Raw genomic sequence first — 57,671 nt, forward strand, 5'->3', positions numbered from 1 at the left:
TCGGCTTCGATCTTCGCACCCGGACCGCCCTGGTCTGCGGATTCCTGGCGCTCGTCATCGCTGCGTCGATCCTGCTCCGGGGTCATGTCCGGAAGGTGCACCTCTTCTTCGCGGCGTTCGCGGCGGACATCGGGCTCTGGTACCTCGCCCAGTTCTTCTTCGGGTTCTTCCAGGCCTCCATCTGGGAGCGGTTCACCGGCCTGCTCGCGGTGCTGCTGCCGCAGTTCGCGCTTCATCTGTTCGACGCGATGATCCCCCACGAGGGCAACCGGCCGTCGCGCCTGCTCCGGGTGGCGCACGTGCTCGCGATCCCGCTCTCGGTGCTGGTGTTGATCCGCTGGGAGGCGGGCTCCTGGCCCGACTGGATCGCGCGCATCGGCGTGTTCCTGTACGTCTTCACCCTGCTCACGTGCGGGCTGTACACGCTGGGGCAACGGGGCAAGCGGAGTCCCTCGCGGGCGACACAGCGCAGGGTGAGATTCCTGGTGGTCATCGGCGCGCTCGCCGGGCTCGCCAGCGTGGCGGATTTCGCCTGGTTCTTGCGCGCGCAGCTGCCACCCGTGGGCGCGGCGCTCTCCATCGTCTTCCTCTTCGTGCTGGCGCAGGCGCTCCGCCACGATCGGTTGCTCGACGTCTACGAGATGCTGGCGCGTCTGCTCATCGCCACGGCCGTGGCGTTCCTGATCGCGCTGATCTTCTACATCGTGCTCACGTTCCTCGGTGGCTACAACACGATGTACCTGAACGCCGTACTCGCGGCGATCGTGATCCTGGTCCTCTCCGATCCGCTGCAAGCGCGTGTGGAAGAGCAGATCCAGCGTCTGTTCTTCCGTGAGCGTGTCGACCTCGAGCGGAGCTTGGCGGAGGCGAAGAAGCGGCTGGTCCACACGCTCGAGGTCGACGAGATGGGCGCGATCGTCATGTCGGCGCTGGAGCAGTCGCGGCGGGTCACCGCGGCGGCGCTGTACCTGCACGATCAAGACGGCACCGGCTTCAACAGCCTGGCGTCCCTCGGGCCTCGCTCACCGGACAGGATCGAGGTGGCCACGGCGCGAGCGCTGCTGGAGCGGTTGGACCGAGGATCGGTCGTGCTGGAGACGCTGGAGCGGGAGGCGCGCGAGGCCCGGGAGCGCGGGAACGTCAACGGGGCCGATCAGGCGGTGCTCGCGGCCGCGGACGTGCTCGGGAGCCTGCGATCCGCGGTCGTGCTCTCGGTGCGGGACGAGGAGGGTGAGCTCATCGGTCTGCTCGTCGTCGCCGACACGCGCGTGCGTGACGCCTTCTCACCCGAGGAGATCTCCCTGCTGGAGACGATCGCCGCACAGATCGGGGTCGTGATCGAGAACAGCCGGCTCTACGATCAGATGAAGGAGCGTGACAGGCTCGCGCTGCTCGGGCAGATGGCCGCCGGGATCGCTCACGAGATCCGGAACCCCCTGGGCGCGATCAAGGGGGCGGCGCAGCTGCTCGCCGATCCGGTGACCGAGGCACACCCCGATCCCTCGTCGCGCGAGTTTCTGGGGATCATCCTCGAGGAGGTGGATCGTCTCGATCGGGTGGTGCGCTCGGTGCTCGACCTGGCGCGTCCTGCGCAGGACACGGTCGGCCCGACGGACGTCAACGCGGTGGTGCGTCGAACGCTGCAGGTGCTCTCGACGGAGCGGCAGAGCGACGATCTGGTCATCGATGCGGTGCTCGATCCTGCGCTGCCGCGGGTGGTGATCGATCCGGAGCAGCTGCGGCAGGTGCTGATGAACCTCTTCCGCAACGCGATCCAGGCGATGAAGGGGCGCGGCAAGGTGGTGGTGAGCTCGCGGGTGCGCTTCGGGCGAGGGACGCGCTCGGGCTCGGGCTCGGCGGACGAGCCGTTCGTGGAGCTGACCGTGGCCGACAACGGGCCCGGGATCTCGCAGAAGGTGCTGGAGAACATCTTCCTGCCGTTCTTCACCACGAAGGAGAAGGGGACGGGCCTGGGGCTGGCCATCAGCCAGCGCATCGTCCAGGGGGCGGGTGGGCGCATCGAGGTCCGCTCTTACGAGGGGAAAGGGAGCACGTTCGCGGTGATCTTCCCGGCGGTGACCGACGCACTGGGGACGCCGTCGCCTGGCCCCACGGCGAGCGCTGCGTCCGACGCGACGAGCACGCCACGGGTGCTTCCACCGCCGGAGTCGTCGGCGTCGGGGATCTCGGTTTGACGTGCAGTGAGGAGGGCAGGGCGACCGGGATCAGCGTCCCGGTGCCCTGGTGGTGGGGAGAGGGCTCAGTCGTCGTTCTGCATCAAGCCGCGGATCCGGCCATCCGGGAGGAGCTTCACCCGTAGCGCGGCCGGCTCCTTGGGGAGGCCGGGCATGGTCATCATGTCGCCGGTCAGCGCGACGACGAAGCCTGCGCCAGCGCTGAGCCTCAGCTCGCGCACGTTGACGTGGAAGCCGCGGGGGCGTCCGTGGACGTGGGGGTCGTCGGTGAGGGAGAGCTGCGTCTTCGCCATGCACACCGGCAGCTTCTCGCCCCCGAGCGCTTCGATCCGCGCTCTGTCCTTCTCCGCGCCGTGGCTCAGCGTGATGTCGTCGGCGCCGTACACCACGCGAGCGATCTTCCGGATCTTCTCGTCGAGCGGATCGCTGAGTTCGTAGGCGAAGCGTGGGTTGGGAGGGGCCTTGTCGGTGGCTTCGGCCGCCTCGGCGACGGCGGCCGCGAGATCCAGAGCCCCCTCGCCGCCGCGCGCGAACCCCTCGCAGCGGGACATGCGTACGTTGCGCTGCTGGAGGGCGCTCTCCACGGCCGTGAGTTCCTCGGCAGTGTCGTTGGGGAAGACGTTGATCGCCACCACGACGGGGAGGCCGAAGAAGGTGGCCGTCTCCAGGTGCTTCGTGAGGTGATCGATGCCTCGCGCGAGCGCCTGAGCGTCTGGCTCTCCAGCGCGCTTCACGGGCGCGCCGCCGTGCATCTTCAAGGCCCGAAGGGTCGCCACCAGCACCAGCACGCGCGGCCAGATGCCAGCGGCGCGGCACTTGATGTCGAGGAACTTCTCGCCGCCGAGGTCGAAGCCGAAGCCGCCTTCGGTCACCACGATGTCGGAGTGCCGCGCGCCCAGGCGGGTCGCGAGGAGGGAGCTACACCCGTGCGCGATGTTCGCGAAGGGACCGGCGTGGACGAGGGCGGGCCCTCCCTCGGCGGTCTGGACCAGGTTCGGCTTGAGGGCGTCACGCAGCAGCGCAGTCATCGCCGCGGAGGCGCCCACATCGGCGGCCGTGACGGGAGCGCCGCCGAGGGAGGTGCCGACGACGATGCGGCCGAGCCGCTCCTCCAGATCGGCATAGCCCGACGCGAGGGCCACGATGGCCATCACCTCGCTCGCCGCGGTGATGTCGAACCGGTCTTGCCGGGGGACACCGTCGGTCTTGTGGCCCAGGCCCAGGACCACGTGGCGCAGTGCGCGGTCGTTCATGTCGAGGGCGCGTCCCCAGGTGATCCGGCGCGGATCGAGGGGGCCCTTGTCACCGCAGGGCACGCCGAAATGACAGGCGTTGTCCGCCATCGCGGAGAGGAGATTGTGCGCTGCGGTGATGGCGTGCAGGTCGCCGGTGAAGTGCAAGTTGATGTCGTCGGCGGGGACCAGCGTGGCGCGTCCGCCGCCCGTACCGCCTCCTTTGACGCCGAACACGGGGCCGAGCGAGGGTTCGCGTAGACAGAGCGCGACGCGCTTGCCGAGGCGGCGCAAGCCCATCGCCAGGCCGACCGAGGTGGTCGTCTTGCCTTCGCCCGCCGGGGTCGGGTTGATCGCGGACACGAGCACGACGCGGCCTGCGCCATCCTGGGGATGAGCGAGGGCTGCGAGATCGATCTTGGCCTTTCCGCGGCCGTACACCTCGACGTATTCCTCGGGGATGCCCAGCTCGCTGGCGACATCCTGGATGCGCTGAGGGGAGAACAAGCGGGTGCTGGTCGACATGCTTCCTCCTTGGTGTTGCGTTCTCTCGGGGGTCTTCGGATCAGCCATACCGTGCAGCGAGCAGCTCGCGCAGGGCGGGTAGGCCGCGGACGAGGTCGAGGGTGTGGTCGGCGTGGCCATGGGCGTAGCCGTTGCCGATGAAGAGGTCCACGTCCCTGCCGATGCCTTCTGCGCCCAGCGCGGTGGCGGTGAAGCTGGTGCTCATGGCGAAGTAGTAGACCTTGCCGCGGTCGCGTGTGCCGACGATCGCGGACAGCTCGACGCCGCCGACATTGACGCAGGACAGCGTGAGATCGGCGCCGGCGCCTCCGGTGAGGGGGAGGATGGCGTCTCGCACGGCGAGCGGATCGCGGGCGTCGACGACCGCCACCGCATCACAGATGCCGAGGGCACGCAGGTCGTCGGCGAAGGCTGCCGAGGACTCGAGCCCGATGACCCGCCCCTCGGGGCCTACCCGCCGTCGGGCTTCGGCCGCGCAGAGCAGGCCGGATTTGCCGCCCGCGCCGAGCACGGCGACGGCATCGCCGGGGCCCGCGAGGCGGGCCACCTGGGGGGCCGCGCCGGCCACGTCGAGGAGGGCGAGGGCGAGGCGCTCCGGCATGTCGGATGGCATCCGTGCGAGGGGCGCCGACAGGAAAAGGATGGCGGTGCCCTCCACGTCGACCTGTGCCGAGGCGGCACGAACGGCCTTGATGCGCTTCAGCGCGAGGGGCGTCAGGGAGAGGGAGGCCAGGGTGGCGATCCGATCGCCCACGGAGAAGCCGCGGCTTCGCGCCAGCGCACCGACGCTCCGGATGGTGCCGAGCAGCATGCCGCCGGAGCCGGTCACGGGGTTGTGCTGCTTCCCGCGCCTCGAGACGGTCTCCTGGATGAGGCGAACCACCCCGTCCAGGTCCCCACCGGAGGCCTCCTCCATCTGACGGAAGCTGGCCGCGTCGATGTTGAGGGTCTCCACATCGACGACGATCTCGGTGGAGAACTCGCGGTCGATGTCGGCGTCCAGCCGTTCGGCAGGCTGGGGCATGGCGCCGGGGGGGCTGAGCACGCGGTGGGTGCCCAGCGGATCGCCGGCCTGCGGGGTCGAGCCAGGGGGAGGGGAGGTTTGCTCGTGGTTCACGTCGGCCCGATTAGCACGAGCCCGGGTCGGCACGGGCCCAGGTCGGCAACGGCGCTGGCGGGCACACGCTCCAGCGGACACGAGCCAGGTCCGAGGGAGAGGACCCGTGCGAGAGCGAAGACGCGGCGTGCGTGGGGAGGGGAGATGAGGTGACAGGCGTGGCGGTGGTGGAGGTGGAGGCGTAGAGGGGCGATGAATGGGAAGGAGAGATGGTGGGAGCGTTTCTAGGGGCTTTCCCGATAGCGTCCGCGGTCAACCTGGGCTCTCCGGCGAGGCTTCCGAGAGACGAGGTGCCTCCGGGTCCGGGAAGGGGTCGTGTGGAGACCGCTGTAGAAGGCTCTAATTGACGTAAATGACGGCATCCTGCCGACGAGCGCTTGACCTTCTTCGCCACGCGAAACTAGACTCTCAGCCTTGCTGGCGTTCGCGTAGCGCGACGAAGCTCCTCGCTCTCTCCGATGGACAATCAAGCTCCCAAGGTGTCGCCGCGCAACCTCGCGCTGCGTTTCATCTCGGGGAAGTATCAAGGCGGCGAGTTTCCCCTGGCGGAGAATCAAGAGATCTTCGTCGGGCGGTCGAGCGACCTCGATATGGTCCTCGTCGAAGACATGGTGTCGCGTCGCCATGCTCGAATCGCTTGTTCAGGTGATCAGATCCACATCGAGGATCTGGGCTCCACGAACGGCACCTTCGTCAATGGCGAAAAGATCAAGAAGACGGCCCTGAAGGAGGGCGACCGGGTGCTCATCGGTACGAGCATCCTGAAGGTCGTCTCCGTGGATCCGTCGGCTCCCGCCCCTCGGCGTCGCCTGGACGAGCCGTCCATGCGCACCGGCCAGACGAAGACGATGTCGGGGTCGATCGACGAGATCCCCCTGCCCGACTTGCTTCAGCTCTTCGGCACCTCGAAGAAGAGCGGCGTCCTCGTGATTCGTTCCGAGGAAGACGTCGGCAAGATCTACCTCCGCAAGGGGATCGTCACGTACGCGACGATCAACGATCTGGCCGAGATGCCGCCGATGAAGAGCATGTACCGCGTCCTTACCTGGACCGGTGGCACGTTCGATCTCGAGCCCGCCGAGGAGCGGGTGATCACCGGCGAGATCAGCGCGACGGTGCAAGAGCTGCTGATGGATGGGCTCCGGCAGATCGACGAGCTCAACAACATCCGTCATCAGCTCCCGGATCTCACGGCACAGCTCACGGTGCCGCATCCGTTGAAGCCGCAGCTGCGTGACCTGACGCCGACCGATCTGGATGTCTTCCAGATCGCCTACAACCATCGCTTGATGGCGACGGTGCTCAACAAGAGCCCGGCGACAGACCTGGAGACCGCTCAGTCCGTGCTGAAGCTGATCCAGGGCGGCTATCTCCGCGCCGAGTAGGCGCGTTCAGCCCCCATCACTGACCTCGAGGAACGAGGTTGCGTCGACGCAGCCTCGTGCTGCTGTTCCTGCACGACGGCGGGGGGGCCCGCGTGAAGGTGCAGACGTAGGCCGAGTGGTCATCTCGCTCCGCGAGTGCGCGGAAGCGAAGGCGTGACGCGAGCGCCGACGACGCTCCCCGGATGCGCACAGCGGTGGAGCCGCTGAAGTGAGATTCGAGCGGCCATGACGCTCGCCGCGGGCGCATGGGGGTGGCGCCGCCGATTCAAAGGAGCGCGTCGGGCCTCGTGTCGCCCGAGGGTGAAAGCGCCGCGAGGGGGAGGCTCGCCCGGCGTCTCAGGCGCGGGGACCGGCGAAAGCGTGTCTCGGGGAGACGACAAAAAGCGAACGGCCACGGAGGCGGGAGCCACCGTGGCCGCTCAGCCGATCGGTTAGATCAGGTCAGTTCCTGCAGGACGGCAGGTCGTAGATGCCCCTCACGTCGTCGTCCACGCACAGGTTGTAGGCGCTGATCGCCTGGCGCATGAACTCCACCGTCGACACGTAGCGATCGAGGATCGTGCACGCACGGTTCGACTCGCAGGTGCAGCTCTCGTACGCGGCCTCTGCCGGGAGGTTGTTGGTGACGGGCTCGCAGCCCGGCCGGCTCGTGGAGATGATGCCGCTCTCCGGGTCCACGTAGCGGACCGAGGGATCGTGCTTCACCAGCGGCTTGCCGTTGGCGATCACCGGCTTGTACCAGACGGTGCCGTTCTGGTGGTTCACCGTCGTCACGACGTACGCTTGCGCGAGCAGGCTGTTGGCGTACTCGAGGATGCGGGCCGAGATGCCCTTCTGCACGGTCTTGCCGAAGATCTGCTCGGTGCCGAGCGTCTTCGCCAGGTAGACGCGGCCGTGGGGATCGTGGAACTCGATCCGGTTCTCCCAGGCGGGGTCCTGCGTGGTCTGGCGCTCCCAGATCATCATCTGGTTGAGCCAGTTCCGCTTCTCGTTCTCGGGCAGGTACTGCAGGGTCATCGCGATCAGGAACTTGTGCTGTTCCCACCCGACCTGGGGGTCGAGGATCGCGGTGTTCGCAGGGGCCTGCGGGTTGAACGGATCGCTCGACGGGTGCCCGTAGGAGCTGCAGATCGTGGTGCCTTCGCCAGGGAAGCACGCCTCGGGGCCGTTCTTGGCCCACCAGGTGGTCCAGCCGATACCCATCGCGGGGAAGCCCTGGTTGTCGACCAGCGGGTTGCCGCTCGCGTCGGCAGCGACGCGGACACCCTTGATCTCGTCGTCGAGCGTCAGGTTGTTCGCGAGCCAGCGACGGTAGCCCTCGGGGAAGAGGTCGGCGAGCGACACGGCGCGGTAGCGCGCGTCGAGGTAGTCGGAGCGCGAGGCGCTGATGAAGTTGTCGACCGACTCGGTCATCAGCATCGGCGCCCAGACCTTGTCGTAGTACGCGCCGGCGTTGATCGTGTACTCGGAGTCGTACTCACCGTACTTGTCGGCGAGGCCGTTCTCGAGCGGCTTGCCGCCGTAGGACACGTTCCCGTAGTAGCCCGTTGCGCCGTTGGGAACGTTGACCGTCCGGCCTCCGAGCGGCGGGGTGCCGTAGCTGTCCTGCTCCGAGCGGAAGACGGATTCGTACGTCGGCTTGAAGTGCATGCCCGGCTCCGGGCGCGCGACCGTGCGGGTGAAGTGATCGAACGCCAGGCCGGAGGCCAGGATGTTCTCGCGGTACTGCGCCGACGCGATGTAGGGCCACAGGCCGGTGAAGTCGTACGAGTTCTCCAGCGCGAAGTCCTTGTAGATGTTGTACAGCAGGCCGAGACCCTTCGCGCCGTCACGCATCTTCGCGTTGTAGCGATCGAGGGTGCGGTTCGAGGAGGTGCGCACGCTGAACGACTGCCGGCCGCGCCGGTAGTTGTCGAAGATGTGCCCGACTTCCTGCTGGGTGATGAAGAAGCTGAACAGCTCGTAGGCGTCCGCGCCGTTGTCGTGCCGGTACACGGACAGGTTGCCGAGGTCGGCCCAGCGATCCGTCGCGAAGCCGTAGGGCACGCGCAGGCGGTTCGTGGTGTCGACCGAGGGGCCACCGCGGTAGAAGTTGCCGTACTCGCTCGGGACGGGCATGCGGAGCGACTTGTAGGGCACGTAGTCGACCCGCTGCTGCCTGCAGCGGCTGTACGTCCCGTTGACCTTGACGATGTGGCCGTCGATGACGGGGTGCCACAGGCCGTCCTTCTCCTCGTTCCACGTGGCCGGCTTGAAGGCCTGCACCGCCGCGTCGTCACCGGACCAGTAGCCCGAGCCATCCGGGCCGCAGTCGAGGACCGCGTACTGGTTCTGGATCTGCGAGTAGTGGATCGGCTCGTCGTTGATCTCGGGGGAGAGACCGACGATCCCGCCGAAGTTGTCCATCTTCCAGCGCAGGAGGCTCCGACCGCGGGGTCGGTTCGAGTTGAAGTTCCCGTCCTCGAACACGGCCACGGCGTCGCCGTAGAACATGCGCGCGGCCGCGAAGTCGTACGCGCCGAGGCCGAGCAGGTCCTGCGAGCTCTCGCCGGCGTAGTCCATCGTGGACGAGTTCATGAACATCCACAGCATGTTGTCGGTCTCTTCGGCCGTCATCGGGTCGAAGTACCGGGGACCGATGCAGGACGAGCCGTCCGCCACGAGATCGGTGCACTCGTTCTTGACGGTGCCGTTCTTGGTGCGGAGCTGCCAGTACTGCGGCCGGTAGTTGAAGGCGTCCGACGAGCTCACGAAGTTGTGGCGCTCACCGATGGAGTGCCCCATCTCGTGCGCGATGACGGCGAAGTGAGCGCGCTGCGCGAGGTAGCGCTGCATCTTCGCGGCCCGCGCGTACTGCGTGGTCTTGTCGTCGTCCTTGTTGAATGCGCCGAACTTCGCCTCGAGCGCGTCAGCGAGGCCGACCATCGAGATGGGCGCCTCGGCCATGTCCGAGCCCATGGCGCAGGAACCACGCTCGGCGAGCGCCAGCTCCTTCATGTGCCTGATCTGGCGCATCGCGCTCGGGTTCAGACCACGCAGCGGCGACGCGGCCTCCAGCATGCCGTCGGTGGAGGGGAGCCCGTCGACCCCAGCGTACTGCTGCATCGCCGTCGTCATGAGCTGGGCCTCGAACTGCGTGCCCCGCGCGTTCTGACGGCGCATGTTGTAGATCGGCTGAGAGACGCTCGCTGCCTTGGCGTCGGCCGACACCGCGCGCAGCTCCGTCTTCATCTCGTGGATCTTCTGCATCAGGCCCGCGTCGGGCAGCGTGGTCGGGATCGCCCCGCTCGCCTTGGTCAGCGACTCGAGCTGGTTGTCCAGGGTCGCACGGTTGACGTGCTGGAACCCGCCACCTCGGGCCGCCTCGCTGGCAGCCGCCCAGTCCCTGACGTACGTGCCCTCGGTGACCTCATCGGTGCTCAGCTCGCCCTTGATGTAGCGGAGCTGATCGATGACGCCCTGGCTCCAGAGGTCGTTGATGTGCGTCCAGACGTTGATGGAGGCGCTGATCTTCTCGCCGGTCAGCGGATCCTCGGAGTCGGTGTAGATACCCCACGCCGACGGCGTCTGCGGGTCGTTGATGTTGTTCACCGTGTGGTAGCGCAGGTCGCCCATGCGGACCGACTTCGCGCCTTTGCAGACCTGCTGGATGAACTTGTCACCGTTGCGGGTCGCCTTGAAGCAGTCCGCCGCCGAGATGTCCGCGGGCAGGCGCTCCGAGCGAGCGCCGCACGCCTCGGGGTCGTCGTGCTGGACGGGGCTGTGGCAGAGCACGAGCATCTCGGTCTGCTTCGCCACTGCGATGACGGCCGGATCGTAGTTCCGCTCCTGACCGATGCGGTCGGCCAGCGCGTTGCAATCCTGGCCATCGTACGCCTTGCCGGCGCGGCAAGCGTCGACCTCGCGCGTGAGCGCGACGGCGTCGGAGTTGTCGTCCTGCTGGCCGTGCCACACCGGGAACTTCCCGGCGCAGTTTTCGCCGCCCGTGCGTGAGCACTCGGCGTACTTCGCGACCTGGACTGCGGAGCGCAGCGCAACGTCCCACTCGTGCGTCGCCCACTCCGTCCCGTCGTAGTACTCCGGGTTCGAGCCCTGGGTGACGTACCAGACCTGCGGGACCTCTTTGCGGGCCTGGTAGGGGAGGGTGCACTTCTGGCTGAACTGGTCGCAACGCGAGCCACCGAGTTTCGTCGCTTCCAGGACGGCCTCGCACTCGTCGGCCGTCCCGTTGCCATCGGTGTCACGGTTCGGGTCGGCGCCGACCGGCGTCGTCTCGGGCGTGTAGCACTCGACCGCACCGGTCATGGCGGCGGGGTTCTTGTAGAAGTGGCTGCGCTCCCAGATGTTGTAGAGCGTGGCGAAGCGGTGCCACTTGTCGTCGCTCATCCCGTAGTTGCGCGAGTACCCGTACCGCTCCTTCATGAACGGCCCGTACGCCTGGAACATGTAGCCGTCCCAGTCCTTCGGCTCGTAGTCCCGGTTCTCGACGCGGCGGAACGAGTGCCGGATGGTCAGCTCCACCGGATTGCAGCTCGCGGAGGGCGCGCTGCCACCCAGGAAGTCGTTGTCCAGGTAGCACGCGGGGAACTTGCTGATGCCCCAGCCGAAGCTCGACAGATCGATCAGCTGCGGCTTGGCGAACGCCTTCGTCGTGATGTCGAAGTAGCCGCTCGTCGCGTCGAAGTGAGGCGCGTCCTCGTCGTTCGGGTCGTTGACGTAGTAGGCGAGCGGCTCGTACTCGACGCCGCCATAGAGCCCAATGAGGCTCAACGTGTCGAAGTCGTACGAGCCCGTGTTGAGGTTCTGCGAGAAGTCGACGCGCATGTACTCGCGCTGGTTCCAGGCGCGATCGATCGTGTTCTCCACGACGATGTTCATCTCTTCGCCCGTGGTCGGGTTGTAGTCCCGCCGGATGTCGAAGTGCGACAGGATGCGGAAGGCCACGGCGATGACGCCCTCCTTCGCCTTGCCGCCCACGCCCTTGCCGTCGCTGTCCTCGATGCGCTCGTAGGCGATGCGGCCGAGGAGCACGTCCTCGGTGATCTGCCACTTGATGCGGGTCAGCTCCGCCTGCGCGTACGACGCGGAGAAGAGGCCGTCCTGCGAGGCGCCGTAGCCGACGTCGACCACCATCGCCCGCGAATAGAACTCCGGGTCGTCATCCGGGCTCTGCAGGTCGGCGCCGACGAAGAACGACTTTGCCAGCGCGTTGGGCTGCACCCTGTTGATAGGGTCGCGCTGTTCGGCGCACCCCACGTTGCTCCCGGCCGCAAGGCCGAGGGCTCCGCAGAGGAGCGCCCGTGTCCACATCCATCTCATCGAGGTTCCTCCTTCACGGCCGACCCATGGGTCCAACCACGAAAAGCCTTCGGCGCCCGCTGGGCGCCCAGATTCCAGAGCCGAAGCAACACTGATGCCACCTTCTAACCCGATGAATTTACTCGGGTTGTCTGTCAAGAAATGGTGATGACGAGGGCAAGCCGTTAGCTCTTTGACCCCCTCTGTTAACGATCGCCCACCGCGCGACCTCCGTGCGGCAGGTCATGAAGACAGACGGCGGCAGCGCCGTGGATCGGGCGATCCGCGGCCAGGAGCACCTGGTTCGCTGACGCAGACGAGCTGCTCGCCCTGGGGGGCGAGGCGGCTCCGGGGGGGGCGACACACAAGGTAGAGAGAAGGGGTCAGGTCCAAGAACGCGGCGGAAGCCCTGCAGCGGCCGTCGGGGAATCCCGGCGACCGGCCATCAGGTCCTCGCTGTACGTAACACATGGACTTACCTGAGGGAACGGTTGCTCGGAAGGAATCCGGCTCAAAAGTGCCTTCTTCTCCGGGTTTTCCTCGTCCCGTGAGGGAAGTGCTACCGTCCTCGCATCATGCGCCTCTTTGGTCCTGATCCCTCGCTCGGACAGCGCACGCCGGCTCCCGCTGGATCCACGCGGCTCGGGACGGCTGGACGCATCGTCGCTGGCGCGGCCACGCTGGCCTTCGCGGTGGTCGCACCGCTCGCGGGCTGCCGCGGCGGCGACATGTGCTTTCTCAAGGTCTGCGTCGGCAAGAATTGCCGGTGCTCGCTCTCGTCTTGTGGCGAGGGGGCGGGTTTCGACATCCAGCAGAACCGCTGCCGCTGTCTCAAGGGCCACATTCCCGTGGCAGGACAGTGCCTCACCAAGCCCGACGCGGACGCCTACTGCGGTCTGGGGCGGCACTGGGAGGACAGCGGTTGTGCGCAGGACACCTGCCGACCGGGCGACGAGATCGACCAGCGAACCGGGCTCTGCGTGCCGCGCGAGCAGGTGAACCAGGTCGCGAGCGGGATGGGCGTCTCGGTCGGCCAGGGCGAAGTGCTCGGCTGCCCTGAGGGGACTCGCCTCATCGTCGATGGGCCGACCGCCGCCTGCGTCCCCCTCTCGCAGACGTGTGCGCCGGACGAGACCTGGACGGGCCAGGCGTGCGCCAAGTCGGTGCGCTGTGCCACCGGGTCGATCTGGGATCCGCAGCGAGGGCAGTGCGTTCAATACGCGCAGGGATCGAGCTCGGACGAGCTGCTCATCGACGTCGCGAGCTGGGTCACGGCGAGTTACGGCCCAGCGGGGGGAACAGGGACGGCGTCTTTCTGCAGCGGCTTCGCCAACAAGCCGCTGAGCTTCGGCATCCTGGAAGGATCGACGGCGGTCGTGCGGGTCGCGATCACGCTCGCGTTCCCGGACCGCGAGATCGCCAAGGGGGTCAGCCAGACGGTGTCGGTCTTCGACGCGAGCGGCAACCCCGTGCCGGCCAAGGGGGCCGCGGACGTGGACGCCGCGGCGCGTCAGATCGCGACGCCACTGATCCTCGGCGGTGGTCGGGCCAGTGCGCAGTCGGCGACGACCACCGTGAAGTGCCCCGTCACCCACGCCGCCAAGCCGCGCCCGGTGCCCGCCGTGGGCGGGATCTAGCGGGTCAGCACGCTGAGGACGCGGGTCGCCGCGAGCGCGCCCAGGCCGCGGCAGCTCACGACCTTGCCCCCCTCGACGATGAAGTTCACGCCCGGCTTGTCATGGGCCGGCTCGATCCGCGCGAACTCGACGCTCAGCCGCGCGCCGTCGTACCGGGCGCGCAGCGGGCGGCCCTCGGCGCTGCTGCGCACGTCCTGGCACGTCCCGCGGGCGCGCTTCGGATCGAACTTCAGCCCCGTCGGTGGGTAGAACCGGATGTGATCCTCGACGGCGAACACGTCTGGCTCGTCGGGGAGGGCGCGCAGCAAGAAGCGCACCTCGCCAGTCTCGTAGTCCTGCGGGGCGAACTGCTCGGGATCACGCACACGGAACTCGAGCGCGTCGCCCGCCTGCACCGCGTCGAAGTCTCGCCCATTGCTGGTCCAGCGACCGCTGAGCGTCGCCAGCGTCGGGGGACTCGCGACCGCGCCTGCCTCCTGGCCGGCGTCCACGTGCGTCGCCACCTCCGGGGGGACGGCTGCTGGGTCCGGTACCGGCTTCGCGGTGTCACCCGAACGCCGCTTCCCAGGTAGCAGCTCTCCCGCCATCAAGAGCGCCGCGGCGCCTGCAGCCAGCACGAGCGCTGCCAGGACGAACCCGAGCGCGCGCCGCGAGCGAGGCCGCACGGGATCGACCGGCGTTGGCATCGGAGGACGCCCGGTGGTGCCATGGATCGTGGCCGGCGCTGGCGGCCTCGAGGCCATCTGCGCTCGGGGCGGTGGCGCGTACACGTCACCTGGCGCCGTCCGCTCCGCACCTCCTGGAGCCCCTCCGTACGTCTGACCGTACGTGGACATCGCGGTGACCGTCCGGCGCCCGAAGCCATCCAGAGCGGCCAGCAGCGCATCGCAGCTCGCGAACCTGTCGGCGCGATCCTTGGCGCACGCGCGCTGCAGGAACGCATCGAGCTCGGGAGGCACGTCGGCGCGCTGCTCGCTCACCCGCGGCAGCGGCGCGTCGAGGTGCTTGCGCATGATCTCCGGATCGCTGTCCGCGTCGAAGGGGACGTGTCCGACCAGCATCTCGTAGAGCAGGATCCCCAGCGCGTAGATGTCGACGCGCTTGTCGAGATCGCGTCGACCGATCACCTGCTCTGGCGACATGTAATAGAGCGAGCCGATGATCCCGCGCGTCAGACCGCGCCCGGCGATGGCGTCGGCCTCTTCCTTGGCGATACCGAAATCGGTCACCTTGGCGATGCCGTCCTTGCTGCGGATCATCACGTTCGCGGGCTTCAGATCGCGGTGGATCACCCCCTCGCCGTGCGCTGCGCCGACACCGGCGGCGACCTGCCGGAAGAGCCCCAGCGCTTCCTCGAGCTGGAGCGGACGCCCTTCGTGCGCGCGGCGGCCGATCAGCCGGTCGAGGCTCTCCCCCTCGATGTACTGCATCACCAGCCACAGCGTGCCCCCCTCCTCCACGACGGCGTTGAGGCGCACCACGTTGGGGTGATCGATCTGCGCGAGCGCCCGTCCTTCGGCGAGCATCCGGGCGCGCATCTCCTTGCGGTGAGCGATCTCCTGGCGGACGGCCTTCACGACCACGTGGAGCCCTGTGTGGACGTCGCGGGCGAGGTACACCACGCCCATCCCGCCTTCGCCGAGGACGCGCTCGATCGCGTATTTCTGGTCGACGATGGCACCGGCCGACAGGAGCGCCGTACGCCGCGGCTGCGAGCCGGCCAGCGGCGCGAGCGCGGGAGGAACGTGGCCCCGAGAGGCCTCGTCGTCGCGTGGGGTCGGGACGGGGCCGGCATCCCGCTGCACCGCGACGGGAAGCGGCTCCTGAGGAACGGTCGCCCCGGCGCCTGCGGCCGGACTGGGGGACGGATCAGGGGGGTGGGAAGGGTCCCGCACGATGCGGACCGAGGCTCACGTCCAGTGACCCGCCCGGAGGGCGGCGGAGTCGAGCGTCTTGATCTTCGGCGCGAGCGCCTCGCGGAAGATCGCTTCGTCCTCGTCGTCCACGTCGTTCTCCCGGAACCCGGTGGCGACTTCCATCGCCGTCGCCAGGATCCGCAAGAACTGCTGGAAGCTCGACGCACACAGCTCGGGCTTCAGCGATTCCGTTCCTTGCATGCAGGTGAAGACCGGACAGTCCCCTTCGGCGTCGAGCTTCGAGATGTCGAGGAAGTAGGGATCGCCGAGCAGGGCGCTCCGGCCGATGAGCACCCAGGATTTCCTCCAGCCAGGGGGAGCGGCTGCTTCCCCGTTGGTCACGCCCACCTGTTCGGCGGCCAGCTTGCTTGCCGGGATGAGGCGGACCCGCTCGACGGGCGTGGCGGTCTCTACGTCGACCGGATCCGCTTCCAGCAGGAACGCACGGTACCGAGAGGGAATCCGCAGCGTCTTGCGCAGCTCCTCGATGACCGCCGGGTCCGACTTACCAAACGTCGCCGGGATGCCTCGCCGGGTGAAGATGTCCTTGAGCGCGGCAACCGACTCGGCCAAGTCGCTATCCACAGAGCCCTTCCTTCTGCGAGTCCAGTGGGGCCCGCGCCAGGCGGACCACCTCGTGTTCCGAGCGCGCCGTCACCCTCCTGAACACCACCCGCTGTGGTCTCCAGGCTCGGGCTGAGCCCCAATGGACGCTGGGGTCCTGGCGCGCGCCCCAAGGCATACCGCGCGCCGGCTCAAGTAGTGTAACAGAAAAACAATGATCGACGTCGCTTACGCTGAGAGCCGGTTCAGGGCCCCGGAGCTGGCCCACCAGTACGGGGCGGGTGTTCACCTCCTCGACGACCCGCTGGCCTGGACCTTGCTCGCTCGAGTTTGTTCGCCAGAGACCTCGCAGCCGGACGTCGGGCGCCTTGTTTCCATGCTGTATCAAATCCTGGCCCGGGCTGTGCTTGCGGCGGAGTTCCCGCGGAGCCGGGTCGACGTACCCACCCGGATGATCAGCTCCCACCCGGAGGCCATCTACCGGGGCACGGCCCTCTCGAAGTCGACGAAGGCCGTCACCGTCGGCATCGCGCGAGCAGGGACCATGCCATCCCAGGTGGTCTACGACCTCATGAACGAGGTGCTCGACCCTGCCCTGGTCCGGCAGGACCACCTGTTCATGAGCCGGCAGACCGACGCCCAGGGGGCGGTGACCGGGGCGACCTGGCACGATGCCAAGATCGGGCGCGACGTGGAGGACCGGTACGTCCTGTTCCCCGATCCGATGGGCGCGACCGGGTCGTCGATGGTCAGCGCGGTCTCCTATTACAAGACGGCGCTCGAGGGGCGCCCGGCCAGGTGCATCGCCATGCACCTCATCGTGACCCCCGAGTACATCCAGCGCGTCCACGAGGCGCACCCGGACCTGGGCATCTACGCCCTCCGTCTCGACCGCGGCCTGTCGCCGGCCAGGGTGCTGCGCACCGAGCCCGGCACCCACCACGCGGAGGAGCGTGGGCTCAACGAGCACCACTACATCGTCCCCGGGGCCGGCGGGGTCGGCGAGATCCTCAACAACGCCTGGCTCTGATCGCGACGCCCGGCTCTGAAACGACGCCCGGCTCTGAAACGACGCCCGGCTCTGAAACGACGCCCGGCTCTGAAACGACGCCCGGCTCTGAAACGACGCCCGGCTCGGAGCGTCCACGGCGCGTGGGACTCAGCGGCGCTTGCGTCGCACGCGCGGGTTGTGCAGCGCGGCGAGCGCCTGGTAGTCGACGCGCTCCGAGGGGCGCGACACCGGCGGGCGTAGCTCCAGGGCCATGCGCTGAAGCTCCGCCACCATCGCCCTCAGATCGCTCGCGCCCCCGATGCGGCGCTGCATCAGCTCCTCGTACGCGGTGACGATCGCCGGGATGCCCTGGCCAGACACGTGGCCGCGGCGCGACAGGTCCAGGTAGCTGCGCGCGAGGGCGGCGCCGTCGAAGTTGTGGGCCACGACCAGATCTTGCGCGACACGGAGGACGGCCTGCGGGGAGAGCCGCCCCGCCTCGTGGAGCACCAGCGCCGCCTGCAGGTAGTTGTAGAAGGGGACGACGCGGCTGCCGAAGACGCGGAAGTCGGAGGGGGACGACTGCCGATCGAGGTGGATCAAGATCCTCTCCACCACGGGGCCCTTCTCGACGTAGCTGGCGTAGCGGAGCGCATCGAGGATCGTGTCCTCGTAAGCGTGGCCGAGGCGCATGATCGCGGTGAGCTCTTCCGGACTCACCGCGCCGGCGCTCACGTCGGCGTAGAGCGAATAGACGAAGGCGTCGGCCTCGGCGTCGTCGCCGAGCAGCACCTCGTGGACCAGCGCGCCCGACGTGTCGCGCTGGGCCACGAGTTCGCACCGCCCGCGCAGGAGGGCCGGCAGCTTGTAGCCGAGCTGGCCGCGGAGGGCGCGGAACCGGAGGCGAAGGATGTTCTGCAGGTTCGGCTTGAGGGTCAGCGTCGCCCAGCGCACGCCGTCGAGGCGGAGCTTCTGCTCGATGCGCGAGCGGAGCTGATCGGGGCTCCCCGACAGGATGTGCGTCTCGACGCCGGCGCGGCCCAACTCCCGGAGGAGTGCCGCGGCACCGGGGACCGTGCGCTTCTGATCGGGCCGCTCCACCGCGGTGCGCAGGAGATCGCGCAGCGTATCGAAGTCGGTGCGCAGGTACGTCTTGTCCAGATCCCACCGCGCCACGAAGCTGGGCCCCGTGGGGCCGTCGCTCGGCGCGGGCCCTCGATGACCTTCGGCGCTCGCCGAGGTGGGCTTCCGCGCGTCGCTGGGATCCGCTTGATCGTTCGTCACACCCTCGTCGTCCTGTTCAGCGCGCCAGCCACTCACGGCGCATGGTGTCCAGGGATTGCGCGAGATCGGGCTCGGAGATCTGCCGCGCGATGTCGAGGGCTTCCCGCAGGTAGACGGACGCCTCGCTCCCGCGCTCCCGCTCGCGCGCCACGAACGCCAGCGAGCCGAGCACCAGCGCCCGATCGGCCCCGCTCGGCCCCGCGAGATCGAGCGCCTCCCGCAGCACGCCGTCGGCGTCGGTGAGATCCCCCGCGCGCGCCAGCGCTTCGCCGAGCTTGCGGCTGAAGATCAGGACGGCGCGCAGCGGATCGTCGATCTCGCCGCGGAACATCTCCTGCCGTGACAGCTCCAGCCCCCGACGGAGCGCGAGCACCGTACCGCTCTGGTCTCCCCGCGCCGTCGCCCGATCGGCCACCTGCTCGATGAGCATCAGCGCCTCGAAGGCATTCTGCGCGTGGTAAGCGTGCAGCGCCTGGACCTCGATCGGCAGCGGGAGCGGATCCCCCGCGTCGTCGATGGGTGCCCGCGCATGCAGCTCTCGCCGCACGCCTGCCGGGATCGTGGTGAGCGTGACGTCACGGACCAGCGGATGGCTCGTCCTGAACCGGGAGTGCCTGCTGTGGTTCCCGCCACGTCGTGACGAGGCCCCGGGCCGCCCGTACAGCGCCTGCTCGGCAGGATACTCTTCGATCATCCCCGCCGAAGAGAGCGCACGGAGCAAGGGCTCGAAGCTCCCGATGTCGGGCAGGAGCCGCTGGAGCAAAGGCTGGTCGGCCTCGTCGCCCACGACGGCGAGCGCCTGCAACGTGCGGCGCGCGTCCTGGGGGAGCCGCTCGATGCGCGCGGCGAGCAGATCGGCGATGCGCGCCGGCGGGTTGCTTCCACCCTCCAGGCCGAAGCGCACCAGCTGATCCACGTACAGCGGCAAGACCCTGGGATCGTCCTCACCTTCGGTCTGCAAGATCGCGCGCAGATCGGCGTTCGGCGAGCCCTTGAGCAGCGCGGCCGCCGTCGCCTCGGGGAGGCCCTCCAGAGAGCGCACCCAGCCGCCCCAGTCGGGATCGAACTCCGGCGGATGCGTCGCCACCAGGAGCAACGGCACGAGCGGCGGCTCGGTCACGGCGTCGATGAACGCGCCCCGGCTCGCCCCGTCGACCGCGTGGAGGTCGTCGATGACCAGGACCACCCGCCGCCGCGGCGCCGACTGATGGGCCGCCGAGATCGCCCAGCGCAGCGCCTCGGCCGCGATGAAGCGACGATCCTCCGGCGAGAGCGTGCCCGCCGGCGGCTTCGACCACACGTGGAGGCGCCGCGAATCCGACGAGCGCTCACCGCGCCCGAAGATCTCCAGGAGCCCTCGCCGCGCTTCCGGCGAGGCGCCCGTCCACTCCGCTGGCGTTCCCCCGTCCAGCGGCAGCCCCGCGAGGCCGATGAGGGCCCACCGCAGCGCGTAATAGCTCACGTCGGCGGACCACGGATCCGGGCCGGTCTGGATGACCACGTCGCCCTCTGCCTCGCAGAGCCGCAGGAACTCGCGCGCGAGCCGCGTCTTCCCGACGCCCCCTTCTCCGACCAGGCGAGCCGCGACCACCGAGCTCTGCACGTCCATCCGACAGGCCTCGAGCCACTCCAGATCCGCCTCCCGCGCGGAGAACGGCAGTGGCAGGCGTGGCGGAGCGTTCGAGTGCGGCGCCTGGTCTCGTCGCTGCGCGATCTGCGCGGGCGCACGCGGGGCGGGCGCTTGCTGGACGATCCTCGAACCGCACTCGCCACAGAACTTCTGACCCCGCGGGACGATGGCCTTGCACGCGGGGCAGGTCACCGTGGCCTCGCTCCAGATGAAGCGGCCCGACGGCGTGTCGAAGGTCGCCTGCGCCGCGCGCAGCGCCTCCGCCAGCTCCTCGGCGTCCATGTACCGGCGGTCGGCGTCCTTCTGCAGGGCACGCAGACACACGTCGACCAGCGCGTCCGGGATCTCGCGCTCGGGCGAGATCACGGCCGGGTTGGGCGGCGGGAGCGAAAGGTGCATCAGCACCACCTGGGTCGGCGACTCCGCCTCGAAGGGGAGGCGCCCCGTGAGCAGCTGGAACAGAATCACGCCGACGGCGTACAGGTCGCTGCGCGCGTCGATGGAGTCGCCGCGCCCTTGCTCCGGCGACATGTAGTCGGGGGTGCCGCAGACGATGCCGGGGCTGGTGATGTTCGTCGCCGAGATGTCGGCCTTCATCTTGGCGAGGCCGAAGTCGACGACCTTCACGAAATCTCCGCCGGAGCGCATCGGCTCGAGGACGATGTTCTCCGGCTTCAGATCGCGGTGGATGATCCCGAGGTGGTGCGCCTCGCCCAGCGCGGCCAGCACCTGGCAGAGCACGTCGACGATGCGCTTGAAGCCGAGCGGCCCGTCCTCGTAAAGGACGCGGGCCAGGTCGCGGCCCCGCAAGAACTCCATCACCAGGTAGAGCTGCCCCCCGTTCTTACCGAAGTCGATGACGCCGACGGAGTTCGGGTGGTTCAGCCGGCTCGCGGCGCGCGCCTCGGTGATGAAGCGGACGGAAGCGCTCTCGTCACCGAGCAGGTGCGGGTGAATGATCTTCACCGCGACGGTGCGCCCGAGCGCCTTCTGCTCCGCCCGGTAGACACGCCCCATGCCGCCGACGCCGACCAGCTCCAGCAGCACGTAGTTGCCCGGCAACGTGGTGCCGATCAGCGGATCCTCCACGCGCCGATTCAGCTCGGACACAGGGAACCCGCAGACGGGGCAAAACTTGTGGGTCTGCTCGCAAGGGTTGGCACATTGCGGGCAGATCACCGTGGACACGGGCCGGACCTTACCACGATCGGCAAACTGATGGTGAGGGGGTGTAGGGCGCAGCCTGGTTGCATCGGGACGAGGAAGGGCCGGACCGGTCTGTGCGAGGCGCCCGTCCGGTCGGACCAGACAGGACCAGGCTCGGTGCTGGAGCGGCTGGAGGGAGGGGGGCGGGAGCGGTCCAGGGGGAGGGGAGGGGAGCCAGGTTCGGCGCCCGTTGGGCCAGGTATTTGCACTTGGGGTAACCTCGCCCTCGATGTCGACGCCTCGGATACGCCTCGGTCAGTTGCTGGTCGATGCGCGCATGATCTCGCCGGAAGCCCTCGACGACGTGCTTGCGGTCCAGCGCACCGATGGTCGGCGGCTCGGGACGCTGCTCGTCGAGCGCGGGACCATCAACGAGATCCAGCTCACCCAGATCCTCTCTCATCAACTCGCCGTCCCCTGGGTGTCGCTCCTCCACATCGAGTTCTCGAGGCAGCTGCTCGATCTCGTCCCCCGTGAAGTGGTCGAGCGGTACTGCCTGGTCCCGATCTATGTGCGCCGCGTTCGTCGGCAGGGCGACACCCTCTACGTGGCGATGGACGACCCGACCAACGAGGACGCGCTCCGGGAGTGCTCGACGTACTCCGGCCTACCCGTGCGAGCGATGATCGCGCCTCCCAGCGACATCGGCGACGCCATCCGCGCTTACTACGGCGCCAGCGTGCGACCGCCGATCCCGGCGACGACCTCGGAGCCGCCGTCGACGCTCCCCGATCTCCGGACGCTGCCCGGGTTCAGGGAGGCACTCGACGGTCCGGACATCGACATCACCGAGGAAGAGGTGGAGGACTTCACCGCGAGCGAGCTGGAAGAGGCGACGTCGCGGGAGACCCTCGAGTCGATGCCGAGCGACGATCTCATCGAGGCGAGCCGCACCGAGCCGCCCGTCGCCGACGGTGAGCTGGTCTACGAGGAGCTGGAGCCGACGATGGACGCGCCCCTCAGCTTCGCGCCGGCATCGACACCGTCGTCCACGTCGCGGGATCGGGCGCCCTCGACGCGGCGGGCGGGGACCAGCGCGCAGCTGCCGCGTCAGGTGGCCGCATTGCTCGGCGCCGTGCTGGGCTCTCCTGCGTCTTCGTCGAACCAGGCGGAGGCGGTCGAGCCGGAGGTGCCGCCCGCTCCCCCCTCCGATCCCGAGGTGATCTCACCCGCACAGATCCCTCCTCCCCGAGGAGGGGGACCTCGGCGTCGGATCTCGCTCACGCTGCTGGATGGCACGACGATCACGCTGCCGATGCGTCCGCGGCGACCTCCTCAAGAGCCGCCTCCCGTCCAGGTGCAAGTCCAGGTGGTGGAGATCGAGGAGCCGCCTCCGGCGTCGAGCAGCGAGGAGGTGTCCTTCGGCGACGAGGCGCCGCCCGTTCCCGTAGAGGAGCTCGAAGAGCCCGTGCTGACCGCGCGCGATCTGGTCGCCGCCCTGCGGGCCGTGTCCCACGGCGCCGACGCCGCCGACGTCCTCGGCGACAACGTCCGGTGGGAGGCCATGTTCGCGGCGCTGCTCTCCCTGCTCCTCCGCAAGCACGTCATCGCCGACTGGGAGTTCGTCGAGGAACTGAAAAAGATCTGAAGCAGGGGCCCTGCGGCCCCTACGCTCCCGCTGGTCGCTACCCGCAGAAGCAGGGGCCCTGCGGCCCCTACGCGCTCGTCACCCCTGGCGCGCCACGCCCGCTCGAAGCAGCGACTCGATCTCCTCTTCCGACAGGCCCCCGTCCCTCAGGACCTCTCGCGTGTGCTCTCCGGAGAGAGGTGCCGGCGTGAACGCGTCGTCCTTCGGCGTGACCGGCGTGCGCAGCTGCGGTGTCGGCCCTCGCGGGGAGGGGATCTCGAAGAACATGCCGCGCGCCGCGAGCTGAGGATCCTGCGGAAGCTCTCGCGGGTGGAGGACGGGTTCGAGGCAGCAGTCGCGCTCCTTCGAGAAGGCGATCCAGGCTTCCCGCGTGCGGCTGCGGAACAGGCCGGCGACCGTCTCTTTGAGGGCGACCTGATGCGGCCCCGGGACGAGCGCGCCCATGTCGGGTTCGAGGCCGACGCCAGCGCAGAAGGTCGCCCAGAACTTCGGCTCCAGCGCGGCCAGGGACATCGCGTGGCCGTCGCTGGTGACATAGGTGTTGTACGGAGCGATGCCGCCCGTCAGCGGCTCCGTTCCGCTCCCCAGCGGGGGCTGTGCCGCCGGGTCCGCGCCGCGATCGGAGAGAGACGCGGCGAGCATCGTGCCGAGCGAGACCGTCGCGAAGCCGAGCACCCCGTCGGCCATGGCGAGGTCGAGCGTCGCGCCTTGGCCCGTCCGATCGCGCTCGCGCAAGGCGGCGAGGATGGCGATCACGCACCACATGCCGCCGCTCACGTCGGCGAGCTGGAAGCCTGGGGCCTGCGGCGGACCTTCGGCCGGCCCTTGCGTCCCGAGGAGCCCGGCGCGAGCGAGGTAGTTGAGGTCGTGTCCTGCCCGCTGGGCGAGGGGTCCGGTCTGGCCATAGCCCGTCAACGCGCAGACGATCAGGCGGGGGTTCTCCGCCCGCAGGACCTCGTGCCCCAGGCCGAGACGATCGAGGACACCAGGGCGAAACTGCTCGAAGACGACGTCGTAGGAACGCACCAGCTTCCGCAGGGCGTCTCGTCCTTCCGGGCGCTTCAGATCGAGGACGGCGCTCCGTTTGCCCCGGTTCAGCAGGTGAAACGCCGCCGCTTCACCGGCCACCTGGGGCGGCATGTGCCGGAGGTAGTCGCCCCCTTGCGGGTCCTCGACCTTGTCGACCCGCGCGCCGAGATCGGCGAGCACGAGCGTGGCGTAAGGGCCGGGCAGGAGGCGTGACAGATCCAGGACCCGGAGGTCGGAGAGCGGTCGCATGGTGGTGTGGTGGAGAGGAGGGGGAAGGAGGGCGGGGAGCACACGCGCAGGTCGCGCGCGAGGAGCTACTTCTTCAGGTCGAAGAGCTTCTGGAGCTTCATCGCCAGCATCTGGTTGCCGGTGATCTTGAGCTTCCCGGCGAAGAAGAGCTGCATGCCGTTCGCGCCCGGGTTCTCGTAGAACTTCTGGAAGTCCTCGGCGCTGATGGTGATCACGCAGTCGGCGCCGCCCGGGTTGCCCGCCTCGGCCTTGACCTCGTCCTTGGTGTTGATGAACCACTCGCCGCCACCGTCGCCGGTGACGTTGATCTGGAACGTCGCACCGATCTGCTTGGCGGCGTCGGCGTTGTTCGAGAGCGTGGCGGGGAGTTCTTCGTTGAAGAGCTTCTGGATGTCGACGGCCATGGTCGTGCCTCCGGAGAGTGGGGTGTACCGGCGACAGGCCGGCAGGCCGCCGATGTACCCGCGCTCTCCGGTGCGCGTCAAGCGAGAGCTCAGCAGCGGGCACGGGGTGGCTGCGCCGTCGGTCGCGGCGCTTTGTCGAGCGCCGAGCGGATGGGCAACATCACCAGCCGATCCACCGCCACACGCTGCTCCGTCGGCGGGGGATCCTCGGGGGGGCCCTGCATCAGGCGCAGATCGCGCAGCGCGCGTCGATCCAGGGACGCGAGCGAGACGCCTTCCCCTTCCGGGGATGGGGTGAGGCCCGGCATGAGGCAGACCAGAACGATCTCGTTCGTCCCCTGGCGGATCCACGTTCCCTGGTACAGCGCCACCGCTTGGCCGATGGGCTCCTGGAAGACGAAGGCGCGCCACTCGATGGACGCTCTCAGATCGAAGGTCCTGCCCCCCGCGCGCAGCTCGTGGCCCTCCAGCCCGACGGTCAGACCGCGCGCGTCGGTGAGCAAGAACCGCTCGCGGCACCCGGGTGACAGGGCGGTGAGCTGGTCGAGGAGCGTGGCGAAGGCGTCGGGGGCCAGCAGGAGCGGCTCGCCATCCGGCCCGATCGCCGAGAGGCCTCCCTCGTCGGCGGTCACGATGGTCGCGCCCTCGATCAGCGGTGCGAAGGCGCGGCGTGTGGCAGGGCCGAACCCGGCGCCGATGTAGAACGTCCCCGAAGGGGAGCTGAGGAGCACCACCACCCGCTCGCGGCGCGGCGAGGCGAGCAAGGTGACGCCGAAGAGCTGGTTTTCGTCGAGCAGGACGGCCGGAGGTTGCCCTTTGCGTCCGTGGTAGGTGAGGCGCCCGCCGGCCAGGTGCAGGCCGCGCTTCTCTGGCAGCGCAACCGCGCGTCGTCTCGCGCGGATGCCCAGGTAGCGCACCACCCCCCCCAGCCCGGCGAGGATGAGAGGAACGATGATCCGCGCCAGCCCCTGGCCCAGCGCGACGAACAGCAGCGCCGCCACGAAGAAGGGAGGCCAGGGCCACGAGCGAGGGCGCTGCGGCGGCGGGGCGTCCGGGTCGATGGCGTCGAACCAGCGCCCGGAGGCGTTGCGGGCAGGCCTGGCCAACCCTGCCACGGCAAGGAGTGGGGCGCCTGCTTCGGGGAAACTTCCCTCGCGCTTGGCCTCGAGTCCCATACCACCTCCCGTGCCGAGCTGCGCGTCTCCTGCCGAGGTTAGCACGCGGCAGAGCGGGGAGAAGCTGCTCTTCGATGCGCCGTGGTCGCGTCGCGGAGGGCCGGTGCGCCAGGCGACATTGTCGTGCCGTCGTGCCGTCGTGCCGTCGTGCCGTCGCGCGGTCGCGTGCCGTCGCGCGGTCACGCGCCGTCGCGTCACGCACCGTCGGCCTCACGCCTCGTGCCATCGGCCTTGCCGCCATCGGCCTCGCGCCTCGCGCGGTGGACCGGGCGTGATGCGCGCGTGTCGTCACGCTTCCTCCTGGTCGAGCTGCTGAGCTTTCCTGTCGGCGCTCCAGGTCGCGTCAGGGGCAGCCATCGCTCCCGCCCCTTTTTTTGCTTCTCGCTCTTGCCCCGCTCTTGCCCCGCCCCACGCCCCCCGCTCTTGCCTGCGCGCACGCCCGGCGGGTCGCGCCCGCCCCGCCCCGCGCGCGTCCGAGTCGTCCCGACTCGTCTCGCCGGGCCGCCCTTCGGGTGGCGGTTGCTGAAGGGTCGGGCCGGTTCAGCTTGTAGGGCAGCTATCATCCTTTGCTGGTCGGCCGGGGACGGTCGGCGACCCGTGGGCTTCGGGGCGCGACCAGCTTAGACTTCCGACACTTTGCACCAGACCCCGGTCACACAGCGCCCAGCCCCCGTGGTCCCGGCGCGGCCGCGCGCGACCATCCTGGGCTTCGGGGCCTGGGGCCCGCTCGGCGTCGAAGCGCTGCAGATCGCCATGTGCGCGCGCGCGGGCCGCATCGAGCCGCGCCCCACCCGCTTCTTCGATCAGCGCGGACATCGCATCAGCGTCTCGCGTTCGGTCGCGCTCTCGGACGACCTGCTCGGCACCGCGCGCATCGCCGCGCTCGGCGCGCACGCGCTCCGCGAGGCAGCCCAGGGTCTGGAACAGCGCGTCCCTGGGCTGGTCCACATCGAAGGGATGGCGCCGCCGCCTTCCAACGGGGCGGCCCGAGCGACGGGCAACACCCCTCCCGGGCTCCCCTTGATCGTGGCCGTTTCCGACCGGGTCTCCGAAGAAGACGACACGCTCCTCGCATCGCTCGGCACGCTCAGCGCGGTGAAGACCGATCCTGCGCGCTCGACCTTGATCCGTTCCGGCCACGCGGGCTTCGCGGTCGCCCTCATGCGCGCGCTTGCGCTGCTGGAGGAAGGCGTGGCGCCTGCCGTCCTCGTCGGCGCGATCGACACCTACTACGACGAGCCATTCCTCCTCTCCCTGGACCGGGCGGATCGCCTCAACGCGCTCGACTGCCGGGGTGGGATCACGCCGTCCGAAGGGGCCGCGTTCCTCGCGCTCGGCTGGGACACCTTCGCCAGCTCGGCGCTCGGCTGGGTGCGCTTCGTCGCCAGCGATCAGGCGGGCCCTCGCCCCGAAGAGGGCGAAGCGATGGCGTCGCTGATCGAGCTGGCCGCTGCGAGCACGGGTCCCATCGGCTGGCTCCTCAGCGACGTGAACGCCGAGCCGACCCGCACCGCGGCGTGGGCCGCAGCCGAGCATCGCGCCGCGGGAGCGCTCGCCGCCCAGGCGCGGAGCGAGCAGTGGATCGAGGAACTGGGCGAGGTCGGGGCGGCCACGGGGGCGCTGCTCTCGACCATCGCGTGCGCGTACTGGGACGTCGGCTGTGCGCCGCGCTCGTCCACGCTCGTGGCGCTGCACGGTGACGGCCCCGAGCGCGCAGTGCTCGTCCTCGAAGAGATCCCGCGCGTCCCGGCCCAGGGCGTCTCTCGGCCTTCGATGACGCCAGCCGCCGCGTTCGCGGAGGCAGCCTTCGACGGTCCGGACTCCTCCATCCCTCCACCGCGGCGCGCGCCGAGCGTCGCGCCACCGCCTTCCTCGTCGACGGTCCAGGCCACGCCACCGTTCCGTGCGAGCGTGGGGGTCCCGTCGCTGCATCGCTTCGCGCCAGCGAGCGCTGGCGAGGCACCGGACGAAGACGTGCGCCCGCAGCTCCGTCGCCTCGCCCGCGACAGCCTCGAAGACATCGCCATCTTCGGTGACCTGTGGCGTCAGCGCGAAGAGGAGCCGGCGGCCTTGACGGCAACGCTGGAGCAGCAGGTGCTCGACAACCTCGACGCCCTCGTCGCGCTCGTGCGCCGTCGCCCCGCGCCGGAGGCCGTGAAGGAGATCAACCACTGCGCGCTGGAGATGTCGTTCCCCGATCGAGGGCGTGGCTTCGCGCTGGCGCTCGCGCTCGGGTGCATCGACGACGAGGAGGCCGCGCGCGCCGCGATCTCGGCCATGCGCAAGGCGCACCCCGGCACGCTGCCCGCGTGGGAGACGGGGCTCCGCCTCGCGTCCAGCCCGGAGATCGAGGCCGCCGCCGCGCGGCTCCTGCGCAGCGAGCGGACGCCGCTCGTGCGCGTCGCGCTGGAGGTGCTGCGCGCGCGCCGTGCCGCGGACATGGAGATCATCATCCCGCTGATCTCTCACAGCGAGGGCCGCGTCCGCGCCGCGGCGACGCGCTGCCTCGCCAGCATCCCCGATCCCGACACGGTGCGACCGCTCCTGGAAGCGCGCCTCACCGACCCTGACGATGGCGTCGCCCTGGCGGCGGCCGAGGGGCTCATCGTGCTCGGCGTGCCTTCCGGGATCGCGTGGGTGCGGGAGCGGCTGGAGCACGACCTCACGACGATCGGTGGGATGAGCCGGGAGCAGCGCAACACCGCGGCGCGGCTCGTGGCCCTCGCCGGGAGCGAGCGCGACTTCCAGCTCCTGGTCGACGTGGTCGCATTCGACACGCGCGCCGCCGAGATGCTCGGCTGGTACGGCCACCCCGACGGGGTGGATCTGCTCATCGATCTCCTCGATCAGGTTCACCTCGCCATCGCGAGCCGCGAGCCAGTGCGCGGCTCGGATCTCCTCATCAACCGCGCGCTGCACCGGATCACCGGCGTCACCCTGGAGCCCGATCCGGTCGCCTGGCGCAGCTGGTACGAGGAGAACCACAGCAAGCTCCCGAGGGCACGGCTCCGCTTCGGTGCGCTGTACACCCCCTCGCTCAGCCTCGAGGAGCTGTCCCGCGAGAACACGCCGCTCCGGGTGCGCCGTGACTGCGCCCTGGAGCTCTTGTTCCACCTGGGTCCCGCGGGGCGGATCGAGGTCGACGGCTGGTCGATGCTCCTGCTCGAAGCCATCTCCAGCCTCCGCGCCTCCCTCGCATCCGGCGAGATCCGGACCGCCCCCGCCGGGACCTTCCCCGCCGACGCGCGCTAGCGCACGACCCGCAACGCACCCTCTCGCACGCCTGCGACCACCGCGATCTGCAGCGTCCCGCCCTCTGCATCGGGAGGCGTCTGGATCAACGGGAGGCCCTCGGGGCGCTGCAATTCACAGAGCGTCCTCGCGGCGTTGGGCACGATCACCACATCGTCGCGCTCGAAGTCGGTCATGAAGCCACGGGGGGCGTAGTCGTCCCTCAACACCGAGAGCAGGCTCTTCTCCAGCGTCACGGCCGCCTCATCGTACGCCTGCGCGTACGCTCGTACTTTCGGACCCATCTCGTCGACCAGCGCTCGCACATCGCCCGCGCGCATCCGATCGCGCAAGAGCACCGCGTAGTCCCGTAGCGCATCGTCGTCGGGCAGCGCGGGGGCGTCGAGCAGCTCCGCCGAAAAGTCCGGGCCTTCGTTGTCGAAGGCGAGCGAAAACCGCTGCGGGATCGGGAGTTCCTCGTCTCGCTCGGCTGCGGCCTCACGCCGCTGCACGAGTTCGGTCATCACCGGGAGGTCGACGAGCAAGGGCCCCTCACCTGGAGCCACGGCGTCCCCCTTTCCGTACACGCGCACGGCACCGTGGAACTCCACGGCTTCGAACGTCTCGTACGAGCCGTCTTCTCGTTCCAGGGGCCAGACGTCGACGTCGATCCGGTTGCCTCTGCCGACCAGGTAGAGGTTGATGGGAGGCGCGAACCACTCGGGTTGTTCGCCAGCGGCGCTCATCTCCACGGCGGGGACCTCGTTGATCCGTATGCGCACGCGGCAGCGCTCGAGCTTCGCTTCCAGGTGATGGATCGGGAACGTGGACATGCGACGGGTTCCTTCCTCCGACGTTCGCTCGCGCGAGCGAAACTGCAGCCTCAACCCGTGAGCGTCTGCAGCGGGCTCGCCCCCTGCTTCAGGTGCTTGGCGAGGCTGTATCCGTCGACGGCGTCGTCGACGTAGCGTTCGAACCGCGACGCCTCGATCCAGTCGCGCCCCCAGCGCGTGCCCAGCGCGTCGAGGTCCTGTCGGATGGCGTTGGCCAGTGCGTCCACCATCTGGGGGGTGCGATGGAAGGCCGTGTCACGCTCGATCCGGTCTGCGAGCTTGCTGGTGATCCGGTCGAGGGACCACTGCTCGTCAGGAACGAAGGTCTTTCCGGAGGTCGTGAAGACACGGACATCCCATCCATTGGAGAGCACCTTGACGAGGATCGCCTTGATCGCGTTTCGGCTCAGGAACGGGGGCTTGTACTCTTCCTCGCTGGGCCACTGGAATTTCATTCGCTCGCTCTTGGGGATGAGCGTGCCCTTCCAGACCTTGGTGCCCGCGATTCCGAAGGCGCCAATGGACCCCTCCGCCTTGCACTGGATCCCCGTCCAGACGATCCCGCCGTCGATGCTGAAGACGTGCGAGCGGTTCGGCATGTTGATGCCGATCTCGAAATCGACCTCCAGCGCGCTCTCCATCGTGGCCTTGAGCTTCAGGACGTGCCCCGCCTCGACGCGGGCGCCAACCGCGACGGAAAACGTGCGGTCGGCGTTCCCCGAGAAGCCGGGGAGGCCATCCGGCTTGTACTTCTTGCCGCTGATCTCCGCCCCGAACGAGCCCGAGAACTGGGCGAAGGCTTGCGCCTTGAAGGAGTAGGCGCTGACCCCGATACCGATCTCGAAGGTGAGCGCGAAGAGGTCGAGGCTCGCCTTGATGTCGATGTAGCGAAAGACGCGGTGGTCTTCCCACTCCTTCCAGTACCACTCGGCACCCAGGCCACCTTGCATCACCTGGAGGTTCAGATCGAAGTACCACCCGACCTGCGGCGCGTACTCCTTGATGGTGTCGACCAGCTTGAGGACGCTCTCGACGAATTTGAGGATGCCGCCCAGGATCTCGAGGACGTTGATCTTGAGCGCTCCACGATCGCGCTTGATCACGATGGCGTCGACGAACTTGCTCTTTTGCTCCGCCTTGGCCTTGAGATTGACCTCGACGCTGCTCTGGGTGCTGCTGTCGACCGTCTTGAGGGAGCCGCTCGCCTCGACGGAACTCACCTTTCTCGACGAGGGCTCCCAGCTCTGCGCGGACGCCTTGAACTCTCGCTTCACCGTCTGTTTCTTGACGAGCGAGAGTTCACCGAGCGACTTGCCCTCGATGGCACTCGACGAGCTGCTGTACTTGTAGCCAGCCTTGAACTTCTCGAGTGGCGGGAACTTCAGCTCGATTTCGAACTGGCGTGGATTGAAGACCTCCACCCCGATCGAGCGCGGCCCTGGTTCGATCGTGTAGGTCGTGGTCTCGTTCAGCGCTCGCCAGAAAGGGGAGAACGGGAAACGCATCTCGTGGAGCGCTCCTCGGTATTCGACCTCGCCGGTGTACGCCGTGTAGCCTCCCGACTGGCCACCCTTCGTGGCGCGCGTCTCGGGGCGTCCCGTCGTCCTCACGGTCAACGCATCGGGCAGCTCTGGCCGGTAGTCGTCGCGCCAGTGGACGGTGATGGTGTCCTTGGTCTTGCCCATGTCCGGCACCACCTGGATGCGCGTGCCACGGTCGAAGAAGGGACGCTTGCCGGCTGCGTGGTGCTTGCACTCGAGCTTCCACTCCTGGAGCTTCTCCTCCTCCTTTTCGTGCTTCTCGATCACGGGCTCGGTCGGCTCGGCCTCCTCGATGCCTCCCAGCGGGCCGAGCGCGGGGCGGCGGCACCGCACCAGGACCAGCGTCCCCAGCTCCAGCTCTCGTGTGATCCAGTGACACAGCCCCTGCTCATCGGGCGGCGTGATCACCCCGAGGCGATCCCGTGCGAGCGCCCGCAAGAGCTTGTCTCGGTTGTCGGAGATCGCGAGGTACTGCCGGATGTGGGGCTCGAATTCTTCGCGCGCGACCGGCACACGGACGCCGTCGAACGCGAGCCGATCCTTGCCCGAGCGCAGCTCGAGGTGCTCCCGGAAGGGACCGTACAGGAACTGGATCATCGGACCTCCCCGCCACCGCCCCCGTCCGGCGACATGCTGGGCCCAGCAAGGCCCTCACCAGCGCGCCGGAGGCAGGATTGTGAGACGGCACGCTCATCGGAGCCTGCGCCGTCGCGATGGTCAAGCCCGAAGGTGTGTGTCCGCGTACGCTCTTCGCGCGCGCTTCGCTGCGGGGTGGCTTCAGCGCAGGTTGCCGCGGCCGGCCTGGACCCACGGCGAGAGGCTGGCACCGTGATCGGGGATCGAGACCTCCCGCGCGGTGCGACGCTCGGCGCGGGACACGGCCACTGCGAGCGCCGCGGCGAGGTGCGCCTCGTCCTCGGTGGGGACGCCAGCGAACCCGCAGAGCGCTGCAGTGTGCTCCTGGATGAAGCCGGTGTGGTAGCGGCCCGCCTGGAACTCGGGGTGCGCCATCAGGTTCTGATGGAACGCGAGGTTCGTGCGGATGCCGGTGACCACGTACTCCGACAGCGCGCGCTGCATCCGCGCGATCGCCGCGCGCCGATCCGGCGCCCACACGGAGAGCTTGGAGACGAGGGGGTCGTAGTGGCTGGGCACCTCGGACCCCTCGTAGAAGCCGCTGTCGTCGCGGACCCAGGGGCCGCTCGGGGGGCGCAGGGCCTCCAGCTTGCCCGGGCTCGGGAGGAAGCCGGAGCTCGGGTCCTCGGCGTAGATGCGGCACTCGATGGATGCACCGCGCCGCACCAGGGTCTCCTGGCGGACCGAGAGGGGCTCGCCCGCCGCGACGCGGACCATCTCCGCGACCAGATCGACGCCGGTGATCCACTCCGTGATGGGGTGCTCGACCTGGAGCCGGGTGTTCATCTCCAGGAAGTAGAAGCTCCCGTCCTCACCGAGGAGGAACTCGAACGTGCCTGCCGAGAAGTACCCGACGGCGAGGGCCCCGCGGACGGCGACTTCGCCCATGCGACGGATCAGCTCGTCGTCGGCGGCAGGGCAAGGCGTCTCCTCGACGACCTTCTGGTGGCGCCGCTGGATCGAGCAGTCGCGCTCGAAGAGGTGGACCATGTTGCCGTGCCGGTCCCCGAGGACCTGGATCTCGACGTGCCGCGGCCGGACGATGGCCTTCTCGAGGTAGACCGTGGCGTTGCCGAACGCGCGGGCGGCCTCGCTCTGGGCGCGCTCGAAGGCCGCGGGCAGATCCTCGGCGCGCTCGACGAGGCGCATGCCCTTGCCGCCACCGCCGAAGGCCGCCTTGAGCATGACCGGGTAGCCGAGGCGTGCGGCGGTCGCGAGGGCCTCTTCGGGGCTGTTCGCGTCTCCACCTGGCGTGACCGGGACGCCAGCGGCCATCATCTTGGCGCGGGCTGCGGTCTTGGAGCCCATGGCGCTCATCGCGCTCGCCGGGGGGCCGATGAAGATGATGCCAGCGGCCTCGCACGCGGCGGCGAAGTCGCGGTTCTCCGAGAGGAAGCCGTAGCCGGGGTGGATGGCGTCGCAGCCCGCGCGCCGGGCGACGTCGAGGATCTTGTCGATGCGCAGGTAGCTCTCGGAGGCGAGGGCGGGCCCGATGAGGTAGGCCTCGTCGGCCAGGCGCACGTGGAGGCTCCCACGGTCGGCCTCGCTGTAGACGGCGACGGCCTGGATGCCCATCTCGTGCAGGGTTCGGAGGATGCGGACGGCAATCTCTCCGCGATTGGCGATGAGGACCTTGCGGATCACCGCCGCCCTGTAGCACGGCCACGCGCTGGCGTACCCCTCCGAGGGACGTCCGGACGGGACGGCTACACCCTCGGTGTGTGATCCGGGACCGGCGAGGCAGGGGGCGAAAGGGCGAGGGGTCGACCGTGCGCCGCTGCAGGGTGTGTGCTTCCTGCGCTTCCGCGCGCCGGGGAGCGCCGCCTCGGGGAGCGCCGCGGTGTTCCCACCGTTCGTGAGGGCGCTCAGGGGGTCGGAGTGACGTTTCCAGATGTCGCAACGGCGCTCCATCGCGTCGGAGCGTCATTTCTAAAGTTGGAAACGGCGCACCAGCGTGTTGGTGCGACGTTTCTAAATGTTGCAACGGCGCACCAGCGCGTTGGAACGTCATTTCTAAAGTTGGAAACGGCGCTCCAGCGCGTTGGAACGTCATTTCTAAAGTTGGAAACGGCGCACCAGCGCGTTGGAGCGACGTTTCTACATGTTGCAACGGCGCACCAGCGCGTTGGTGCGACATTTCCAAATGTAGAAACGCGTTTCTGGACGTTGGCGCGCCATTCCCACATCCGGGAGCTCCGCTCCGGAGCGTCGCGCTGGTGTCCAGAACATGGGAGACGGAACTCCTGGCGTTGCGCTGGGGTTCGAAACGCGGGAGACGGAACTCCTGGCGTCGTGCTGGGGTTCAAAACGCGGGAGACGGAAGTCCGAGCGTCGGCGTCGATGTCTCTGCCAGAGTCGGCTGCGTCCTCGCACGCGCCGCTCGCGCTTGCTGGCATCCAGACGTCGTCCTCCTGCGGTGGTGCTGCGCATCACCCTCTCGGAGCACGAGAACGCGCGTCGCATCCGACGCGGACCGGAGCAGGCCTCCGTTGGCCCTGGTCCCGAGATGCCATTTCATGAGGCACTTCATGAAGTCAGGGTCTCCTGGACGTGATGCCTGGTACGATCGAGCCCTTGCGGCGCCTCGATAGGTACTTCATGAAGTGACCTGGGCGTCCCTGGAACGCCGGGGTGGATGGAAGAAATCGCCCGGTCGGGCTCAGGTCTGCGGCTTGCGTTCGAGGGACCTGCCATCGCGTGGTCGCGTGTCATTGCGCGGCGTCGTGCGGCAACGAGGACCACTCCCATGCTCAACCGCTCTGCATGCCTCTCGCGTCCGCTTCGCGCCGTCTTCGCGTCCTCGGTGGCGATCGTCGCGCTGGCTGCTTGCAGTGGGTCCGACGCCGGGAAAGGCAGCTCGGGGGAGCCGCCCGAGGAGGGCGCGGGCGGGTCGCCTGCGGAGCTGCCACACTTCGACGCGCTGCCCGTGGGGACGACCAGCGTGCTCCGTCCCGGTGGCGAGACGACCTGCTCGCGCGGCGGTGAGTTCGCGTTCATCGTGCGACCCGGCGATCCGACGAAGGTCATCGTGGAGTTCGAGGGCGGTGGCGCCTGCTGGAACGAGCAGACCTGCTCCTTCGCGGGGGCGATCTTCAAGGAGACGGTGGACACCGAGCGGTACACGGCGTCGCCCCCCGGGGGCTGGTACGACCAGTCGCGCGAGGGGCACCCGATGAAGGGGTGGACGCACGTCTACATCCCGTACTGCACGGGCGACATCCACTGGGGGGACAACGTGCAGACGTACGGGCAAGGCGAGAAGGCGGTGACCATCCGCCACAAGGGCGCGGTCAACGTGCGGGCGGCGCTCGACTGGGTGTACCGGGAGCTTCGAGCCCCGGAGAAGATCTTCGTCACCGGATGCAGCGCCGGCGGCTACGGGAGCATCTGGTGGGCGCCCGAGCTTCAGCGTCACTACGGGGCGTCGCGCGTCTACCACTTCTCGGACAGCGCGGCCGGCGTGATCACCAGCGACTTCTTCGAGAAGAGCTTCCCCTCGTGGAATGCGCAGGCGAGCTTCCCGTCGTTCGTGGGCGATTTCCGGGAGGCCACGTCGCTCTCGGCGCTCTACCGCATGATCGCCGCGCACTACCCGGAGAACGTGTACTCGCAGTTCAACACGCTCCACGACGACAACCAGACGTTCTACTTCACGGCGATGGGCGGCGGCGGGACCGACGCGTGGACGGCGCAGATGCTGGCGAGCGTGGCCTCGATCGAGGCGGCCGCGCCGAAGTTCGGGGCGTTCATTGCGGGCGGGGAGCAGCACTGCATCCTGCCGTACGAGAACTTCTACACGGCAGAAGCGGGCGGAACGAAGCTCACGACGTGGCTCGCCGACATGGTGAACGATCGGCCCGTGGAGAGCGTGTTCTGCGAGGACTGCTCGCCCTGACGTGCTGCGCGACGTCGCCGCGCGAGGCGGGTGTGTGGCGCGTGTGGCGCGCTGCATGAAGGAAGAGGCCAGCGCGCGTGGCGAGCCGGCCTCTTCGCCCGGGGTCACAGCGTCGGGACGCCGACCCGGTTCTCGCAGTTGGCGCTGGAACCGCAGGTGGTGCTCACGCTGGTGTACCAGGCGCTCTTCCTGGTGCCGTACTGGCGATTGTCGGCGTGGACGTGGGCGCCGTAGGACTGGCCGGTGGATCCGACCAGGCCGAGGGCGCAGCGGTCACACGACTGGGTCTTGGAGCTGCCGTTGGAGTTCACGTGGAGCTGGCGGAAATCCCAGCCGCTCCCGCCGGAGACGACGTAGTAGTTGCCGGCGCCGCCGTTGCAGTTGGGGTTGGGCGGGGGGTTCGCGCAGTTGTTCGCGCAGCCGCCGGAGTACTTGTAGTTGAAGGTGCCGAGGAGCATGCCTCGGTGGTTCCACGAGCCGCACGTCTGGTTGCTCATGTCGAGCGCGGTGTGCGAGCTGCCGTTGCACGAGTAGTACGTCGTGGAGCCGACGCGCGCCTTCGCCTCGCAGATCGGGCCGCGCGCGGTGGCGGCTTCGATCGGGGAGGGCATGGTGACGGCGAGCGATGCGAGCGCGCCGATCGCTGCGAGCTTCAACCCCAGCTTGGTGATCCGATTCATGGGCATCCTGTCTCCTCTGCTGTGCTGTTCCGGTCTGCCCGCGCCCCTTGCGCGGGTGTCGATCTATGGCTTGATGCGCTGCTTCTCTCGCAGGACGAGCGACCACTCTTGCAGGTTCATCGACAGGGCCTTCAGCCAGGCGTCGATGTCGGGGCCGAGGGTCGAGTCGATGCCGCGCAGCGACTCCAGGATGGGGACCGCGCCGCCGAGCCGCAGATGCACGATGCCCTCCAGCATGGCCGCGCGGACCTCGGTCGTCGTCTCGCCGGGGTAGTGGGTGATGAGCGCTCGTTCCGCCGTGCCCGCGCTCGCCGCAGGGACGCCGCCGAGGGCCTTCGCTGCGGCGGCGCGCACCTCGGCGTGCTCGGAGCGGAGTTCCTTGACGAGCGTCTGCACGGCGTCGGGGCCCACTTGCTCCATGGAGGTGCCCGAGAGGAGCTTGGCAGCCGTCTTTGGATCGGAGCAGGCCGAGGCAGCCTTGACGGCGGCCTCGGAGACGCCTCGATCGTGGCCGAAGTAGATCTTGCTGTTCTCGTGGAGAAGGTTCTCCACGGCGGCGTCGCGCACCTCGGGAGAGGGATCGCGCATGAAGTCTTCGTAGGAGATGCGCTTCTGCTGGAGGACCTCGACGGAGGCGATGCCGCGCATGCCACCCAGGGCCGCCGCGCGCAGCTTCGGGTCGGCCTCGGCGCGGGCGCGGTCGATGACGGGATCGAGCAGGGAGAAGTCGCGGGTGTTGCTCGCGCGGGTGGCGAGGGCGACGCCGAGGGCCTCGACGAGGCCTGGATCGCGTTCGCCAGCGAAGAGGGCGCTCAGCTCCTCGGGCGGCATGGCGAGGGCGGCCTCCTTGATGAGGAACTTCATGTAGCGCTGGAGCGCAGGAGAGCCGTCCTTGAGGGCGCCACGCAGGGTGTCGACCATGGCCGGGAGGGAGCACCCGACGAGCGCGGGGAGCGCGGCGGGAGCGCCCGGGGCGCCGGGGACACCTGGTGGCGAGGCGGCCGACGTGGGCGGGTTGGGGTCGCTCGGGAGCGCGGGATCGGCCGCGCCGAGCGCCATCGAGAGCGAGGCGGCCGTGGCGGCACACAGGCCGAGGGAGACGAGACGACGCTTCATCAGTGGGGCATCCCTTCTTCGAGCACGCACTGGTGCCGCTCGACCTTGCCCATCCAGACACGCTCGAAATCGACGGTGCCCGCCGCGTAGATGGCCATGAAGTCCTGGTGGTCGTCCTTGAACCGCGGGTCGAGGGCGGCGTAGGCGGCGAGGATCGGCATCGCGCCCGCGCCGCCCACGCGCACGGTGAAGCGGAAGATGGCCCAGCGTACGCACTCGTCCTGCTCCGCGGGGAACGCTTGCTGGTAGATGGCGAGCACCTTGTTCGGTGAGCGGGTGACCGAGAGCCGGTGGGCGGCCATCTCGCGGACGCTGCGATCCGGGTCGGTCATGAGGAGCTTGGTGAGCACCTCCAGATCGTTGTCCTCCAGGATCGGGTCTGCGTACGAGGGCATCTCCAGGGCGAGGAGCTGCACGCCAGTCTCCGGCGAGTCCTTGCCGACCGACAGCAGCTCTTTCCAGTAGGCCTGGTAGCTGCCCGTGCGCTTGAAGTCCTCGTTCATGACTCGCCCGAGGGTGCGGGTCGCGATCCAGGCCGCAGACTCGGCGTCGTCGTCCATCGCGATGGCCTTCATCCGGCCGATGGAGGCTTCGTCGAGGCGGTGCTGCGTCTCGAGGGCTTCGAGCGCAGAGCCGCGGAGATCCGAAGCGGCGGACTTCTGCTCTCCCGTCGCGAGGAGCGCCGAAGCGACCCTGGGATCGCGCACGGCGGAAGATTCCTTGATGGAGCCCATCAGGATGCCGAGTTCAGGGCCCGACGCCTGGGTCGCCCACCCGAGCACGGTGAGGGCGGTGTCGGCGTTGCCGCCGATCATCTCGGCGAGGCGGTCACGCAGGTACTCGGCGAGCAGGGGATCCCCCTGGGCGACGGCGTTGGAGATGGCGGCGCGCAGATCGGTGAGGCTGGCCTTCTTGTCGAAATCGACGAGCCCCTGCCAGCAACGCGGCATGGGGATCCGGTCGCCGGGGGGCGGGCCCTCGTCCTCGCCGCTCGCCTCGTCGGCACTGTGGTGCGAACCACCGTGGCGGTGCCGTTCCCCTTCGGGAGAGGCGGCGCCGAGCTCCTGGTTCGGTTGAACCGGTGGATCAGGTGTACCTTTCGGCCAGAAGAGGAACCAGAAGCCAATGAGCAGGAAAATTCCTGCAATGGTACCCGCCAGACGTCGACGCATGCGTGATTGAACAACAATCACGATCGATGGATGCACGTCAATGCCGAGACCGCATCGAACGGCTTCGAATCGAGGTGGTTCCTGAATCGAAGATAAGTGCACCCCAATGCAGGAATTGCGCACATCGGGCGTGATGTGCTCCCTGGTCACGAACCGGTTCAATCATCCAGGACAGGGAAGGTTGCTACGCGCTGCATCGTTTTCTTCGCAGATCCAGGCGGTGTGATCGCGGGAGCGGCCGCATCCCGATTCGCCACGCCTTCGACGAGCATTCGACGTCCCATTGCAATGCGCACCGCGTTCGAGGTGTCGCACACGAGCGATGACGGATGCGCTGACGCAGCGAGGATGCAAACGCATCGGAGGTGCAGGTGTGAGGTGAAGGCATGAGCGTGCAGGCGTGAGGTGGGCGCAGGCATGAGACGGGTGCAGGCGTGAGCGTGCAGGCGTGAGGGGCGAGCGTGAGCGGCGAGGGTTGGCGTCGCGTGAGGGCGTGCGTGCAGGCGTGACGTGGGAGGTAAAGGAGGAACGGCGCGAAGCCTCTGAATGAGGAGAGACGGACGAGAAGGCCGACGTCGTGAGCGCAAGGCAGACGCGAAAGGCCTGAAGGAAAGACCTGACGCGAGACGCGAAAGAGGTCGCGTCGGGTGCGCTGGGTCGCGGACCGATGCCCGAGAGGCTAGGCAGACGGCGCGGGGCAGGGTAGGAGTCAAGGGTGCAGCGTCGTGAATCGCCGCCGGACTCGTACGCAGCGGGCCGCTTCGAAGGTCCGGATTCGGCGTGGGAGACGATGGTCCCCGTGTCGGGGCCAGGGCCGGCGTCTGGACCTGGCAGCGGTGGCGTGCGTCGTCCGTCGTTCGATGGGGAGCCCGAGGTGCTCTCCGTCGGCGAGCTGGACAAGCGGCTGAAGCGCCTCCTGGAGGGGTCGACCAAGGACCTGCGGGTCGAGGGCGAGGTCTCCGGGCTGAAGCGCGCGTCGAGCGGGCATGCCTACTTTTCGCTGAAGGACGAGCGGGAAGAGGCGTGCATCGAGTGCGTGATGTACCGGACGGCGGGGCCGCGCTCGCTGCGGCTCCTGGCGGACGGGACGCGGGTGGTGGTGACGGGGCGGGCGTCGCTCTATGTGCCCCGCGGGCGGCTCCAGTTCATCGTGGAGCAAGCGGCGCCTGCGGGTCGTGGCGCGCTGCTGGAGGCGCTGGAGCGGCTGAAGGAGCTGCTCGCGTCGGAGGGGCTGTTCGCACTGGAGCGCAAGCGGCCGCTGCCGAAGGAGCCGCGGGTGATCGGGGTGGTCACGAGCGGGAGCGGAGCGGCGATCCACGACATCGTGACGGTCGCGTTCCGGCGCGGGGGCGCGCGGCTCTTGCTGGCGCCGGCACCGGTGCAAGGGGCCGGGGCGGGGGCCCGGATCTGTCGGGCGATCGGGCTGCTGGAGCAGGTGCCCGAGGTGGACGTGATCATCGTGGGGCGCGGTGGGGGATCGGCCGACGATCTGAGCGCGTTCAACGACGAGGCGGTGGTGCGGCGGGTGGCGCTCGCGCGGGTGCCGATCGTGAGCGCGGTCGGGCACGAGGTGGACGTCTCGCTGACGGATCTCGCGGCCGACGCGCGGGCGGCGACGCCGTCGCAGGCGGCGGAGATGCTGGTGCCGGACGCGGGGGCGCGGAAGCGAGAGCTGAGCTTGCTGACGCGGCGCCTGGCGCGGGCGATGGGGCACACGCTCGACGCGGCGCGGGCCGATCTGGATCGGCGGATGGCGTCGCTCGGGTCGCCAGAGCGGCTGCTGGCAGAGCCTCAGCAGGCGCTGGATGATCTGACGGCGCGGTTGGAGCGCGCGATGGAGCGGCGGCTGACGGGGGATCGGGCGGGCCTCGCGCAGCTGGAGCGGCGGCTGGCGGGTCGTCATCCGCGGGCGGTGATCGCGGATGCGCGGGCGTCGCTGGGGCCGCTGACGGTGCGGCTGGGGGCGGCGACGCGGCGGTACGTGCGGGGGCTGCGTGGGCAGTTCGCCGAGGATGTGGCGCGGCTGTCGGCGATGTCGCCGCTGTCGGTGCTGGCGCGTGGGTACGCGATCACGACGGATGGCGAGGGGCGGGCGATCCTCGACGCGCGATCGGTGGGGGTGGGGGAGCGGATCACGGTGCGGGTCCACGAGGGGGCGCTGCGGGCGACGGTGACGGCGACGGCGGGGCCAGGGGAGCCGCTCGACGAGGGGGCAGGGGGCGGGTCCGGGGGCGGCGCGGCCGGCGGCGGCGGCGCAGGGAGACCCCGGGGTGGACGCGCGCCGCGGCGGCGGGCGCCGCGGGTGGAGACCGAGCAGCTTCGGCTCGGGCTGGAGATCGCGGAGGAGCCTCGCGCTGATGGCTGAGCGACGGTTGTTCGTGCTCATCGGGCACCCGGTGCGGCACTCGGTGTCTCCGGTGATGCACACGGCAGCGTTCCGTTCGCTTCACCTGCCGCACATCTACAGCGCGTTCGACGTGCCGACGGAGGCCGATCTCCGGCAGATCGTGGGCGAGGTGCGCAGCGGCGTGATCGCGGGCGCGAACGTGACGGTGCCGCACAAGCAGACGGTGCTCTCGATGGTCGACGCGATCGACGAGAGCGCGGCGGCGGTGGGGGCCGCGAACGTGCTGGTGCGGACGCCGGACAAGCGGGTGGTCGCGTACAACACGGACGCGCTGGCGCTGGCCGACGAGCTGGACGAGCTGATGCGGGAGACGGGGCCGGTGGTGCCGAGCAGGAAGGCGCGCGGGGGAGCCGCCGAGGTGCCAGGGATGGGACGCGCGGTGAGCGCGCCAGCGGTGAGCGATCCGGCGGTGAGCGATCCGGCGGTGAGCGATCCGGCGGTGAGCGATCCGAGCTTGCCTTGTCCGCGGCGGCGCGCGGTGATCATCGGGGCGGGGGGCGCGGGGCTCGCGGCGATCGTCGCCTGTCAGCGTCTGGGGATGCACTTGATCAGCGTCACCACCCGCTCGTGGACGAGCTCGGCGGTGATGCTGGAGTCGGCTTCGGGGGAGCGCGCCCGCGCGCTGGGGGCGCTCACGGCGCCGTGGCCGGGGCGGAGCACGCCGATCCTGAGCAAGGCGTCGCAGATGCTGCGGCTGAACTGGAGCGAGACGGCCGCGACGGCGGATCTCATCATCCAGGCGACGAGCGCGGGGATGCTCGGGGGGCCTCCAGGGGACGACGTGACCGGGATCGTGCCCTGGGACATGCTGGCTCCGCATGCGCGCGCGTACGATGTGGTCTACAACCCGCCGGTGACGCCGTTTCTCCGGTTGTCGGGGATGCGGGGTCTTCGAGCACGGGATGGTCTAGGGATGGTGGTAGGACAGGCTGCGCGGTCATTCACGTTGTGGACGGGGATGGACGCGCCCGTGGAGTTGATGCGGTCGGCGGCGGAGGAGTCGCTCGAGAAGGCGGCGAGCGTGCGATGAGGCGGAGCGCGCCGGGACTCTCCGACCTGAAGCAGGCGCTGGCCAGCGACGAGGCCGTGCCTTCCCCGTGGCCTCACGTGGTGGTGCGGGGGGAGCTGGGGCTGGCCCGGCAGGAATGGCTGCACACGAACGGCGCTGGCGCCTTCGCGAGCTCGACGGTCGCTGCGATGCACACGCGGCGCTACCACGGCCTGCTGGTCGCCGCGCTGGATCCGCCGCGCGGGCGCCACGTGATGCTGTCGCACGTGGACGTGGGGGTGGATCCGAACGAGCCCGGGGTGCGCCGGCGGCCGAAGTGGGAGCTGGGGATGCACCAGTTCCCGAGCGTGGATCCCGAGGACACGGCGTTCTACCTGGCGTGTTTCGATCAGGATCCGCTGCCGCGCTGGACCTACGAGGTGGGCGGGGGGCAGCTCGAGGTGTGTCTGGCGCTGGTCCGTGGCGAGAACGCGGTGGTGCTGCGGTACCGGTGGCAGGGGCCGCAGTCGGTGCGGTTGACGTTGCGGCCGCTGCTCGCGGTCCGGCACATGCACACGCTGCTGCGGGAGAACGGGGGGATGTCGAACCGGGTGGAGCTGCGGGTGGGGACCGCGGCCGATGGGGCGACGTACAACGAGGTGCGTGTGCAGCCGAACCGGCTGCTGCCTCGGCTCTGCTTCCGTTACCAGGGGACGTTCGTGGGATCGCCGGACTGGTGGCGGCGCTTCGAGTACCTGCGGGAGCAGGAGCGGGGGCTCGATTTCCAGGAGGATCTCTGGACGCCCGGTCACGTGGACCTGGTGGCGGAGCCGGGCTCGTCGTCGTACCTGGTGGTCGCGGTGGAGTCGCTGCCCGAGGGGGAGCCGGAGGCGCTCCTCCAGGCGGCTCGGGCCGCGATCCAGGCGGAGGATCCCGGGCCTTCGGCGCCGGTCCTGGTGCGGCGGCTGAGCATCGCGGCGGAGGCGTTCCGGTGCGATGAGGGGGCGAACCCCGGGGTCATCGCGGGGTACCCATGGTTCGAGGTGTGGGGGCGGTACGCGCTGATCGCGCTGCCCGGGCTGTACCTGGTCCCCGGGAAGGTGGACGGGGCGATCCGGGTGCTGCGCGGGCTGATCGAGCAGATGCAAGGGGGGCTCGCGCCGAACCGGCTGCCGGACAGCGGGGGGGCTCCGGAGTACCACGCAGCCGACGCGACGCTGTGGCTGTTCGAGGCGGCGCGCCAGCTGGTCGACGTGGTGGGCGAGGAGCACCCGTTCGTCGTCGAGGAGCTGCTGCCGGCGCTGCAGTCCGCGTTCGAGGCGGTGCTGCACGGGACGCGCCACGACGTGCACCTCAGCGCCGACGGGCTGTTCGCTGCAGGGCGAAAGGGGGAGGCGCTGACGTGGATGGACGCGCAGGTGCGCGGTGAGCCCGTGACGCCGCGCGTGGGGTGCCCCGTCGAGCTGCAAGCGCTGTGGGCGAAGGGAGCGGAGACGCTGGCGAGGATCGCGCGTGCGGCGGGGGACGACGCGCTGGCCACGCGGGCCGAGGCCGCCGCGCAGACCACGCGGAAGGCGTTCCAGCGGCGCTTCTGGTGCGAGGATACCGGCTATCCATACGACGTGATCTCCGCGGAAGAGGCGGGGGTGGGCGCTGTACGGGATGCGACGATCCGGCCGAATGCGCTGATCGCGCTGGCCGTGGACCCGGACTGCTTCACGCCGGACCAGGCGACGGCGCTCCTCGAGCGGGTCCGGCTGGAGCTGTTGACTCCAGCCGGGGTGCGCTCGTTGTCCCCCGCCGATCCGAGCTACGTGCGGTGGTATGTGGGGAACGCGGAGGAGCGGGACAAGGCCTATCACCAGGGGGCGGTGTGGCCCTGGCTGCTGGGGTTCTATGCGCGGGCGGCGCGGCGGTCGTCGTCGCTGGGGGAGCATGTGCTGCCCCTCTTGCGGCGGTTCCTGGCCTCGGCGGCGGGGAATGCGCTGGCGCTGGGGTTCGTGGCCGAGCTGTGCGACGGGGAGCCGCCTCATACGCCGCGGGGGTGCGTGGCGCACGCGGCGGGGGTCGCGGAGCTGTTGCGGGCGCTCCTGTGGGATCTGCCCGACGGGGAGCCCTCCTCGGGGTGACGGACGGGCGAGAGCGCCCGTCGCGATGGCGGAAGACGCGGTGGGGAGGGGGGCTGGAGTACGCGCCGGCGCGACGGAAACGGGCGGATTCGTGGGTCGATCCGCGCGAAGACGGGGAGACGGGGAGGTGATGGTGGATCGAGGGATGACCTCCGCGGTCGGGCGCTGCTAACGTCCAGCAGACGAGAGTGCTGCCTGGGGTGCGGCCTCCGTACGATGTGGTGCAAGCGCTGATTCCTCCGCCGCTGAAAGTCGTTCCACTGCAACCGCTGGCGTGCGGCCGCACCTTGTGGCGTGCCGCCGGCGCGCTCCGGGCGACGGTGTTCGTGAAGGCCACGTTCGCGATGGCCGATGGGCGCGACGCATGGCCGATCAAGCCACAGGACCTGGTCCGGGAGGATCGTCACCGCGAGGGGGATCCGGGGCGATCGCTGGTCGAGGCCATGGAGACCGCGCCGTTTCTGTCGAGTGCGGGGGTTCTGGTCGAGGGGCACGCCTACGCGCCGCCCGGGCAGACGGCGACGGCGGTGATGGCGCGGCTCTCGGTGTTCAGGGACGTGCGCCTCCTGGAGAAGACGGTCTACGTCTACGGGGATCGGGCGTCGGGGACCGCGTCACCGCAGCCGTTCCGGCAGATGCCGCTGGTGTACGAGCGCGCGTACGGTGGGCCGGGGTTCCCGGACAATCCCGTGGGCGTGGGGTTGCCCGGGACCGCGGGGCTGCCCAACCTGGTCGATCCTGCGGATCCGCGACGCCCGGCGGGGTTCGGGCCGCTCTCGCCGAGGTGGGGGCAGCGCACGCGGCTGCTGGGGCCCTCGGTGGGGCCGGCGCTCGACGCGCCGATCGTCGAGATCCCGGAGGACCTCGACTGGCGGGCGCTGAGCGCGGCGCCGTCGGACCAGCAGCTCCCGTACTTCCGGGGAGACGAGTGGCTGGTGCTCGACGGGATGACGCCCTCGACGCCGCGGCTGTCGTGTCGTCTGCCGTCGGTGCAGGTGCAGGGGCGGCTGTACTTGATCAGCTCGCGGGGGGTGAGCGAGGGGAGCCGCGTCTCGTTCAACGCCGACACCCTGGTGATCCAGGCGGATCAGCAGCTCTGTAGCCTGGTGTGGCGCGCGCAGCTCCCGGCGGACGCGCTCGCCGTCGGGAGCGCGATACGGGTGTTCGTGGGGATGGAGCTTCCGGGGCGTCCGGTGAGCTGGCCCGATCCGGAAGATCTGGTGGTGACCGCGGATGAGCGGTCGTCGGTGGGCATCCAGGTGCCCGCGGCCGTCCTCGGATCTGCGGGGATCGCGCTCGGTGGGCCGCCCGTCCTCGGCGGGCCGCCCGCAGGCGCGGCCGTGCCGGCGAGGGTCGGGGCGCCGGCCGGGGTCGCGGCGCCAGCGGTGGTGTCGTCTCCGGCGGGGCAAGGAGGGGTGGAGGCCTCTCGCTCTCCGTGGGCTGGAATCGAGAACGAAGCGACGGTGGAGGGGTTCGATCTGCCGGAAGGGGGCGGGGGCTCGGTCGCCGGGGCCCCTGGGTTTGCGGGTCCGCCTTTCCTCGGAGCGCCTTCCGTCGCGCTTCGTCCAGCCGCCGGGGAGCGCGGGTCCGATCCGAACATCACGGCGTCGGCGCCCATGGTTCCTGCGCCGGATTCTTCGCGGAACCGGCTGGGGACCTTGCCTGCCGAGGCCTTCGCCCGCGCCGCGCTGCCGTTCCTTCAGCGCGGTGACATGCCCCTCGACACCACGGTGGCGGGAGCGCGGCCTGCGGCGGCTGCCGCGGTGCTGCCCTTCGCGACGGCCGAGGCGAGCCGCGCCGAGGGATCGTCGTCAGCGCCTCCGATGCCCGCGCTCGGGCGGCGGAGCGTGTTGCCGTTCGGCGCGATGCCTCCGCCAGCGGCGCCCACCGGGGGGCCTCCCGTGCGGTTGACCCCTGCCGTGGGGATGCCCGCGGTCCGCCCGCCCGAGGGGGGCGAGGCGATGGACCTGAGCGTGACGGCGCCGGCGAGGCCGAGCCCTCTCCGAGACGCGCTGCCGTTCATGCGGCCAGAGGCGGTGAGGGAGCAAGGTGGTGCGCCTGGTCTCGGTGGCGCGGGCGCTCCGGGGAGGCCGGCGCCGGTAGGAGGCTTCACGCCAGGGCAAGCTCAGGGTGCTGCGCCGGGAGTCGGTGGTGTGCGCCCGGAGCTGGTGCCAGCGCACCTCGGCGAGACGGTGGCGTCGTCGGTGGGGCGGTCGACGGCGGCGGCCGATGCGGTGGGGGGACCTCGGCGGAGCACGCTGCCGTTCATCAAGGCAGACGAGGTGAGGGCTGCGATGGAGGCGGCGAAGCGGCCGGAGGGGGGGCAACCTCCGGAGCCGGCGCGGCCGTCTGCCGTGATGGCTCCGCCGGCGCTGGTGACGTCGCCCGGTGCGGTGATGCCACCGCCGGTAGTAGTGCCGCCTGGTGCGGTGATGCCGCCGCCGGTGGTGGTGCCGCCTGGCGCGGTGATGCCACCGCCGGTGGTGGTGCCGCCTGGCGCGGTGGTGCCGTCGGATGCGACGCAGCGGCCAGGCATGGTCCTGCCGCCCGAGGGGGGGAATCCGTCCGAGCCCGTGGAGGCGGTGCTGCAAGCGCCGCGGCTGGGGCAGGGGTCGTCGCTTCAACAGCTACGGCTCGGTGGGGGAGCGGGGGAGCTTGGGTCCGCGGGGGCGAGCAGTTCCGCGGCGCTCCAGGAAGAGGCGTACCGTCCGCCTTCAGCGTCCGTGGCGCCAGTGAGCTCGGTGGATGCTGCGGCGCACGCCGGCGAGGGGGGCGGGGGGCCTGGTGCATCGGAGGACGGCGGAGCAAGGCACGAGGGGGCCGCCCATGAGGGGCTCGCTGGAGGCGCGCTGGCGCAAGAGATCGGCCCCGCAGAGGGGGGTGCGGTGGCGCTGGGGGTCACGGCGGCGCCGGCGGGGTCTGCTGTGCCGGCAGCGTCGGTGGAGGTCGCGCCGTCCGTGCGGGGGACCGATCTCCGAGAGTCGCCGCTGCGGCTGGAGATCCTGGAGCGTTTGCGCACCGGGCGCTCGATCCACGATCTGGCGCTCGCGGACGCCGATCTGGAGGGGATCGATTTCCGAGGGGTGGTGCTGTCGCGCTGCAACTTCAAAGGGGCACGTCTTCTGCGTTGCGGGTTCGCTGGCGCTCGTCTGAGCGAGGCGCAGCTCGCCGGTGCGGATCTGACGGAGGCCGATCTGACGGGCGCCGACCTGACGGGCGCCGATCTGTCACGCGCGGTGCTGGCGCGGGCGCGGCTCGATGAGGCGCGGCTGGTCGACGCGAACCTCGGGGGGGCGCGGGGGCCAGGGGCGAGCTTCGCGGGGGCCTCGGCCGCACGCGCGACGTTCGCGCGGGGGGTCTGGGAGTCGGCGTCGTTCAAGCGGATGGATGCGCCGAGCGCGGACTTCGGAGGCGCGACGCTGGACGGGGCGAGCTTCGAGGAGGCGACGCTGACCGAGGTGAGTCTGGAGGACGCGCGCGGGGTGGAGACGCGCTTCGAGCGGGCGCAGATGCCGGACGCGCGCGCGCAAGGGATGGTGCTGGAGAAGGGGTCGCTGGAGGGGGTGGTGGCGCCGCGATCGCACTGGGACGGGGCGACGCTGCGAGGCTGCTCGCTGGCCGGGGCCGATCTGGAGGGGGCGGTCCTGCAGCGGGTGATCTGCGTGGAGTCGGGTTTCGCGGGGGCCAACCTGCGCAAGGCGAACCTGCAGCGGCTGAACGGGGATCACGCCGAGCTCCGTGACGCGAACCTGGAGGGGGCCGATCTGCGGCAGGCGCGGCTGCGGGAGGCGGGCTTCGAGGGGGCCAAGCTGGGCGGGGTCGTGGCCGGGAAGGCCGATCTGGCGGGGAGCCGGTTCTCGCGCGCGGATCTGACGAACGCGGTGCTGCGGGCCGCGAAGCTGAAGGCGGCGGTGTTCTCGCAGTGCGTGCTGGAAGGGGTCGACATGCGGGACGCCGATCTGGAAGGCGCCGACATGCGTGGCGCGTCGAGGAAGACGGCGAAACTGAACGGGGCCAACCTGCGTGGGCTCGTGGAGGATGCGGCGACGCCCGAGGGGTCGGGCTGACGCGAGGCATGCCGCGGGGCCTGGTGCCCGCGGCGCTGGGTGGGCTCGGGGGCGAGAGCGTGTATGGACCGCTGGGTGCCTGGTAGCGCCCCGGCGGCGCGAACGAGGGGTATGCTGCGCGTCATGCGACAGCTCACGTCACCCCCCGAGGCGCTCCTCGATGCCGGCACGCGCGCGCTCCACGCTGGTTCGTTTCGTGGAGGGCTGCCGCCCGTCGATTTCTCGGTGCTGGCGCCGCGGGCGATGGACCGGCTGCTCCGTCACAAGCGCTGGCTCTACCTGTCGCTGATCTCCGAGGAGGTGATGGTGGCCGTGGCGCTCGTGCGGCTCGGGTACGCGGCGAATGCGTTCGCGTTCGTCCACGGTCGCGCGGAGGGGCGGTTGCTCGCGGATCGCAGCGCGCTGGGGCTGCCGGTGGGGGTGCGGGTGTCGGATGATCCTTCGCTGCTCGCGGGCGAGGGGCGGCTGCCGGGGGCGCGGATCTCCGTGGGGCGTCGCGGCAAGGGGGAGGAGCTGGTGCTCGAGGCGCAGGTGCACGATGTCCGCATCTCGGCGCGCCTGGATGCCGCGTCGGCGCCGCCTCCCATCGCCGCGATCGCGTCGCTGCCCGAGGACCGCGCGGTCGCGACGGAGAAGGGGGCGCTGCTGCGTGTTCGAGGCGAGGTGCGCTGCAAGGATCGGTGGTTCTCCCTCGATGGCGCGCTCGGTGGTTACGACTACTCGAACGGTCTCTTGCCGCGCCGCACGATGTGGCGCTGGGGGTTCGCACAGGGGTGGGCGCGCAGCGGGGAGCGGGTCGCGCTGAACCTGGTGGAGGGGATGTCGGGCGCGGCCGAGTGCGCGCTGTGGATCGATGGGGAGATGTTCCCGCTGGAGGAGGGGCGATTCGTGTGCAACCCGGAGCGGCCGCTCGATCCCTGGGAGGTGCGGACGGAGGATGGGGCGGTGGACCTGCGCTTCTCGCCCGGCGGAGCCCACGAGGATCGCACGGACCTGCGCTACGTTCGCTCCAGGTTCCTCCAGCCCACGGGCGTCTATTCGGGCACGATCCGGGTGCCGGATGGGCGGGTCCTGGAGCTCCGTGAGGTGCTGGGGGTGACCGAGCTCCAGGACGTGCTGTGGTGAGTCAGCCTTCGTTGCCGGCGGCGTTGCGCCGCTCCTCGATGAGCTGCTCGAGCTGCTCTTCGGTGATGAGCTTGGTGCCGTATTTGCGCGCCTTCTCGGCCTTGCTGGAGGCAGAGCTGGGGTCGGCGAGGATGAGGTAGTTCAGCTCCTTCGTCACCGAGCCGAGGACGCGGCCGCCGTTGCTCTCCACGAGCTGGGTGAGCTCTCCGCGCGGGCGGGTGCCAGAGCCGGTGAAGCAGAAGGTGAGGCTCGCGAGGGGGCCCTCGGCGGCGAGGGTGACGGGCTCGATCCCGGCGGCGATGAGGCGATCGATCTCGTCTTTTCGGGCGGCGAGGCCGCGCACGATGTTGGCCGCCTTGATGGTGCCGAGTCCCGGGATGACGGCGAGTTCGGCCTCCTTGGCCGTGCGGATCTTGTCGAGCGTGCCGTACCCGGCAGAGACGAGGAGCCGCGCCGTCTGCAAGGCGAAGCCCTCGATGCCGAGCGCGGTCAGGAAGACCGGGAGCGTGAGGGGCAGGCGGTTCTTGATCTGGTCGAGGCACTTCTTGGCGATCTTCTCGCCGCGGCGCTCGAGGCCGGCGATGTCCTTGACCTGGAGGTTGTAGAGGTCGAGGGGCTCGCGGACGAGGCCCGCTGCCACGAGCTGTTCGATGAGTTTGTCGCCCCACTCGAGGGCGCCGATGGCATCGATCCAGTTGTGGATCCTGCCCTCGATGAGGGCGCGGCAGCTGTTGTTCCGGCAGAGGATGTACTCGCCCTCGGTGACGAGCGATGCCCCGCACACGCTGCAGGTGGTGGGTGGCTGCGCGGAGGTGCCCCGCTTCTCGACGACCTCCTCGACGTAGGGGATGACGTCGTTGCGGCGGGAGACGAGGACTTCGTCGCCGACCCCGATGCCGAGGCTGCGCACGTGCGCGGCATTGTGAAGCGAGGCGCGCTGCACCATCGCGCCGGCGAGTTCGACGGGCTCCACGATGGCGACTGGGGTGACGCGGCCGCTGGGGCCCGTGTCCCAGAGGACGGAGAGCACCTTGGAGACCTTGGCGGGGGAGGCGAACTTGAAGGCGACCGCTCCGCGCGGTCTCCGGTTGAGGTCCCCGAGCAAGGTCTGCACGTGGAGAGAGTCGACGTAGACGACGAGGCCGTCGATCTCGTAGTCGAGGGCGGCGCGGCGTCCGCTGGCGTAGTTGCGGTAGAGTTCGATGACGTCGTCGAGCGTGCTGTGGCCTGCCTGAGGGGTGCCGAACCCGAGTTCGCGCAGCCAGTCGAAGCGCTTGCGGCAGGTGGGAATCTCGGCGTGCTCGGCGACATCGTAGAAGAGCACGGTGCAGTGCTCGGCGCCCTGGCCATCGAAGCGCTTGGAGAGGCCCGCGGCCATGTTGCGGGGGCTCGTGACGCCGGGGAAGTGTCGCTTCATGTCCGACAGGCGGAGGATGATCTCGCCGCGCACCGAGAGGTGGCCGCGCTCCCGGATGCGTGCCGGGACGCCCTTCATCCGCGCGACGTTGGCGGTGATGCGCTCGCCCCACTCACCGTCGCCACGGGTGATGGCGTCGACGAGCTTGCCGTCCTTGTAGAGGACCTCGATGGAGATGCCGTCGAGCTTCTCGGCGACGAACAGCTCGCGTTCGACCGGGGAATGAGCCTCCTTGGCGAGCAGCTCTTCACAGCGCGCGACCCAGGCGCGAAGCTCGTCTTCGTTGACGACCTTGTTGAGCGATCCCATGGGGATCTCGTGCCGTGCCTTCTCCCACTCGGTCACCAGAGAGGCCGAGCCGACGCGGGCGAGGACCGGGTGGGTCGGCGAGAGCGCGCGCAGCTCGTCCTCGATGGCGTCGTAGGCGGCGTCGGAGATCTCGGGGTTGCCGGCGTAGTAAAGGGCCCGGTGACGTTCGACCCGCTGGGCGAGATCGTCGATGCGCTCGCGGTGCGCGGCGTCGGTCTCGACGCCACCCTGAAGCGTGTGTTTGCCGGCGTGGGCCTCGAAGAGGTCAACCTGCTTCATCGATTTCTCATCGTTGGTGGGGAGTTATTCGAGGATCGCCTCGCCGTCGCCGCGGCGGGCAGCGTCGAGCAGGTCACTCATGTTGTGCGCGATTTCCCGGGGAAGTTCGTCGTCTGTGAAGAGACGGACCTCGCGGATCTCGAGCGGGTTGATCGGCTGCCGTGTCGGCTCGGCGATCTCCGCGGTGACCAGTACGGTGACGGCGTGGAAGCGGACGTCCCTGTCGGGTCGTGAGTAGACGCCGATGAGGCGACCCACGGTGGTCTGGGTGACGCCCCCCTCTTCTTCGAGTTCGCGGACCACGCAGGACCGCAAGGTCTCGCCCCACTCCAGGGTGCCGCCTGGGAGGCCCCAGGTGCCGGTGTCCCCGCGCCGCACCAGGAGCCAGCGGCCATCCGGCGTCCGCGCCGCCGCCGAGACGCCCACCACGGGACGGCGGAGCAGCGCCTTCGCGACCTCCTTGGCGAGGCCCATCACAGAGCGAGGAAGAATGGAGAGTGGTGCGAGCGGCATGAGAATTCCTGGTGAGGTGGCGCAAGGATAGTGGGGTTCATCCAGTCCCGCGAGTGGGGAGATGTGGCAGCGTCGCGAGGTCTCGGGCGTCGGGTCCAGGACCCGACGAGACGCTGGGAGGGACGCCTCCGAGGGCGGGCCTGGGTATTCTTGGACGCATGAGGAATGTCCTGGCGCTCGCCGGGAGCGTCTCGGCGCTCGTCGCGATCATCGTGAGCTGCGGTGGGGGCGATGAGCTTCCACCTCCGCGAGGCGGCGCAGGCGCAAGCGGCGCCACGGGGGGCACGACGACCACGACCACGACGAGCGCAGAGGGGCCAGGAAACATCTGCGAGTGCGCTGCGGCCTATGGCGGCTCTCGGGCCACCTGTGCCGACTGCGTGAACGCGGCCACGGCGCCGGGCGCCGCGTGCAAGGCGGTGAGCGACGCTTGCAGCGGCGCGGCATGTACGGACATCAGCCTTTGCCTCTCGGCGTGTGGCCGTGACGTGACGTGCCAGCGGGACTGCCTGTTCCCGGCGGTCGAAGGTCCGGAGCATGCGCTCTACCGTGAGGTGATCGCGTGCGCGTGCGACGACTGTGGGTCGCGGTGCCGGCACAGTGAGCCGCTCGAGTGTCCTGCGTGGGGCAGCGGGGGGGGGGGAGGCAGTGGGGGCAGCGGTGCTGGCGGAGAAGGGGGCTCCGCGGGCGCAGGCGCCGCGGGGAGCGGTGGGAATGGCGGAGCATGAGGATCGCGTCGGCCTCCAAGCGGTGAGGGTGGTAGGGTCGCCTCATGGCGCAGCCGGTGGTGTGGGGCGCGGTTCAGCTGTCGAGCCAGGGTGAGATCGAGGAGAACCTCGATCGCGTCGCGGCACTCGTGGACGAGGCCGCCCAGCGCGGAGCACGCACGGTGCTGCTTCCCGAGAACTTCGCTTACATGGGGGACGAGGACGGCAAGCGTGGCTTCGCGGAGGACCTGGACGCGGCCAACGGTCCGATCGCCAGGCGGATCGCCGAGATCGCGCGGAGCGCAGGTGTCACGATCGTCGCAGGCGGTTTTCCCGAGCGCTCGGATGATCCGGCGAGGCCGTACAACACGTGCGCGGTGTTCGGTGCCGACGGGGCGCTGCGGTCACGTTACCGCAAGATCCACCTGTTCGATGTCGAGACGACAGACGGCATGCGGTACTGCGAGTCGGCCTCCACGATGGCGGGGAGCGAGGCCCAGATCGTCGAGATCGACGGCCTCCGGGTGGGGCTCTCGATCTGTTACGATCTGCGCTTTCCGGAGCTGTACCGGCGCCTCTCTGCGGAGGGGTGCGAGGTGATCGTGGTGCCCGCGGCGTTCACGCTGCTCACCGGGAAGGATCACTGGCTCGTGCTGCTTCGGGCGCGCGCCATCGAGGCGCAGGCGTATGTCGTCGCGGCGGCGCAGTGGGGAACGCATCCCCATCGCCGCGCGACGTTCGGCAAGTCCTGCATCATCGATCCGTGGGGTGAGGTGATTGCGCAGGCTTCGGAGGGAGAGGGGGTGGTGACGGCGCCGCTCGATCTCGCCTACCTCTCCCGTGTCCGTGCGCGCGTGCCGGCGCTCGAGCACCGCCGGCTGTAGGTGGGCCTCAGCCGTCCTGGCCAGCTGTCTCGGGTGCATTCACGTTCGACGTGGTGGCATCATCCGGCACAGCGCGCTTGGCGAGGAGGGAGCGCAGCTCGGCAGGGCGTCGGAAGCCGACCCGGCGTGCGACTTCGCCTTCGGTGAGGCCCTCGCTCAGGAGGAGCCGAGCGCGCTCGGCGCGCACCTCGTCGTAGTACGTGTGCGGTGATCGTCCGAACGCCGCACGGAAGAGCCGAGCGAAGTGGAACTCGGACAGGTCGAGGTCGAGCGCCACTTCATACGATCGGATCCGCTGGCCGGACTCGGCGGCCTGACGGATTCGCTCACGGCCGAGCTGAAGCCGCTCCGGGGTGCTCCTGGGGGGAGCGGGGGCGGGGCGGGCCGGGAGTGGAGGCAGAGGGAGCAAGGGCACGCGCGCTCCTGCGGCTTGCGAGGACGGCGAGCCGAGCCGACCTCCAGAGGAGACGTGCGTTGCCGGGAGTGCAGTCCGATGCGAAAGGGAAAGCGCGTTGGTCACAGCGTACCTCTCCAGCGTTGGGGCCAGCCTCGGCAGCGCCGCGCTGGTCGCTCAGAGGTGATTGCAACCGTCAGGCCGCAACGCGGCTCGGCCGGCGAAGTGGCGCTGTTTCCCCCAGAAACAAGGCATCACGATGGGAGTTTCCACATCGAGCCCTGCCGTGGATGCCATGGGGGTGTAGCCGCTGGTTCACGCGATGGAGCGTCGTCTGTCGCGGGTTGATCCGTGATGGTGGGGGCGGTGCGCAGGGGGGTGCGCACTGTGCGCGAATGCCATTCAACAGGCTCGAAATCAAGGCGATCGGTGTTGGACGGGGCAGGCGCTCAGCGCTTCAAAAAGAGATGAACTCAGACGTCGATTTCTGCGCCCGAGGCGCGCTCCATGATGAAGCGGAACCGGGCCTGAGGGTCCTTGCCCATCAGCTCGTTCAGGATCCGGTCCGTCTCCAGCTCGCCCTCGATCACCACGCGCAGCGGACGCCGACGCCGGATGTCGAGCGTGGTCATGCGGAGATCTTCGGCGGGCATTTCACCGAGGCCCTTGAAGCGGGAGATGTCCGCTTTCGCTGATTTCGGGAGTCTGGCGAGGATGCGATTCCGCTCCGCGTCGTCGAGAGCCCAGTGCGTCTCTTTGCCGACGTCGATGCGGTAGAGCGGAGGCTGCGCGAGGTACACGTGGCCGCCGCGCAGGAGTCCGGGGAGGTGGCGATAGAAGAACGTGAGCAGCAAGGTGGCGATGTGCTGTCCGTCGCTGTCGGCGTCCATCAGCAGGAAGATGCGGCCGTAGCGGAGCTTCGAGGCGTCGAAATCCTTGCCGAAGCCACAGCCGAGGGCGCTCACGATGTCCTGGAGTTCGCGGTTTCCCAGCACCTTGGAGGTGGACGCTTGCTCGGAGTTGAGGACCTTGCCCCGGAGGGGGAGGATGGCCTGGGTCCTTCGATCTCGCCCCTGTTTGGCCGATCCGCCTGCGCTGTCGCCCTCGACGAGGAACAGCTCACTCTCGGCAGGATCCGTCGAGGAACAGTCCGCGAGCTTCCCGGGCAGGTTGAGGCGATGGGACACCGGCGTCTTGCGGAGCACCTGAGCCGTCGCTTCTCGCCGGGCTTCGCGCGCTCTCGCCGCGAGGATCGCCCGCGCCACGATGGCCTCTCCGGACGAGCCGTTCTCGAGCAGCCACTGCTCGACGGCCGGCCGGATGGCACCTTCGACGGCCGGTGCCACCTCGGTGTTGTTCAGCCGGTCCTTGGTCTGCCCCTGAAACTGAGGATCCGGAACGTACACGGAGAGCACACCGACGATGCCTTCGCGGATGTCGTCGGCGGTGAGCGTCACCCCCTTGGGCTGGATCTTCTTGGCCTCGATGAACGCGCGCACCGCCTTCACGATCGCCGTGCCGAAGCCGGACTCGTGCGTGCCGCCCGAGTGCGTGGGGATGCCGTTGACGTAGGACCTGACGTAGTCGTCCGTCGATTCGGTCCACTGGAGCGCGGCCTCGATCTTCATGACGCGCGGCTCCGTCTCGCCTGCACTGTCTGTGCGCAAGGTCGCTTCACGTGCGATGAAGAAGAGGTTCGGGTGCGTCACCGGCTTACCCCGCTGCGCGATCAGCTTGGGGAGGAAATCGGCGATCCCGTTGGGGTGAGAGAACTCGACGGTCTCCTTGGTGGCCTCGTCGTGAAAGATGATGGTGAGGCCGGCGTGGAGGTAGGCTTTGGCCTCGAGGCGCTCGCGGATCTGGTCGGCGTTGAAACGCGCGGTTTTGCCGAAGATCTGTGGATCGGGGCGGAAATGCACGGTCGTTCCGTGCTTGCGGGTGGTGCCGCCGCGCTTGAGCTTCGTCGTGGGCTGGCCGCGCGAGAAGGACTGCGTGTGCTCGAAGCCGTCGCGCAGGACGCGGATGTCGAGTTCTTCGGAAAGCGCGTTCACGACGCTGGAGCCGACGCCATGGAGCCCGCCCGAGACTTTGTAATTCGAGCTGGAGAACTTACCACCAGCGTGGAGCGTGCACAGGATGAGCTCCAGCGCCGAGCGCTTGTACTTGGGGTGGATGTCGACGGGCATTCCGCGGCCGTCATCGCTCACCGTGGCGCCCTGGTGATCGGCGTCCAGGTGCACCTTGATCTCGCGGGCGAAGCCGTTGATCGCCTCGTCGACGGAGTTGTCGACGATCTCCCAGAGGAGGTGGTGGTAACCACGCAGGTCGGTCCCGCCGATGTACATCGCCGGTCGCTTGCGGACGGGTTCGAGTCCCTCCAGAACCTCGATGTCTGCGGCGGTGTACCGAGGCGTCGTCGTCGCAGCCATGTCAGCTCACCTCCAGGGTCGGCGCCACGACGGGGGTGGGCACACCACGGGCGAAGCGATCCCGCTTGACGATCGGGTGGCCCTTGCCGCCACGAGCCCCGGCGATCTTGTCGGCACGGAGGTCCAGGATTTTCCCCTTGTCGGTCTCGACGGTCAGGACCTCATTGCTTCCGAGAGCGAGCGTCGTCGCGATCAAGCGCTCTCCCTCCTCGAGTTTCATGAGCATCGAGCCCTTGCCCGGCCCGGCGAGGCTCGGGAGTTCTCCGGCCGAGACGCCGAGCGCGTGACCATCGCTCGATGCGCAGAGGACGATGTCCTCGTCGCGCGCACCCGGGGGCAGCACGGCGAACACCTCGTCACCTTCGTTCAGGCGAGCGAAGCGGCGGCCGGCCCGTGTGGAGGGGTCTCGGTGCGGGCGGAGGGAAAAGCGGAAGCCCTGGCCGCCGCGCGTGACGGCGACTGCGAGCGGTGGCTCCGGATCGGTGGCTCCCTCCGATGGTGGCGGTACTTCGAGTGCGCGCGGATCGAAGGAGTACATCGCGATCATCCGTTCGCCGTCGCCGAGCTTGAACAGCTTCTGCACCGGATCGCCGTACCCGCTGGATGGAGGGACGTCGTGGATGCGGCACACGTAACAGGAGCCGAGGTTGGAAAAGAACGCGACGGAGGCGCGGGTCGAGCCGGCGATGGCGGCGAGGACCGTGTCGCCATCTCGGAGGCGGGTCGTGGAGAGGTCCCTCACCTCGCGGACGCGCTTCACCCATCCCTGGCTCGAGAGGATGACGTTGGCATCCTCCGCGATGATGAAGTCCTCCTCCTGGTACTCTGGCTCCTCGATGGCCCCGACGACCTTGGTGCGACGCCGGTCCGAGTACGAGCGCCTCAGCTCGAGGAGCTCGTCTCGAACGAGGTGCCAACGCTTCGTGTCGCTCGCGAGCAAGGCCTGCAGCTTGTTCGCTTCCGCCCGCTTCTCGGCCAGTTCGCGCTGCACGACCAGGATCTCCAGGCGAGCGAGGCGGTAGAGGCGGAGCTCCAGGATGGCGTCCACCTGTTCTTCGCTGAGCGCGAAGCGCTTCATCAGCTTGTCGGCTGCGTCTGCTTTGCCCTCGCTCCGACGGATGATCTTGATCACCTCGTCCAGGGCATCGAAGACTTTCTCGAACCCTTCGAGGATGTGGATGCGCTGGCGCAGCTCACCGAGCTGGAATTCGATGCGCCGGGTCACCGTCGTGTGACGGAACTCGAGGAAGTTCGTGAGGATCTCGTGGAGGTTGAGCCGCCTGGGGGTGGAGACGTCGGCTTTCTCCGTGGGGACCAGGCAGGTGAGGTTGACCTGAACATTGATGGCGAGCGGCGTGTGCTTGTAGAGGTACGCCATCACGAGCTGCGGATCGCTCGCGCGCTTCAGCTCCAGGACCACGCGGACCTCCTCGGTGGACTCGTCGCGCACATCGACGAGTGCTGGGAGCTTCTTGGAGAGGATGACGTCCGCAA

At 69.4% G+C, this 57,671-nt stretch carries 35 protein-coding genes (2 of these 35 only partly in view); 14 read left to right on the top strand and 21 right to left on the bottom strand.

The window, feature by feature from the left end:
* Nucleotides 1–2,195, top strand: the 3' portion of a protein-coding gene (locus CMC5_RS19315; RefSeq protein ID WP_050431809.1) for an ATP-binding protein. 10 nt of this gene lie to the left of the window's left edge; the window shows 2,195 of its 2,205 coding nt (coding positions 11–2,205); its start codon lies beyond the left edge, outside the window; its stop codon occupies nt 2,193–2,195.
* 65 nt (nt 2,196–2,260) lie between these two features.
* Here CMC5_RS19315 and CMC5_RS19320 read toward each other — a convergent pair whose 3' ends face one another.
* Both CMC5_RS19320 and kdd read right to left on the bottom strand, forming a co-directional pair.
* Nucleotides 2,261–3,952, bottom strand: coding sequence for a formate--tetrahydrofolate ligase (locus tag CMC5_RS19320; RefSeq protein WP_050431810.1), 1,692 nt, complete (start codon nt 3,950–3,952; stop codon nt 2,261–2,263).
* 40 nt (nt 3,953–3,992) lie between these two features.
* Nucleotides 3,993–5,069, bottom strand: a complete 1,077-nt coding sequence (kdd, locus tag CMC5_RS19325; protein ID WP_218920289.1) for an L-erythro-3,5-diaminohexanoate dehydrogenase — start codon at nt 5,067–5,069, stop codon at nt 3,993–3,995.
* A 458-nt stretch (nt 5,070–5,527) separates the two neighbouring features.
* On the opposite strand from kdd, the gene CMC5_RS19330 reads away from it, so the two are divergent.
* Nucleotides 5,528–6,454, top strand: coding sequence for a DUF4388 domain-containing protein (locus CMC5_RS19330; protein WP_050431811.1), 927 nt, complete (start codon nt 5,528–5,530; stop codon nt 6,452–6,454).
* A 441-nt stretch (nt 6,455–6,895) separates the two neighbouring features.
* On the opposite strand, the gene CMC5_RS19335 is transcribed toward CMC5_RS19330, so the two are convergent.
* Complete coding sequence (locus CMC5_RS19335) at nt 6,896–11,773, bottom strand: zinc metalloprotease (protein ID WP_050431812.1); 4,878 nt, start codon at nt 11,771–11,773, stop codon at nt 6,896–6,898.
* A gap of 554 nt (nt 11,774–12,327) precedes the next feature.
* Between CMC5_RS19335 and CMC5_RS19340 the strand changes: the two genes are divergently transcribed.
* A complete protein-coding gene (locus CMC5_RS19340) occupies nt 12,328–13,389 on the top strand; it encodes a hypothetical protein (protein ID WP_245678516.1) in 1,062 nt (353 codons plus the stop codon).
* Here the strand turns inward: CMC5_RS19340 and CMC5_RS19345 are convergent.
* Complete coding sequence (locus CMC5_RS19345) at nt 13,386–15,284, bottom strand: serine/threonine-protein kinase (RefSeq protein ID WP_082362617.1); 1,899 nt, start codon at nt 15,282–15,284, stop codon at nt 13,386–13,388. The genes CMC5_RS19340 and CMC5_RS19345 overlap by 4 nt on opposite strands.
* A 15-nt stretch (nt 15,285–15,299) precedes the next feature.
* Nucleotides 15,300–15,890, bottom strand: a complete 591-nt coding sequence (locus CMC5_RS19350; RefSeq protein ID WP_245678517.1) for an SMI1/KNR4 family protein — start codon at nt 15,888–15,890, stop codon at nt 15,300–15,302.
* Nucleotides 15,891–16,083: 193 nt separating this feature from the next.
* Between CMC5_RS19350 and CMC5_RS19355 the strand changes: the two genes are divergently transcribed.
* Nucleotides 16,084–16,899, top strand: a complete 816-nt coding sequence (locus CMC5_RS19355) for a uracil phosphoribosyltransferase (RefSeq protein WP_050431814.1) — start codon at nt 16,084–16,086, stop codon at nt 16,897–16,899.
* Nucleotides 16,900–17,028: 129 nt separating this feature from the next.
* On the opposite strand, the gene CMC5_RS19360 is transcribed toward CMC5_RS19355, so the two are convergent.
* Together CMC5_RS19360 and CMC5_RS19365 are read right to left on the bottom strand one after the other, a co-directional pair.
* Nucleotides 17,029–18,144 carry an HAD family hydrolase gene (locus CMC5_RS19360; RefSeq protein ID WP_245678518.1) on the bottom strand — a complete coding sequence of 372 codons (1,116 nt, stop codon included), beginning with the start codon at nt 18,142–18,144 and terminating at the stop codon, nt 17,029–17,031.
* Nucleotides 18,145–18,160: 16 nt separating this feature from the next.
* Nucleotides 18,161–20,863 carry a protein kinase domain-containing protein gene (locus CMC5_RS19365; protein ID WP_156338730.1) on the bottom strand — a complete coding sequence of 901 codons (2,703 nt, stop codon included), beginning with the start codon at nt 20,861–20,863 and terminating at the stop codon, nt 18,161–18,163.
* 346 nt (nt 20,864–21,209) lie between these two features.
* Here CMC5_RS19365 and CMC5_RS19370 point away from each other — a divergent pair, with 346 nt between their 5' ends.
* A complete protein-coding gene (locus tag CMC5_RS19370; RefSeq protein WP_063796309.1) occupies nt 21,210–22,568 on the top strand; it encodes a GspE/PulE/PilB domain-containing protein in 1,359 nt (452 codons plus the stop codon).
* A gap of 78 nt (nt 22,569–22,646) precedes the next feature.
* Here the strand turns inward: CMC5_RS19370 and CMC5_RS19375 are convergent, their stop codons facing one another.
* The 3 genes from CMC5_RS19375 to CMC5_RS19385 all read right to left on the bottom strand — a co-directional run bounded on the left by CMC5_RS19375 (nt 22,647) and on the right by CMC5_RS19385 (nt 25,425).
* Nucleotides 22,647–23,846: a CaiB/BaiF CoA transferase family protein gene (locus CMC5_RS19375; RefSeq protein ID WP_050435996.1), complete on the bottom strand. Its 1,200-nt coding sequence runs from the start codon at nt 23,844–23,846 to the stop codon at nt 22,647–22,649.
* A gap of 65 nt (nt 23,847–23,911) precedes the next feature.
* Nucleotides 23,912–24,331 carry an SCP2 sterol-binding domain-containing protein gene (locus tag CMC5_RS19380; protein ID WP_245678519.1) on the bottom strand — a complete coding sequence of 140 codons (420 nt, stop codon included), beginning with the start codon at nt 24,329–24,331 and terminating at the stop codon, nt 23,912–23,914.
* A gap of 8 nt (nt 24,332–24,339) precedes the next feature.
* Entirely contained in the window at nt 24,340–25,425 is a 1,086-nt protein-coding gene (locus tag CMC5_RS19385) for an IMP dehydrogenase (protein ID WP_156338731.1), read from the bottom strand.
* Between the two features lie 636 nt (nt 25,426–26,061).
* On the opposite strand from CMC5_RS19385, the gene CMC5_RS19390 reads away from it, so the two are divergent.
* Nucleotides 26,062–28,677, top strand: coding sequence for a HEAT repeat domain-containing protein (locus CMC5_RS19390; protein ID WP_156338732.1), 2,616 nt, complete (start codon nt 26,062–26,064; stop codon nt 28,675–28,677).
* On the opposite strand, the gene CMC5_RS19395 is transcribed toward CMC5_RS19390, so the two are convergent.
* From CMC5_RS19395 to CMC5_RS19405, 3 genes are all read right to left on the bottom strand, one after another.
* The gene (locus CMC5_RS19395; protein ID WP_050431818.1) at nt 28,674–29,489 is read right to left on the bottom strand and encodes a hypothetical protein; all 816 of its coding nucleotides are present in this window, start codon (nt 29,487–29,489) and stop codon (nt 28,674–28,676) included. The two genes, CMC5_RS19390 and CMC5_RS19395, sit on opposite strands and share 4 nt — an antisense overlap.
* A gap of 50 nt (nt 29,490–29,539) precedes the next feature.
* Nucleotides 29,540–31,627, bottom strand: coding sequence for a hypothetical protein (locus CMC5_RS19400; protein WP_050431819.1), 2,088 nt, complete (start codon nt 31,625–31,627; stop codon nt 29,540–29,542).
* Nucleotides 31,628–31,807: 180 nt separating this feature from the next.
* The gene (locus CMC5_RS19405) at nt 31,808–33,310 is read right to left on the bottom strand and encodes an acetyl-CoA carboxylase biotin carboxylase subunit (protein WP_050435999.1); all 1,503 of its coding nucleotides are present in this window, start codon (nt 33,308–33,310) and stop codon (nt 31,808–31,810) included.
* 1,102 nt (nt 33,311–34,412) lie between these two features.
* Between CMC5_RS19405 and CMC5_RS19410 the strand changes: the two genes are divergently transcribed.
* Nucleotides 34,413–35,561 (top strand): pectin acetylesterase-family hydrolase, encoded by a 1,149-nt coding sequence (locus CMC5_RS19410; RefSeq protein WP_050431820.1) that lies wholly within the window; start codon nt 34,413–34,415, stop codon nt 35,559–35,561.
* Nucleotides 35,562–35,665: 104 nt separating this feature from the next.
* On the opposite strand, the gene CMC5_RS19415 is transcribed toward CMC5_RS19410, so the two are convergent.
* From CMC5_RS19415 to CMC5_RS19425, 3 genes are all read right to left on the bottom strand, one after another.
* Nucleotides 35,666–36,241 (bottom strand): peptidase M23, encoded by a 576-nt coding sequence (locus tag CMC5_RS19415; RefSeq protein WP_245678520.1) that lies wholly within the window; start codon nt 36,239–36,241, stop codon nt 35,666–35,668.
* A 63-nt stretch (nt 36,242–36,304) separates the two neighbouring features.
* Nucleotides 36,305–37,357, bottom strand: a complete 1,053-nt coding sequence (locus CMC5_RS19420; RefSeq protein ID WP_050431822.1) for a hypothetical protein — start codon at nt 37,355–37,357, stop codon at nt 36,305–36,307.
* Nucleotides 37,357–38,307 (bottom strand): hypothetical protein, encoded by a 951-nt coding sequence (locus CMC5_RS19425; protein WP_082363475.1) that lies wholly within the window; start codon nt 38,305–38,307, stop codon nt 37,357–37,359. Before CMC5_RS19425 ends, CMC5_RS19420 begins: the two co-directional genes overlap by 1 nt.
* 937 nt (nt 38,308–39,244) lie before the next feature.
* Between CMC5_RS19425 and xseA the strand changes: the two genes are divergently transcribed.
* The 5 genes from xseA (at nt 39,245) to CMC5_RS19450 (ending at nt 49,245) form a co-directional block, all read left to right on the top strand.
* Entirely contained in the window at nt 39,245–40,894 is a 1,650-nt protein-coding gene (xseA, locus tag CMC5_RS19430; RefSeq protein ID WP_245678521.1) for an exodeoxyribonuclease VII large subunit, read from the top strand.
* On the top strand, nt 40,887–41,966 hold the full coding sequence (locus CMC5_RS41660; protein ID WP_245678522.1) for a shikimate dehydrogenase: 1,080 nt from the start codon (nt 40,887–40,889) through the stop codon (nt 41,964–41,966). Before xseA ends, CMC5_RS41660 begins: the two co-directional genes overlap by 8 nt.
* Nucleotides 41,963–44,053 (top strand): amylo-alpha-1,6-glucosidase, encoded by a 2,091-nt coding sequence (locus tag CMC5_RS19440; protein ID WP_050431824.1) that lies wholly within the window; start codon nt 41,963–41,965, stop codon nt 44,051–44,053. The genes CMC5_RS41660 and CMC5_RS19440 overlap by 4 nt, the downstream gene beginning before the upstream one ends.
* Before the next feature lie 200 nt (nt 44,054–44,253).
* Complete coding sequence (locus CMC5_RS48565) at nt 44,254–48,120, top strand: DUF2169 family type VI secretion system accessory protein (protein WP_050431825.1); 3,867 nt, start codon at nt 44,254–44,256, stop codon at nt 48,118–48,120.
* A 123-nt stretch (nt 48,121–48,243) separates the two neighbouring features.
* The gene (locus tag CMC5_RS19450) at nt 48,244–49,245 is read left to right on the top strand and encodes a DUF2804 domain-containing protein (protein WP_050436001.1); all 1,002 of its coding nucleotides are present in this window, start codon (nt 48,244–48,246) and stop codon (nt 49,243–49,245) included.
* A 1-nt stretch (nt 49,246) separates the two neighbouring features.
* On the opposite strand, the gene ligA is transcribed toward CMC5_RS19450, so the two are convergent.
* Together ligA and CMC5_RS19460 are read right to left on the bottom strand one after the other, a co-directional pair.
* Nucleotides 49,247–51,250, bottom strand: a complete 2,004-nt coding sequence (gene ligA, locus CMC5_RS19455) for an NAD-dependent DNA ligase LigA (RefSeq protein WP_050431826.1) — start codon at nt 51,248–51,250, stop codon at nt 49,247–49,249.
* A gap of 24 nt (nt 51,251–51,274) precedes the next feature.
* Nucleotides 51,275–51,763, bottom strand: a complete 489-nt coding sequence (locus CMC5_RS19460) for an NUDIX hydrolase (protein WP_050431827.1) — start codon at nt 51,761–51,763, stop codon at nt 51,275–51,277.
* 158 nt (nt 51,764–51,921) lie between these two features.
* Here CMC5_RS19460 and CMC5_RS19465 point away from each other — a divergent pair, with 158 nt between their 5' ends.
* Nucleotides 51,922–52,491 (top strand): hypothetical protein, encoded by a 570-nt coding sequence (locus CMC5_RS19465; protein WP_050431828.1) that lies wholly within the window; start codon nt 51,922–51,924, stop codon nt 52,489–52,491.
* A 44-nt stretch (nt 52,492–52,535) separates the two neighbouring features.
* Entirely contained in the window at nt 52,536–53,354 is an 819-nt protein-coding gene (locus CMC5_RS19470; RefSeq protein ID WP_050431829.1) for a carbon-nitrogen hydrolase family protein, read from the top strand.
* Between the two features lie 7 nt (nt 53,355–53,361).
* Here the strand turns inward: CMC5_RS19470 and CMC5_RS48570 are convergent, their stop codons facing one another.
* From CMC5_RS48570 to CMC5_RS19485, 3 genes are all read right to left on the bottom strand, one after another.
* Nucleotides 53,362–53,769 (bottom strand): helix-turn-helix domain-containing protein, encoded by a 408-nt coding sequence (locus CMC5_RS48570; RefSeq protein WP_169796597.1) that lies wholly within the window; start codon nt 53,767–53,769, stop codon nt 53,362–53,364.
* Between the two features lie 452 nt (nt 53,770–54,221).
* A complete protein-coding gene (locus tag CMC5_RS19480) occupies nt 54,222–56,177 on the bottom strand; it encodes a DNA gyrase/topoisomerase IV subunit B (protein ID WP_050431831.1) in 1,956 nt (651 codons plus the stop codon).
* Nucleotide 56,178: 1 nt separating this feature from the next.
* Nucleotides 56,179–57,671, bottom strand: partial view of a DNA gyrase/topoisomerase IV subunit A gene (locus CMC5_RS19485; protein ID WP_050436002.1) — the 3' portion only. It continues 916 nt past the right edge of the window; only the last 1,493 of its 2,409 coding nucleotides appear in the window; its start codon lies off the right edge, out of view; its stop codon occupies nt 56,179–56,181.

This window comes from Chondromyces crocatus (genome assembly GCF_001189295.1).
Lineage (GTDB): Bacteria > Myxococcota_A > Polyangia > Polyangiales > Polyangiaceae > Chondromyces > Chondromyces crocatus.

Excerpts from the sequence above, each read along its gene's own strand:
- CMC5_RS19320 (WP_050431810.1), bottom strand. The coding sequence starts at position 3,952 with ATGTCGACCAGCACCCGCTTGTTCTCCCCTCAGCGCATCCAGGATGTC.
- CMC5_RS19330 (WP_050431811.1), top strand. The coding sequence starts at position 5,528 with ATGGACAATCAAGCTCCCAAGGTGTCGCCGCGCAACCTCGCGCTGCGT.
- CMC5_RS19335 (WP_050431812.1), bottom strand. The coding sequence starts at position 11,773 with ATGAGATGGATGTGGACACGGGCGCTCCTCTGCGGAGCCCTCGGCCTT.
- CMC5_RS19340 (WP_245678516.1), top strand. The coding sequence starts at position 12,328 with ATGCGCCTCTTTGGTCCTGATCCCTCGCTCGGACAGCGCACGCCGGCT.
- CMC5_RS19355 (WP_050431814.1), top strand. The coding sequence starts at position 16,084 with ATGATCGACGTCGCTTACGCTGAGAGCCGGTTCAGGGCCCCGGAGCTG.
- CMC5_RS19370 (WP_063796309.1), top strand. The coding sequence starts at position 21,210 with ATGTCGACGCCTCGGATACGCCTCGGTCAGTTGCTGGTCGATGCGCGC.
- CMC5_RS19375 (WP_050435996.1), bottom strand. The coding sequence starts at position 23,846 with ATGCGACCGCTCTCCGACCTCCGGGTCCTGGATCTGTCACGCCTCCTG.
- CMC5_RS19385 (WP_156338731.1), bottom strand. The coding sequence starts at position 25,425 with ATGGGACTCGAGGCCAAGCGCGAGGGAAGTTTCCCCGAAGCAGGCGCC.
- CMC5_RS19395 (WP_050431818.1), bottom strand. The coding sequence starts at position 29,489 with ATGTCCACGTTCCCGATCCATCACCTGGAAGCGAAGCTCGAGCGCTGC.
- CMC5_RS19400 (WP_050431819.1), bottom strand. The coding sequence starts at position 31,627 with ATGATCCAGTTCCTGTACGGTCCCTTCCGGGAGCACCTCGAGCTGCGC.
- CMC5_RS19410 (WP_050431820.1), top strand. The coding sequence starts at position 34,413 with ATGCTCAACCGCTCTGCATGCCTCTCGCGTCCGCTTCGCGCCGTCTTC.
- CMC5_RS19415 (WP_245678520.1), bottom strand. The coding sequence starts at position 36,241 with ATGAATCGGATCACCAAGCTGGGGTTGAAGCTCGCAGCGATCGGCGCG.
- CMC5_RS19420 (WP_050431822.1), bottom strand. The coding sequence starts at position 37,357 with ATGAAGCGTCGTCTCGTCTCCCTCGGCCTGTGTGCCGCCACGGCCGCC.
- CMC5_RS19425 (WP_082363475.1), bottom strand. The coding sequence starts at position 38,307 with ATGCCGCGTTGCTGGCAGGGGCTCGTCGATTTCGACAAGAAGGCCAGC.
- CMC5_RS41660 (WP_245678522.1), top strand. The coding sequence starts at position 40,887 with ATGGCTGAGCGACGGTTGTTCGTGCTCATCGGGCACCCGGTGCGGCAC.
- CMC5_RS19440 (WP_050431824.1), top strand. The coding sequence starts at position 41,963 with ATGAGGCGGAGCGCGCCGGGACTCTCCGACCTGAAGCAGGCGCTGGCC.
- CMC5_RS19450 (WP_050436001.1), top strand. The coding sequence starts at position 48,244 with ATGCGACAGCTCACGTCACCCCCCGAGGCGCTCCTCGATGCCGGCACG.
- ligA (WP_050431826.1), bottom strand. The coding sequence starts at position 51,250 with ATGAAGCAGGTTGACCTCTTCGAGGCCCACGCCGGCAAACACACGCTT.
- CMC5_RS19460 (WP_050431827.1), bottom strand. The coding sequence starts at position 51,763 with ATGCCGCTCGCACCACTCTCCATTCTTCCTCGCTCTGTGATGGGCCTC.
- CMC5_RS19465 (WP_050431828.1), top strand. The coding sequence starts at position 51,922 with ATGAGGAATGTCCTGGCGCTCGCCGGGAGCGTCTCGGCGCTCGTCGCG.
- CMC5_RS19470 (WP_050431829.1), top strand. The coding sequence starts at position 52,536 with ATGGCGCAGCCGGTGGTGTGGGGCGCGGTTCAGCTGTCGAGCCAGGGT.
- CMC5_RS19480 (WP_050431831.1), bottom strand. The coding sequence starts at position 56,177 with ATGGCTGCGACGACGACGCCTCGGTACACCGCCGCAGACATCGAGGTT.